This window comes from Ruegeria sp. HKCCA5763, from assembly GCF_013034545.1.
Lineage (GTDB): Bacteria > Pseudomonadota > Alphaproteobacteria > Rhodobacterales > Rhodobacteraceae > Ruegeria.
The window spans coordinates 1-57,671 of sequence record NZ_WQGF01000005.1 but is presented as its reverse complement, the minus strand read 5'-3'; the positions used below and the strand labels follow the sequence as shown (position 1 = coordinate 57,671).

52 protein-coding genes (1 of these 52 running past the window's edge) are annotated in these 57,671 nt (G+C 57.8%); 23 read left to right on the top strand and 29 right to left on the bottom strand.

Translation table 11 applies throughout. From position 1 onward, the window contains the following. Positions 1-465, bottom strand: the 5' portion of a protein-coding gene (gene ruvC, locus GOV89_RS10350; RefSeq protein WP_171238128.1) for a crossover junction endodeoxyribonuclease RuvC. 33 nt of this gene lie to the left of the window's left edge; 465 of the gene's 498 nt are visible here — the first part of the coding sequence; it begins with the start codon at positions 463-465; the stop codon falls past the left edge of the window. Between the two features lie 334 nt (positions 466-799). Here ruvC and GOV89_RS10345 point away from each other — a divergent pair, with 334 nt between their 5' ends. Then, positions 800-1,015: a DUF1127 domain-containing protein gene (locus GOV89_RS10345; RefSeq protein WP_171238127.1), complete on the top strand. Its 216-nt coding sequence runs from the start codon at positions 800-802 to the stop codon at positions 1,013-1,015. Between the two features lie 104 nt (positions 1,016-1,119). On the opposite strand, the gene GOV89_RS10340 is transcribed toward GOV89_RS10345, so the two are convergent. The 4 genes from GOV89_RS10340 to GOV89_RS10325 all read right to left on the bottom strand — a co-directional run bounded on the left by GOV89_RS10340 (position 1,120) and on the right by GOV89_RS10325 (position 6,019). Beyond that, complete coding sequence (locus tag GOV89_RS10340; RefSeq protein ID WP_171177986.1) at positions 1,120-1,464, bottom strand: hypothetical protein; 345 nt, start codon at positions 1,462-1,464, stop codon at positions 1,120-1,122. 102 nt (positions 1,465-1,566) lie between these two features. Continuing rightward, a complete protein-coding gene (locus GOV89_RS10335) occupies positions 1,567-2,445 on the bottom strand; it encodes a 50S ribosomal protein L11 methyltransferase (RefSeq protein WP_171238126.1) in 879 nt (292 codons plus the stop codon). A 66-nt stretch (positions 2,446-2,511) separates the two neighbouring features. Then, on the bottom strand, positions 2,512-3,744 hold the full coding sequence (locus GOV89_RS10330; protein WP_171238125.1) for an MFS transporter: 1,233 nt from the start codon (positions 3,742-3,744) through the stop codon (positions 2,512-2,514). Positions 3,745-3,823: 79 nt separating this feature from the next. Then, positions 3,824-6,019, bottom strand: coding sequence for a primosomal protein N' (locus tag GOV89_RS10325; RefSeq protein WP_171238124.1), 2,196 nt, complete (start codon positions 6,017-6,019; stop codon positions 3,824-3,826). A gap of 88 nt (positions 6,020-6,107) precedes the next feature. Here GOV89_RS10325 and fsa point away from each other — a divergent pair, with 88 nt between their 5' ends. The 4 genes from fsa to GOV89_RS10305 all read left to right on the top strand — a co-directional run bounded on the left by fsa (position 6,108) and on the right by GOV89_RS10305 (position 9,348). Then, positions 6,108-6,761 (top strand): fructose-6-phosphate aldolase, encoded by a 654-nt coding sequence (gene fsa, locus GOV89_RS10320; RefSeq protein ID WP_152457215.1) that lies wholly within the window; start codon positions 6,108-6,110, stop codon positions 6,759-6,761. A gap of 197 nt (positions 6,762-6,958) precedes the next feature. Next, entirely contained in the window at positions 6,959-7,666 is a 708-nt protein-coding gene (locus tag GOV89_RS10315; RefSeq protein WP_171238123.1) for a DUF484 family protein, read from the top strand. Further along, the gene (locus GOV89_RS10310; protein ID WP_171238122.1) at positions 7,663-8,583 is read left to right on the top strand and encodes a tyrosine recombinase XerC; all 921 of its coding nucleotides are present in this window, start codon (positions 7,663-7,665) and stop codon (positions 8,581-8,583) included. Before GOV89_RS10315 ends, GOV89_RS10310 begins: the two co-directional genes overlap by 4 nt. A 69-nt stretch (positions 8,584-8,652) precedes the next feature. Next, positions 8,653-9,348: a phosphatidylcholine/phosphatidylserine synthase gene (locus tag GOV89_RS10305; RefSeq protein WP_171177998.1), complete on the top strand. Its 696-nt coding sequence runs from the start codon at positions 8,653-8,655 to the stop codon at positions 9,346-9,348. Between the two features lie 22 nt (positions 9,349-9,370). On the opposite strand, the gene GOV89_RS10300 is transcribed toward GOV89_RS10305, so the two are convergent. The 8 genes from GOV89_RS10300 to GOV89_RS10265 all read right to left on the bottom strand — a co-directional run bounded on the left by GOV89_RS10300 (position 9,371) and on the right by GOV89_RS10265 (position 20,006). After that, positions 9,371-9,838: a hypothetical protein gene (locus GOV89_RS10300; protein ID WP_171238121.1), complete on the bottom strand. Its 468-nt coding sequence runs from the start codon at positions 9,836-9,838 to the stop codon at positions 9,371-9,373. A gap of 76 nt (positions 9,839-9,914) precedes the next feature. Beyond that, on the bottom strand, positions 9,915-10,370 hold the full coding sequence (locus GOV89_RS10295; protein ID WP_171238120.1) for a methylated-DNA--[protein]-cysteine S-methyltransferase: 456 nt from the start codon (positions 10,368-10,370) through the stop codon (positions 9,915-9,917). 78 nt (positions 10,371-10,448) lie between these two features. Continuing rightward, positions 10,449-13,361 carry an isoleucine--tRNA ligase gene (ileS, locus tag GOV89_RS10290; protein WP_171238119.1) on the bottom strand — a complete coding sequence of 971 codons (2,913 nt, stop codon included), beginning with the start codon at positions 13,359-13,361 and terminating at the stop codon, positions 10,449-10,451. Positions 13,362-13,524: 163 nt separating this feature from the next. After that, on the bottom strand, positions 13,525-16,230 hold the full coding sequence (locus tag GOV89_RS10285; protein WP_171238118.1) for a DUF2339 domain-containing protein: 2,706 nt from the start codon (positions 16,228-16,230) through the stop codon (positions 13,525-13,527). Positions 16,231-16,385: 155 nt separating this feature from the next. Next, on the bottom strand, positions 16,386-17,096 hold the full coding sequence (locus GOV89_RS10280) for a VIT1/CCC1 transporter family protein (RefSeq protein WP_171178008.1): 711 nt from the start codon (positions 17,094-17,096) through the stop codon (positions 16,386-16,388). Between the two features lie 60 nt (positions 17,097-17,156). Next, positions 17,157-18,146: a YcjF family protein gene (locus GOV89_RS10275; protein ID WP_171178011.1), complete on the bottom strand. Its 990-nt coding sequence runs from the start codon at positions 18,144-18,146 to the stop codon at positions 17,157-17,159. After that, positions 18,139-18,594, bottom strand: a complete 456-nt coding sequence (locus GOV89_RS10270) for a GNAT family N-acetyltransferase (RefSeq protein ID WP_171238117.1) — start codon at positions 18,592-18,594, stop codon at positions 18,139-18,141. Before GOV89_RS10270 ends, GOV89_RS10275 begins: the two co-directional genes overlap by 8 nt. Then, positions 18,591-20,006, bottom strand: a complete 1,416-nt coding sequence (locus GOV89_RS10265; RefSeq protein ID WP_171238116.1) for a YcjX family protein — start codon at positions 20,004-20,006, stop codon at positions 18,591-18,593. Before GOV89_RS10265 ends, GOV89_RS10270 begins: the two co-directional genes overlap by 4 nt. Before the next feature lie 107 nt (positions 20,007-20,113). Here GOV89_RS10265 and truA point away from each other — a divergent pair, with 107 nt between their 5' ends. Next, a complete protein-coding gene (gene truA, locus GOV89_RS10260; protein ID WP_171238115.1) occupies positions 20,114-20,881 on the top strand; it encodes a tRNA pseudouridine(38-40) synthase TruA in 768 nt (255 codons plus the stop codon). On the opposite strand, the gene GOV89_RS10255 is transcribed toward truA, so the two are convergent. From GOV89_RS10255 to GOV89_RS10240, 4 genes are read right to left on the bottom strand one after another with little or no spacing between them, the layout of a single operon-like run. Continuing rightward, entirely contained in the window at positions 20,878-21,840 is a 963-nt protein-coding gene (locus GOV89_RS10255) for a nickel/cobalt transporter (protein WP_171238114.1), read from the bottom strand. The two genes, truA and GOV89_RS10255, sit on opposite strands and share 4 nt — an antisense overlap. Beyond that, positions 21,825-22,520: a DUF1007 family protein gene (locus tag GOV89_RS10250; protein WP_371810018.1), complete on the bottom strand. Its 696-nt coding sequence runs from the start codon at positions 22,518-22,520 to the stop codon at positions 21,825-21,827. The genes GOV89_RS10255 and GOV89_RS10250 overlap by 16 nt, the downstream gene beginning before the upstream one ends. A 24-nt stretch (positions 22,521-22,544) precedes the next feature. Beyond that, the gene (locus GOV89_RS10245; protein WP_171178021.1) at positions 22,545-23,351 is read right to left on the bottom strand and encodes a thioesterase family protein; all 807 of its coding nucleotides are present in this window, start codon (positions 23,349-23,351) and stop codon (positions 22,545-22,547) included. Positions 23,352-23,359: 8 nt separating this feature from the next. Beyond that, positions 23,360-24,589: an acyl-CoA dehydrogenase family protein gene (locus GOV89_RS10240; RefSeq protein WP_254451518.1), complete on the bottom strand. Its 1,230-nt coding sequence runs from the start codon at positions 24,587-24,589 to the stop codon at positions 23,360-23,362. A gap of 131 nt (positions 24,590-24,720) precedes the next feature. Between GOV89_RS10240 and GOV89_RS10235 the strand changes: the two genes are divergently transcribed. Continuing rightward, positions 24,721-25,656, top strand: coding sequence for a glyoxylate/hydroxypyruvate reductase A (locus GOV89_RS10235; RefSeq protein ID WP_171238112.1), 936 nt, complete (start codon positions 24,721-24,723; stop codon positions 25,654-25,656). 15 nt (positions 25,657-25,671) lie between these two features. Here GOV89_RS10235 and GOV89_RS10230 read toward each other — a convergent pair whose 3' ends face one another. Further along, positions 25,672-26,028, bottom strand: a complete 357-nt coding sequence (locus GOV89_RS10230) for a hypothetical protein (RefSeq protein ID WP_171178025.1) — start codon at positions 26,026-26,028, stop codon at positions 25,672-25,674. Between the two features lie 174 nt (positions 26,029-26,202). On the opposite strand from GOV89_RS10230, the gene GOV89_RS10225 reads away from it, so the two are divergent. From GOV89_RS10225 to GOV89_RS10215, 3 genes are all read left to right on the top strand, one after another. After that, positions 26,203-27,030 carry a bifunctional allantoicase/(S)-ureidoglycine aminohydrolase gene (locus tag GOV89_RS10225; RefSeq protein WP_171178027.1) on the top strand — a complete coding sequence of 276 codons (828 nt, stop codon included), beginning with the start codon at positions 26,203-26,205 and terminating at the stop codon, positions 27,028-27,030. Positions 27,031-27,147: 117 nt separating this feature from the next. Continuing rightward, a complete protein-coding gene (locus GOV89_RS10220) occupies positions 27,148-27,462 on the top strand; it encodes a hypothetical protein (protein ID WP_171238111.1) in 315 nt (104 codons plus the stop codon). Positions 27,463-27,516: 54 nt separating this feature from the next. Beyond that, the gene (locus GOV89_RS10215; protein WP_171238110.1) at positions 27,517-28,503 is read left to right on the top strand and encodes a type I glyceraldehyde-3-phosphate dehydrogenase; all 987 of its coding nucleotides are present in this window, start codon (positions 27,517-27,519) and stop codon (positions 28,501-28,503) included. A 46-nt stretch (positions 28,504-28,549) separates the two neighbouring features. Here GOV89_RS10215 and GOV89_RS10210 read toward each other — a convergent pair whose 3' ends face one another. From GOV89_RS10210 to puuE, 3 genes are read right to left on the bottom strand one after another with little or no spacing between them, the layout of a single operon-like run. Next, on the bottom strand, positions 28,550-29,980 hold the full coding sequence (locus GOV89_RS10210) for a uracil-xanthine permease family protein (RefSeq protein WP_171178033.1): 1,431 nt from the start codon (positions 29,978-29,980) through the stop codon (positions 28,550-28,552). 42 nt (positions 29,981-30,022) lie between these two features. After that, positions 30,023-30,529, bottom strand: a complete 507-nt coding sequence (locus GOV89_RS10205) for an ureidoglycolate lyase (RefSeq protein ID WP_171178035.1) — start codon at positions 30,527-30,529, stop codon at positions 30,023-30,025. After that, positions 30,526-31,944, bottom strand: coding sequence for an allantoinase PuuE (gene puuE, locus GOV89_RS10200; RefSeq protein WP_171238109.1), 1,419 nt, complete (start codon positions 31,942-31,944; stop codon positions 30,526-30,528). Before puuE ends, GOV89_RS10205 begins: the two co-directional genes overlap by 4 nt. 164 nt (positions 31,945-32,108) lie before the next feature. Here puuE and uraH point away from each other — a divergent pair, with 164 nt between their 5' ends. Then, positions 32,109-32,465 (top strand): hydroxyisourate hydrolase, encoded by a 357-nt coding sequence (gene uraH / locus GOV89_RS10195; protein ID WP_171238108.1) that lies wholly within the window; start codon positions 32,109-32,111, stop codon positions 32,463-32,465. A 15-nt stretch (positions 32,466-32,480) separates the two neighbouring features. Here uraH and GOV89_RS10190 read toward each other — a convergent pair whose 3' ends face one another. Further along, positions 32,481-33,401 carry a LysR family transcriptional regulator gene (locus GOV89_RS10190; protein WP_171238107.1) on the bottom strand — a complete coding sequence of 307 codons (921 nt, stop codon included), beginning with the start codon at positions 33,399-33,401 and terminating at the stop codon, positions 32,481-32,483. A gap of 96 nt (positions 33,402-33,497) precedes the next feature. Between GOV89_RS10190 and GOV89_RS10185 the strand changes: the two genes are divergently transcribed. From GOV89_RS10185 to GOV89_RS10175, 3 genes are all read left to right on the top strand, one after another. Beyond that, complete coding sequence (locus tag GOV89_RS10185; RefSeq protein ID WP_171238106.1) at positions 33,498-34,721, top strand: urate hydroxylase PuuD; 1,224 nt, start codon at positions 33,498-33,500, stop codon at positions 34,719-34,721. A 141-nt stretch (positions 34,722-34,862) separates the two neighbouring features. Next, positions 34,863-36,668: an autotransporter assembly complex family protein gene (locus GOV89_RS10180; RefSeq protein ID WP_171238105.1), complete on the top strand. Its 1,806-nt coding sequence runs from the start codon at positions 34,863-34,865 to the stop codon at positions 36,666-36,668. Next, positions 36,665-40,753, top strand: coding sequence for a translocation/assembly module TamB domain-containing protein (locus tag GOV89_RS10175; RefSeq protein WP_254451516.1), 4,089 nt, complete (start codon positions 36,665-36,667; stop codon positions 40,751-40,753). The genes GOV89_RS10180 and GOV89_RS10175 overlap by 4 nt, the downstream gene beginning before the upstream one ends. 4 nt (positions 40,754-40,757) lie before the next feature. Here GOV89_RS10175 and GOV89_RS10170 read toward each other — a convergent pair whose 3' ends face one another. The 5 genes from GOV89_RS10170 to GOV89_RS10150 form a co-directional block, all read right to left on the bottom strand. Beyond that, complete coding sequence (locus GOV89_RS10170) at positions 40,758-41,279, bottom strand: thioesterase family protein (RefSeq protein WP_171235341.1); 522 nt, start codon at positions 41,277-41,279, stop codon at positions 40,758-40,760. A 13-nt stretch (positions 41,280-41,292) separates the two neighbouring features. Further along, positions 41,293-42,078: a cyclase family protein gene (locus GOV89_RS10165; protein ID WP_171238104.1), complete on the bottom strand. Its 786-nt coding sequence runs from the start codon at positions 42,076-42,078 to the stop codon at positions 41,293-41,295. A 115-nt stretch (positions 42,079-42,193) separates the two neighbouring features. Next, on the bottom strand, positions 42,194-44,977 hold the full coding sequence (gene fdhF, locus GOV89_RS10160; protein ID WP_171238103.1) for a formate dehydrogenase subunit alpha: 2,784 nt from the start codon (positions 44,975-44,977) through the stop codon (positions 42,194-42,196). Positions 44,978-44,990: 13 nt separating this feature from the next. Beyond that, positions 44,991-46,694 (bottom strand): NAD(P)H-dependent oxidoreductase subunit E, encoded by a 1,704-nt coding sequence (locus GOV89_RS10155; RefSeq protein ID WP_171238102.1) that lies wholly within the window; start codon positions 46,692-46,694, stop codon positions 44,991-44,993. Positions 46,695-46,779: 85 nt separating this feature from the next. After that, complete coding sequence (locus tag GOV89_RS10150) at positions 46,780-47,661, bottom strand: LysR family transcriptional regulator (protein WP_171238101.1); 882 nt, start codon at positions 47,659-47,661, stop codon at positions 46,780-46,782. Between the two features lie 144 nt (positions 47,662-47,805). Between GOV89_RS10150 and GOV89_RS10145 the strand changes: the two genes are divergently transcribed. Beyond that, positions 47,806-48,300 (top strand): MaoC family dehydratase, encoded by a 495-nt coding sequence (locus GOV89_RS10145; protein WP_217352151.1) that lies wholly within the window; start codon positions 47,806-47,808, stop codon positions 48,298-48,300. Then, entirely contained in the window at positions 48,297-48,653 is a 357-nt protein-coding gene (locus GOV89_RS10140; protein WP_171238100.1) for an SgcJ/EcaC family oxidoreductase, read from the top strand. The genes GOV89_RS10145 and GOV89_RS10140 overlap by 4 nt, the downstream gene beginning before the upstream one ends. Before the next feature lie 22 nt (positions 48,654-48,675). On the opposite strand, the gene ychF is transcribed toward GOV89_RS10140, so the two are convergent. Beyond that, positions 48,676-49,773: a redox-regulated ATPase YchF gene (ychF, locus tag GOV89_RS10135; protein WP_171238099.1), complete on the bottom strand. Its 1,098-nt coding sequence runs from the start codon at positions 49,771-49,773 to the stop codon at positions 48,676-48,678. Positions 49,774-50,058: 285 nt separating this feature from the next. Between ychF and GOV89_RS10130 the strand changes: the two genes are divergently transcribed. The 7 genes from GOV89_RS10130 (at position 50,059) to GOV89_RS10100 (ending at position 55,984) form a co-directional block, all read left to right on the top strand. Further along, positions 50,059-50,463, top strand: coding sequence for an acyloxyacyl hydrolase (locus tag GOV89_RS10130; protein WP_254451515.1), 405 nt, complete (start codon positions 50,059-50,061; stop codon positions 50,461-50,463). Between the two features lie 78 nt (positions 50,464-50,541). Further along, positions 50,542-51,333, top strand: a complete 792-nt coding sequence (gene trpA / locus GOV89_RS10125) for a tryptophan synthase subunit alpha (RefSeq protein ID WP_171235349.1) — start codon at positions 50,542-50,544, stop codon at positions 51,331-51,333. 146 nt (positions 51,334-51,479) lie between these two features. Further along, a complete protein-coding gene (locus GOV89_RS10120; protein ID WP_171238098.1) occupies positions 51,480-52,646 on the top strand; it encodes an alpha-hydroxy acid oxidase in 1,167 nt (388 codons plus the stop codon). Positions 52,647-52,892: 246 nt separating this feature from the next. Continuing rightward, on the top strand, positions 52,893-53,546 hold the full coding sequence (locus tag GOV89_RS10115) for a 50S ribosomal protein L25/general stress protein Ctc (RefSeq protein WP_171178062.1): 654 nt from the start codon (positions 52,893-52,895) through the stop codon (positions 53,544-53,546). A gap of 126 nt (positions 53,547-53,672) precedes the next feature. Continuing rightward, positions 53,673-54,353 carry an aminoacyl-tRNA hydrolase gene (gene pth, locus GOV89_RS10110; RefSeq protein WP_171178064.1) on the top strand — a complete coding sequence of 227 codons (681 nt, stop codon included), beginning with the start codon at positions 53,673-53,675 and terminating at the stop codon, positions 54,351-54,353. 83 nt (positions 54,354-54,436) lie between these two features. After that, positions 54,437-55,600: a serine hydrolase gene (locus GOV89_RS10105; RefSeq protein ID WP_171178066.1), complete on the top strand. Its 1,164-nt coding sequence runs from the start codon at positions 54,437-54,439 to the stop codon at positions 55,598-55,600. A gap of 9 nt (positions 55,601-55,609) precedes the next feature. Next, positions 55,610-55,984, top strand: coding sequence for a DUF2237 family protein (locus tag GOV89_RS10100; protein ID WP_171178068.1), 375 nt, complete (start codon positions 55,610-55,612; stop codon positions 55,982-55,984). A 28-nt stretch (positions 55,985-56,012) separates the two neighbouring features. Here GOV89_RS10100 and GOV89_RS10095 read toward each other — a convergent pair. Then, the coding region (locus GOV89_RS10095; RefSeq protein WP_171238097.1) for an Ig-like domain-containing protein at positions 56,013-57,671 on the bottom strand (1,659 nt) is incomplete at its 5' end.

Genomic DNA, 57,671 nt, shown 5'->3' with positions numbered 1-57,671 from the left:
TGTCTTTCCGTAATAGGCGTGGCAGATGGCAATCGCCAGCGCATCTGCAGCGTCAGCTCCTTTTGGCAAACATCCCGGCAGTTGCAACTTGACCATGTGGATGACCTGCTCTTTCTCGGCATGGCCCACGCCAACCACCGTCTTCTTGACCCGATTGGGAGCATATTCGCCCACCGGCAATCCAGCCTGCGCCAATGTCAGCAACGCAACGCCCCGCGCCTGACCCAGCTTAAGCGTCCCTGCCCCATCCTTGTTCACAAATGTCTGTTCGATGGCGGCCTGATCCGGGCGGTGATCGGCAATCACTTCGACAATCTGGTTGTGCAGCGACAACAGGCGCTCACCCAGATCGTCCCCATCTGATTTGCATAACCCATTGGCTACATGGCTCAGACGGCTGCCATTTGATTCGATGACGCCCCATCCCAGGGTCCTAAGCCCCGGATCAATGCCTAGAATTCGCATGTTGTGCCTCGGCCTGGTCGGGTTTTGTGATCTTTTTTCAACGCCTAGCACGAAGCGTGAACATTTTCCAAGCGAATTGGCCCAAAGTCTGAAAACGACACCTATATCTCAGCCGCGACCCAGAGGCAGATTTACGACCCGAAAAAGGTCTGAAAACGGCACCTTTGTTAACGCAAATTTACCAATAAATTAAGGGGGTTTCAGCATTTCAGAGCATTGCAAAAAATGCATAGGACACATGCAAAAACTGAACTTGTGCACGCGAATTGGCAGCACTAGATGCCGCTCAGATCGCAAGATTGAAAAGTGAACACAAACCAGAAGGAAACAGGATATGGCTGCACTGGACACTACCCGCATCGCCACCACTGGCTCGTTCGGCCTCGTTGGCCGTATCGGCGTATTTTTCGTATCGGCCGTGAACGCCGCAATCGAATGGAATGACGCCCGCGTAACCCGCAACGCGCTGATCGTTCTGAGCGACCGCGAACTGGAAGACATCGGCCTGTGCCGTGGCGACATTGACGCCATCGCCGAGGGCCGTCGGTAACTCCGGCAACCACTCACGCGCCCCAATCTCCTCCCTCGAGTGGGGCAAAGACAAACACCGCGCGCATTACGGCACGCGGTGTTTATTTTTTTCATGTTTCGAGATCAGAAGAGAATCTTGTTCATTTGCTGAGACAGCGCCTGCGACACAGGATCAATTTGCATCACCCATGCCCCTGCCTGTTCGACCTTGGTGCCTTCGTTCAAGCTGTCTATTCTATATTGGTATCCGGAGGGGCCAAGGTGTGACAGAAGGAACGCCTTGAACACAAAGAACGCGACAAGCGTGAACAGCAGGACCCTTACCGGCACGGCCGAACTGATTCGTTGCGGTCTCATGACAACCAGGCCATCTTTGCGCATCGTTGCGCGATAGCCCCGGCTCATCTTCTGATGCTTCTTGTTCAGGCGATTAACGCGCTGAGTGAACTCCAGTTGTTTACCCGTCATGGCAGCCTCCAAAAAACCGCCCCCCTCGACTTTGATCAGAAAACGGTAATTAGAGATTGCGACAAAAGCGTGGCAAAATTCCACAAAACTCCTGCAAATGGCCTAATTCGCGCCCTGTTTGGTTAAGATTAGGGTCGTCCATTCACCAATCTCACCTCTATGAGCAAGATTGAACGCGTTTTGTGAATAAACTGAAACCACATCATCGGCCTGTTCGTTAAGGATTCCCGACAGGATCGCATACCCTCCTGGGCGCAGATTCGCGGAGATTTCAGGCGATAACGCCACCAGCGGACCCTTCAGAATATTGGCAAAGATCAGATCATACGGGGCGTGTGCCTTTAGGTCAGGATGATCGAAGCCAGCGGCTTCCACGCATTTCACCGCATCGGACATACCGTTTGCCTTCAGGTTCGCCTCGGCCACGTCAACGGCGACTTCGTCGATATCGCTGGCAATGATTTCGCCATCCCAGACCCGAGCGGCAGCCATGGCCAAAACGGCCGTACCGCAGCCAATATCGGCCACTTTTGACGCAGCAAATCCTTCGTCCATCAAGCGATCCAGCGCTTTCAAGCAACCCAATGTTGTGCCGTGATGCCCAGTGCCAAAGGCCATTGCAGCTTCGATAAGCAACGGAATGCGGCCTTCGGGCAGCTTGTCGGCATCATGGCTGCCGTAGACGAAAAACCGACCGGCTTCGACTGGTGCAAGCTCGCGACGCACATGTGCGACCCAATCTGTTTCAGGCAATTCCGAGACGACAAACGGCTTCGCTTCAAACGCCGCTGCCAGTACCGCCAGTGCAGTCTCGTCCGGGGCTTCGGTGAAATAGCCGCCCACTTCCCACAGGCCCGAACCGTCCTCGACCTCGAACACACCAACACCCGTGGGTTCCGGCTCCAAACGCTCCATCGCTTCGCCCAGACCCTCGGCGGCCTTCTTACCTGTCAGCGTAGTCAGCGCGGTGAATGTGGGCATCTGGGCCTCCTGTCTCAGTTGGCACAGCGCCTAGGACGCCGTGCCGCCAAGGTCAAGCCGTCCGGCCTATTCCGCAGGCGCCGGAGCGTATTTGGTCAAGATTGTCTCATTGCCCGGTTCGGGATGGCGCGGGATCAACAGCGACAACAGAAGTGAAACAATTGCCATAGCCGCCGCCAAACCAAACACTGCGCCCGGCGAAACCACCCACAAAAGCCCCAGCAATGCAGGCAAGAACACGGCGGCGATATGGTTGATCGTGAAAGCCACGGCCGCTGTCGGCGCAATGTCCGCTGGGTCCGCGATTTTCTGAAAATAGGTTTTCAGCGCCAGCGCCAGTGCGAATAGCACATGGTCGATCACATATAGGATCGCAGCCAGCAACACACCCCAGCCAAACCAGTAGATACCGCCATAAGCCGCAAACACGATGGCCAGTCCGGCATATTCGAAGATCAGGGTGCGCCGCTCGCCAAACTTTGCCACAGCTTTGCCCAGCAAAGGCGCGGCCATCATGTTGATCATCAGGTTGATCAGGTAAAGGCTGGTCAGTTCATGCACTTTGAAACCGAACTTTTCGACCATCATGAACCCGGCAAACACAATAAAGATCTGCCGCCGTGCGCCGGCCATGAATTGCAGCGCATAGTAGAGCCAGTACCGGCGACGCAGGATCAGCTTTTTGGTCTGCGGTGTTGGGGCGTCAAACTGAGGATAGGCGATCAGGCTGAACAAGGCCAACAAGACCGTCACGCCGCCTGCGGCCATGAAAACTAAGTTATAGGAAAGATCAAAGCGCTCCCAGGTCAGAACGATCAACCCATAGACCACCGCCGTCGCTGCCGACCCCATCGCAACCAGCCATCCCAGAATTTGCGGCGCGCGATCCTTGGGCAGCCATTGCAGCTGCAGCGACTGATTTACCGTTTCATAGTAGTGAAACCCGATCGAGCTGAACAGGGTCACAAACAACAACCCACCCAAGCTGGGGAACCAGGCAGTTACAGCCGTTGCCACCCCAAGCATCATCAGCGAAATCATCGCCAGAACCTGCTCGCGGATGAAAATGATGACGGCGATCACGCCAATCGCAAGAAAGCCCGGAATTTCACGTACCGTATGCAGCAGGCCAATATCGGCCCCATCAAAATTCGCCACCTCAATGACGAAATTGTTCAGCAGCGCGCTCCACGCATTGAACGCGATGGGCATGGTCATGGCCATCACAAACAAGAGCGTGACAGGACGACGCCAGAACGGAAGGCTCTGCGCCTCGTTAAGGGGCATGGGTTTCAGCATATTGGTCCTCTACGCCCATTTTGGCGCTTTGGCGAGAGGTAAGCCGTTCGCGCACAGCCGACCTGCGCTGATGCAGAAGTCAGTAAAAGCTCTGCGGGTCGATATCGACAGTCAGACGGATGTCCCCTTTCAGACGCAAAGGCGCGATCCAGCGAGCAATCGCGTCCTGAATGGGGGCACCTTTTGGGGCTTTGACCAGCAGGCGCACACGGTGCCGTCCGCGAATACGTGCAATCGGCGCTGGTGCAGGGCCAAAAACTTGCCCCCCCACATCGCGCACAGGGGCATCATTGCGCGCCATCGCGTTTCCGATATCGAAGACAGGGCCGACCTCTGGCCCCGACAGCACGATACCGGCCATGCGCCCATAAGGGGGAACCCCCGCCGCCTGCCGCCCTGCGGCTTCTGCTTTCCAGAACCCTTCTTCGTCGCCAGACAGGATGGCACGTATCACTGGATGTTCTGGTTGGAACGTCTGCAACAACGCCTGCCCCGGCTTATCCGCCCTGCCAGCACGCCCGGCAACCTGCCGCATCAATTGAAACGTCCGTTCCGCCGCGCGCAAATCGGCACCGTGCAGTGACAAGTCCGCATCAATCACACCAACCAATGTGAGTTTGGGAAAGTTATGTCCCTTGGCAACCAACTGAGTGCCGATGATGATATCGGCATCGCCCTCGGCGATCTCTTCGATCTTGGCCTTCAGTGCGCGTGCTGAACCGAAAAGGTCGGAACTCAGCATCGCAATCTTGGCGTCAGGAAAGGTCGCCTCGGCCTCTTCTGCCAGCCGCTCGATCCCCGGCCCAACCGGGGCCAGCTTGCCTTCTACCCCGCAGGACGGGCAGGCATCTGGCATGGGTTTGGTCTCACCGCATTGGTGGCACATAAGGCGTTTCAGGAACCGGTGCTCAACCATTCGCGCGTCACAATGATCGCAGGCTATCTGTTCTCCGCAGGCCCGGCACAGGGTCACGGGAGCATAACCACGTCGGTTGATGAACAGCAGCGATTGTTCACCCTTCTCGATCCGCTGCTGCACCGCCTGTCGCAGGGACGGAGAAATCCATGTCCCGGGCTGCATCTGTTCGACCCGCATGTCGATGGGCTTCATTTCGGGCAGGACCGCCGCGCCAAAGCGCGAGGTCAGATCCACCCGCTCATATTTGCCTGCTTCGGCATTGGCCCAGCTTTCCAACGAGGGCGTGGCGCTGGCCAGAATCACCCGCGCACCACAAATGGCCGCACGCAGAACTGCCATATCCCGCGCGCTGTAGTGCACGCCGTCTTCCTGCTTGTAAGAGGTATCGTGTTCCTCATCGACCACCACCAGCCCCAAATCGCGGAACGGTAAAAACAATGCAGATCGCGCGCCCACAACCAACTGCGCATTCCCCTGCCCGACCATTCTCCAGACCCGTCGGCGTTCCGTCATGGTCGCGCCCGAGTGCCACTCGGCAGGTCGTGCACCAAACCGCGCCTCGACACGGGTCAGGAATTCAGCGGTCAGCGCAATTTCCGGCAGCAAGACCAAAGCCTGTCGTCCCATGCGCAGGGCTTCGGCCACTGCCTCCAGATACACTTCGGTCTTGCCCGAACCTGTAACGCCTTTCAGCAATGTCGTGCCATAATCCCCCGTCCGCTGCCCGGCTTGCAATCGGGTCACAGCCGCCGCCTGATCTTCGGTCAGATCTTTCCCGGGCAGGTTCGGATCAAGATGCGGGTACGGCAGATCACGCGGACTGTCCTCCTCCCGGACGGCGCCTTGTTTAACCAACCCTTTGACAACAGACGAGGTTACACCTGCCTGCTCGGCAAGTTCTTTCAAGGTGAAGGCGAGACCACCATAGTCGCGCAAAACCTCCATCACACGGGATCGCGCATCGGTCATCCGGTCCGGTTCGCCACTGCCAAGACGATAGACCTTGCGCATTGACGGCGGGTCGCCCAACCCCGGCGCACGCGTCGCCAGCCTCAGCATGGCAGGCATCGGCGTCAGCGTGTAGTCGGCCACCTTACCTAGAAAAGCCCGCATTTCTTCACGCATCGGCGCGACTTCGAGTACCCGGATCACAGACCGCGCCTTGTTCAGATCAAACCCGCCCTGTCCCGGGCCCCAGACCACACCCAGAACCTTGCGTGGCCCCAAAGGCACTTCGACAAACGCACCCAGAAAGCACCCGCCTTCAGGCGCTTTGTAATCCAACGTCCGGTCCAGCGGCTGCGTTGTCAGTACCGCAATCAGCTCTCCTTGGTCGAAAAATCCGTTAGCGCTCACAGCATATCCTTAGCAGGGGGTTCCAGCATGGCTCACTTTGAGGTAAAGCCATCCGCGACCAAGGCCAACCCATCAAAGGACTGCCCTCATGAAATTCTTCGTAGACACCGCCGAGATCGACGCCATCGCCGAACTGAACGATCTGGGCATGGTGGACGGTGTGACCACCAACCCTTCGCTGATCCTAAAGTCGGGTCGCGACATTCTGGAAGTAACCAAAGAGATCTGTGATTTGGTCGACGGGCCGGTTTCGGCCGAAGTTGTCGCCACCGAAGCCGATGACATGATCGCCGAAGGCCGCAAGCTGGCCAAAATCGCTCCGAACATCGCAGTGAAAGTGCCGCTGACATGGGCTGGCCTGAAAACCTGCAAAACGCTCAGCGACGAAGGTCAGATGGTCAACGTGACGCTCTGTTTCTCGACCAATCAGGCCATTCTTGCTGCCAAAGCAGGTGCGACTTTCATCTCGCCTTTCATTGGTCGTCTCGACGACATCAACCTCGACGGCATGGATCTGATTGCCGACATCCGTCAGGTCTATGACAATTACGGGTTCGAGACTGAGATCCTTGCCGCCTCGATCCGCACCGTGAACCATGTGACCGACAGCGCCCGCATTGGTGCCGATGTCATCACTGCTCCACCAGCCGTGATCAAGAAGCTGGCCGATCATCCTCTGACCGACAAAGGCCTGGAAACCTTCCTGGCCGATTGGGCCAAGACCGGTCAAAAAATCCTCTGATCTTTAGAATAACTGCGCGGTGCTTTCAGGCACCGCGCCCGACCCAACGGCCCTATGCCTGATTTGTGATCAAGCATGAGGGGCGAGAGCCTCATCGCCACAGCACTCAAGGAAATCCACCTTTGCGTGCATTTTTCCCAAGGCAAAACCGGTCTGGTATGTTATAAGCCGCTCAACAAAAAAAGACCGGACGGGACATGAGCAGCAACCCCAAACTCGAGGATAACCTCCGCGCGGCGATTCTGGCTGAGCCTGACGTCGTGCTGGATGACAAGGACCTGATGCAGGCGCTGGTCAGCGCCAATGAACGCGCACGCGGCGACAATGTGATCGATCTGCGCGGCATCGCCATGCAACGTCTCGAAGCGCGGCTGGACCGGCTGGAGGACACCCACCGGTCTGTCATTGCGGCGGCTTATGAGAACCTGGCAGGCACCAATCAAGTGCATCGTGCGATTCTGCGCCTGTTGGAGCCCGTTGAATTCGAAGATTTCCTACGCGCGCTTGGTGCGGACGTGGCAGATATTTTGCGTGTTGATCACATCACTTTGGTTCTGGAAACAACAGTGGTTCAGGACGATCCAGCCGTCGACAAGCTGGGCGGCGTTCTGACAATTGCCGAACCCGGCTTCATCGACCAGTACCTGACCATTGATCGCGGCGGTCCCGCCCGCGACGTCACTCTGCGCGAGGTCCATCAACCCAACCGCCGCATTTTTGGCGCGCTTGCAGATCAATTGCGCTCCGAAGCCTGCCTGAAGCTTAACCTCGGTCCTGGCCGCCTGCCGGGAATGATTGTCATGGGTGCGCGTGACCCTCGGCATTTCACACCACAGCTCGGCACCGACCTTTTAAGCTTTTTCGCCGGCGTGTTCGAACGCTCGATGCGCCACTGGCTGTCGTGAGCCTGATTTCACCCGCCTGCCGCGATGCGCTGCAGCATTGGCTGGACGGCTTGGGTGCGCTGGCGGGACGGTCCGAGAATACGCAAACCGCCTATCGTGGCGATGTGACCGAGTTCCTGTCGTTCATGACGCTGCACCATGCCGAACGGCAAGGATTGAAAGCACTGGAACGGATCACCGTATCGGACATGCGCGCCTGGATGGCAGATCAACGCAGCGGTGATGTTGGTGCACGATCACTCGCTCGCAAACTCTCGGCCGTCAAAAGCTTTTACCGCTGGCTGGCCGAACGTGAAGGCTTTGAACCCACTGCTGTTTTGTCCACACGCGCACCAAAGTTCACCAAGAAACTGCCCCGCCCCCTTGCCGAAGACGCTGCCCGCGCCATGATCGACACGGTCGAGGTGCAATCCACTTCAGATTGGGTCGCCGCGCGGGACGTGGCAGTGATGACGTTGCTTTACGGGTGCGGGCTGCGCATATCCGAGGCGCTGTCATTGACCGGTGCTGACGCACCTTTACCTGCAAGCTTGCGTATCATCGGAAAGGGCGACAAAGAGAGGGTCGTTCCCGTTTTGCCCGCTGCTCAGGAAGCCGTCGACCGGTACGTGCAGCTGTGCCCTCACCCGCAGGCCCCTGACGCACCCTTGTTTCGCGGCGTCCGCGGCGGGGCGTTGAACCCACGTGCGATACAGAGCGTCATGGCGAAAGCCCGAATGCAACTGGGCCTGCCTGCAACCGCAACACCCCACGCCATGCGACACAGCTTTGCCACGCACCTTCTTTCGGCGGGAGGCGACTTGCGCGCCATTCAAGAACTTTTGGGACACGCGTCGCTTTCAACCACACAAGCCTATACTGCCGTGGACACAGCGCGATTGATGGAAGTCTACAACCGCGCGCACCCCAAAGCCTGACACACACATGCATCAAAACCGCGTGGCTTTTGGTTTGCATCTCAGGCGTGCATCAGTCATGACGCGTGCATGACACTCAGATTCAAAGCTCTTTCCGTCCATCTCTTCACTGCAACTGGCGCCGTTTTTGCCATGCTCGCCATGCTGGCTGCCGTCGAAGAGAAATGGAGCCTTATGTATCTTTGGCTGGTTGTCTCATTCATTGTGGACGGGATCGACGGCCCTCTGGCGCGTCATTATCATGTCAAAAAGAACGCGCCCGAATTTGACGGCGTGCTGCTGGATCTGATCATTGACTACCTGACCTATGTGTTCATCCCGGCCTTTGCCCTGTTCAAGTCCGGGCTGATGGACGGCTGGACCGGGTGGTTTGCGATCATCGTCATAACCTTTGCCAGCGCGATGTATTTCGCGGACACCCGGATGAAGACCAAGGACAACTCCTTTTCAGGTTTCCCCGGATGCTGGAACATGTTCGTTATCGTGATCTTCGCGCTCGAACCGAATTTCTGGATTATTCTGCTGTTGGTGACACTGCTGTCGCTTGCGATGTTCCTGCCCCTCAAGTTTGTCCATCCCGTGCGCACCGAGCGTTGGCGCGGCCTGACCCTGCCCATGGCTCTGGCCTGGACGTTCTTTGCCGGTTGGGCGGCCTGGGTCGATTTTCATCCCGAAAGCTGGGCGCATTGGGGGCTGGTGATCACCAGCCTGTATCTGACCTTTGCAGGCATCGCGCAACAAATCATACCGCAGCGCCACGCCTGACGCAGCGCTGCCGATAGTCGAGCTACATGACGTCCTGCACCTCGAACTCGGTGCCGTTATGGGTAAAGACATCACCCTCTTGCAGGCCCACCATGGCCAGATAAATCGGGCTTTGTGTTGAAATGCCCATATAGGTCTTTCCATCCACCTCGAACCGGGTGGTCGAAACGCATACAACAAATCTGCGATTGTTGAACTTGATCACTGCGCCGGGCTGAACCGTGTCGGTCAGACCGAAGTCGGTGTTTTCAATCACGTCAATCTTGGCGTGGTGTGTATGCACAGGAGCGTCAAACGCAGCCGCCAAGTCAGCGTTTTCGCGTGAAGCGGCGAGGTCATCCTTGTCGTGACCTTCCCGATCATCCAGTTGAGCGTCCTTCAAAAACGCATCGTAATGCGCCTGCGCCGTTGCAAGTTCTTGCGCTTCAAGTGACATCAACCTGTCAATTATGGCCTTCTTTCGGGCGGCGCGATCTTGATCCGTGGTCATGCAATGCGGTCCTTCAAATTCAACAACACGTATATGGTGTGCCCGCCGTTGACGGATTGCAACCGAATTTCACGGATCAGATCAAAAGCCCGGCTGCGCGCTCATGGCGCAACAGGGCCACTTTGGTCTCGACCCCGCCGGCGCCGGAAAAGCCACCAAGACCATTTGCTGAGAGCACCCTGTGGCAGGGAATGATCACCGGAATGGGGTTTGCACCGCAAGCCTGCCCTACAGGTTGCGCAGGCTGCCCAAGCTCTTTGGCGATATCTCCGTAAGTACGCGTTTCGCCCAGAGGAATCGCATACATCAGATCGCAGACCTGTCGCTGGAAGTCAGACCCTGCAACGCGGTAAGGAAGGTCAAACCGGTCCAATTCCCCGGCGTCATACGCTTTCAATTGCGCGGCGGCTTCACGCAACAAATCCGTCGGTTCTCCCACATCCCGGCCATCCCAGACCAGGCGCGTGAGGGCTCCGTCTGTTTCTTCGACACCCAGACATCCAAATTGGGTTTCCACGGCAATCATCGGCATAGGCGCAGCGTTTCAGATCACCAAAGCTGTTGCAAGCAGGGAAAGAAAAACCCCCAGCCGATGGGCTGGGGGTAAGTGTTAACCAAGCGCGTCGTTACAGCGGCTGCATACACCCGGATGCGTGTGGCGGCCCACGTCGGGCAGGATTTTCCAGCACCGCTGACATTTCTCACCTTCGGCTTTTTCAAAGACCACCGCGACACCTTCGATTTCGGGCACGCGGAACGCCTCGGCCGGGGCAGGATCACCCGAGACCGCCAATCCGGAAGTGATGCACAGATCATCCACGTCAAAGGTTGCCAGCAGATCACGGGTCTCCTGATCCTCGACATGAACGATCGGCGCGGCTTCGAGGCTGGATCCGATGACCTTGTCCTGGCGCTGAACTTCCAGCGCAGCGGTCACCGCGCGGCGAACGCGTCGCACTTTGGCCACGGCCTCTTCCAACTCGGCGTGACGCCAGTCGGCAGGTGTTTCCGGGAAATCCACCAGATGGACCGAGCTGTCATCGCCCGGGAAGCGTTCCAGCCACACCTCTTCCATGGTGAACACCAGAACCGGAGCCAGCCATGTGGTCAGGCGATGGAACAGAATGCCCAACACGGTACGCGCGGCGCGGCGACGCAGGCTGTCACCGTCGCAATACAGCGCATCTTTGCGGACGTCGAAGTAGAAAGACGACAGATCAACTGTGGCAAACGTGAACACGGCGCTGAATACACCCTGGAAGTCGAAGGACGCGTAGCCCTTACGCACCTGCTCATCCAGTTCGGCCAGACGGCTGAGGACCCAGCGCTCCAGACGCGGCATCTCCTCGGGCTCGACCCGATCCGCTTCGGTGAAGTCGGCCAATGAGCCCAGCATGAACCGCATGGTGTTGCGCAGACGGCGATAGCTGTCGGCGGTGCCTTTCAGGATCTCAGGCCCGATCCGCTGGTCGGCGGTATAGTCGGTCTGCGCCACCCACAAACGCAGGATATCGGCACCGTATTGCTTGACGACCTCTTCGGGCACAATCGTGTTGCCCAGCGATTTGGACATCTTGTTGCCCTTGGCATCCAGCGTGAAGCCGTGGGTCACCACGTTGCGGTACGGCGCGCGACCCTTGGTGCCGCAAGCCTGCAGCATGGACGAATGGAACCAACCGCGGTGCTGGTCAGTGCCTTCCATGTAGACATCGGCGATACCGTCCTCGGTGCCATCCTCACGATCGCGCAGAACAAATGCGTGGGTCGAGCCCGAGTCGAACCACACGTCCAGCACGTCGAAAACCTGATCGTAGTCGTCCGGGTTGGCGATGCCGTCGAGGATCTTTTCTTTGAAGCCGTCGGTGTACCAGACATCTGCGCCGTCTTTCTCGAACGCAGCCTTGATGCGCGCGTTCAGGTCCGCGTTGCGCAGCAGATAATCCACGTCGGTGGGCAGAGCACCTTTCTTGGTAAAGCAGGTCAGCGGCACGCCCCAGGCGCGCTGACGGGACAGAACCCAGTCCGGGCGCGCTTCGATCATCGAATAGAGGCGGTTACGGCCGGTTTGCGGCGTCCATTTCACCAGCTCGTCGATGGACCGCAGGGCCCGTTCACGGATGGTATCACCCATCTCGCCCATGCCATCGTCCAGCTTACGGTCAACCGAGGCAAACCACTGCGGTGTGTTACGGTAGATGATGGGAGCTTTCGAGCGCCATGAATGAGGATAGCTGTGCTTGATCTTGCCACGCGCCAGCAGCCCGCCAACTTCGGCCAGCTTGTCGATGACGGCTTTGTTCGCGTCGCCCTCGCCGCCCTTACGCGACAGGATGTATTTGCCGCCAAAGAAGGGCAAATCAGCGCGGAAGCTGCCATCGTCCATCACGTTATAAGTGATAACCTGTTCCAGCATCCCCAAGTCACGATACAGCTCGAACTCCTCCATTCCGTGCGACGGCGCGCAGTGAACAAAGCCGGTCCCTTCGGTATCGGTCACAAACTCAGCAGCGCGAAAATCGCGGATGTCGTCCCATTCGCCATTGCCGCCTTCGGCCCCGGCCAGCGGATGGGTCAGTTGAACGCCTTCCAGCTCATCTGCTGTCACGTCACGGACACGGGTCCATTGGTCGTCGTTCAGACGCGCGCGACCCAGAACGTCAGCAGCCAGGTTGTCGGCCAGCAGGAACTTGTCGCCTACTGCAGCCCAGCATTCCTCTGGCGCGCCGGTGACTTCGTACAGGCCGTAAGAGATGTCTTTGCCGTACACGACTGCCTTGTTCGACGGCATGGTCCATGGGGTCGTTGTCCAGATTACGACAAACGCGTCATCCAGATCACCTGCATTCACAACCTTGAACTTCACCCAGATGGTGAAGCTTTCCTTGTCATGATACTCGACCTCGGCCTCGGCCAGAGCGGTTTTTTCGATCGGCGACCACATTACGGGCTTCGAGCCCTGATAAAGCGTACCGTTCATCAGGAACTTCATGAACTCATCCGCGATCACAGCCTCGGCGTGATAGTCCATGGTGATGTAGGGATCAGGCCAGTTACCGGTGATGCCCAGGCGCTTGAACTCTTCGCGCTGGATATCGATCCAGCCCTCGGCAAACTTGCGGCATTCCTGCCGGAAGTCGACGATGTTCACCTCGTCCTTGTTCTTGCCCTTCTTGCGGTATTGTTCTTCGATCTTCCATTCGATCGGCAGGCCGTGGCAGTCCCAGCCGGGCACGTAACGCGCGTCGAAACCCATCATCTGATGGCTGCGCACGATTATGTCCTTGATGGTCTTGTTCAGCGCGTGGCCGATATGCAGGTGGCCGTTCGCATAGGGGGGCCCGTCATGCAGGGTAAAGGGCGTGCGGCCTTGTTTCTCGCGCAGGCGGTCATAGACGCCGATGGTCTCCCACCGTTCCAGCCATGCGGGTTCGCGCTTGGGTAGGCCAGCGCGCATGGGGAATTCGGTTTTGGGCAGTTTCAGCGTGTCTTTGTAATCAGGTGTCTGGATCGTGTCGGCGCACATTGGGGGCGTCCTTTGGATGATCTGGTCGTACTAGGATCGAAGCGGTCGGTGCGAGTTCTCAAACACCTTTGCCCGGCGTCTCAGAGGGTCAGAGCGCCGGGGATATAATTCGAATAATGATGGCCAAACGGTCATGCATGGCGGGCTTATAAGACGCCCGCGCCTAATGGTCCAGAGGTTCTGCCTTATGCGGCGAATGGCGCAGTTTGGCCCAGCGGTTCAGCCATGCCAGACCAGCCAACGCAAGGCCAAGCGCAAGCAGCGAGAAGACCCGGATCAACCCGCCTAGCCCTGCGATGTCGATCAGAAAGACCTTGGCAACAGCCAACCCGATCACAACGAGGCCCGCCTTCCGCATCAGGTCCGATCCGCGGGCTAAAGATTGATAGAACAGCGCAGATCCGATCAGCAGCAGAACCAGCGTATAGGTGTAAAGCTCGGGCTGTGTGACGCCGTTTCCTTCAAACATGCCCGCAGAGCCCTGCCAGACGTGGCGGATTGTCAAACCCAACCACATGGCCGCAAGCCCCCCTGCCGCCACATAGCTTGTCATCGTGATCTGGTTGGGCATGTCTTTGATCCGCCAAGCGGACCCGGCGATAACCAGCGCGGGCAGCAGATACGCAATGGCAAGCGTGTTGAAAACCGGCAGACCGAGCACCGGATCAGCATTTGGATTCAACAGCGGGTTTTGCTCGGACACGGCAAGCATGAGATAGAACAGACCATGCGCGGCAAAAAAAACCGCCAACACGTAACGCGCATAGTTCAGCTTACCGCCCAGCTCAAATCTCTGAACCTGAGCAAAAGCCAGCAGCAGCCAGATGACCGCCAGCAGTCCCAGAGCCCAATGGCTGTTGTCGGCGCCGCCTTCGCCAAACCCTTCAAGCCAGCGCAGCAGCAACAGGGACAGCAGAATGCCACCTGTCGCCCACGCTGCGCTTTCCAGCAGCAATGACACCACTGGGCGCTGCAAGGGGCGCTGCACCCACCAACCCGCCACAAACCCCACCGTGGCCGAGCCGTAAACCAATGTCATCTCGAGCACCGGAGCCGAATTTGCCCAATCCAGCCCCGGATCAAGCACCAGTCGAACGGTGACAGTGAAGACACCGGCCCAGATAAACCAGCTCATCGGGGGCAAAGTGAACCTGCGATCCAGAGCCGCCGCCGCCACGACGCTTGCCACCAGCGCCACCGTCAGTGCCGCCGCGCTGAGCACGATGACGCAGGCAAAGACCAGACAAGACAGCGCAGACAAAGTGGCCAACGCAGCACGCATCCGATCCTCTCCGTCAACCCGTGCAAAACGTTCCGCAATCACCACCATCAGGACGGCCAGCGCAACCGCGTGCAAGGCCCAGGGGTAGGCCCCGATCACAGAAGCCGGATGCCAGCCGACCTCCAGCCCGATAGCCATTACCGGGGCAAACAGAGCCGCCCCTCCGGCCCAGATGGCGCGAAACTGGGTTGCTTTCGCAGACCGCCACGCCATTAGGATTGAGATCAAAGCCCCCAAGGCGACCAGCACCGTGACGACCATCGGATAGTCGGCCTCAGCCGTTTCCGCATAGGTGGCTGCAAAGCCTAGAAAAGCTGCGCCTTGGTCAAGCCCGTGCATCAGGACGTTAAACACAAGCCCGACGGCCGGCAGGACGGTCAGGTCCTGAAGCGCAGGTGCATCCTTAGCCCAAAGAAGCAGGGCCAGCACAAGTGCGGACAGTAAAGTAACACCAAGCCAGAACTCAGTTTCCGTGTCGGCCCAATGCCAGGCCAAAATCGCCGAACTTACTGCAATGGCCCCGGCGGCCAATCGGGTCGGAAAATCCGGCCATGGGCGCGCCTTTGGATAGCGGATCATCTGAGAGACCATGGGCCCTGAATGATCCGGCCAGACGCGCCGCGCAGGAATGGCGATCACCAAAAGCGCCAGTATCAATGTGGCGACCAGATAACCCGGTTCCGTGTTTGGCGCGCCTGCTACCAGCAGAAGGTTCGCCGAATAGGCTCCAAACACGGTCAGAACGGACACCCAAGCCCAGCGCTGGACTGTGTCGATGCCAAGCCCCAAAACGGCAACCAGCAGGAAATAGGCATAAAGCCACGAGGGATCCTCGGACGCTCCGCCAACCAGAAATGGGGCCAAAAATGCGCCGATCAGGCCAACCGCGGCCAACAGCGGGCCATGGAACCACCCCAGAACAAGGCCGATCACGGCGACCGCGACCATCCCCGCCAGCGCCGCCTCGGCACCGATCAGGTCGTACAGCTGACGCGCCGCCAGAATGGCCCCGAAAAGGGTAACAAGCCCTGCCCCAGAAAAGACCGATGGTAAATAGGCGGTGGTCGCGTCCTCATCATCGCCGAATTTCCGACGCAAGGCTTCACCCGCAGTGATCAGAATCGAACCGAACCCAAGTGCAGCCAGAACCCTGGCAGCAGGAGGCAGCAATCCGTTTTCGACGCCGTATTGCACAAGAAATATCCCGGCCAAAGCCAGCGATACGGCTGAGACCGCATAAAACCAGTTCTCGCGCAGCCAATCGCCGAACGCTGTAAACCGGTCATGAGTGAATACGATGGCCGATGAAGTCACATCCGCCGTTCCAACCAAAGTTTCTTCTGCTGGCCTTTTGGGCGCGGCCCATGGGGCGGGCCTGCGGGGTTCCTGTTCAGCTTCCGACTGTGGATCAGGCACCTTTTCTAACGGCCCCTCAGAAACCACCGTATCAGCTGAAGACAGGGTTGAAATCTGCGCCTCCAAATCTGCTACGCGACGACGCAATCGGGTCTGCCCGACCACCAGCACAACCAGAGTCACCGGGATTGCCAGAACAATCAGCCCAACAAGAACAAGTAGCGATTCCAACGCGGTCTCCGATCTTTGTCTTGTGGCTAGGCTATCTTGAGAAGGCGAGCAATAACAGTCAGGAAAGCCGCGGCTTGGCTGACCCATACACCCGTTTCAGACAAGTCTACGCTGCCGGAGAGCGCCCGGCGGCAGCAACACCCCTGCTGCGACAACTATGGATGGAACAGAGACCCGACCAGGTAGGCGATCAATGCGGCCAGCCCGCCGATCAACAGCGTCTCCATTCCCGATCGCCACCAAGGGGCCAGCGACCATCGGCTTTTGAGCGCGCCGATTGCGAAAAAGACCCCCATGGTCATCCAGGCAGACATCACAAATGCGTTCGGAATCGAGGCAAGGAAAGGCAGCAAGGGGATCATCCCGGCCACAAGAAACGCAAAAAACGTGGCCAAAGCTGCCTTCATCGGGTGCGGGTCAACACTGCCCAATCCATATTCACCCTCGATCATCAGGTTGATCCAATTTTCATGACTCGATGTAATCTCTGCCGTAGCTTCGTTCAAAACGTCGCCCGACAGCCCCTTTTGGGCAAGGATTTCGCGCACTTCCTCCCGCTCGCCATCCGGGTACAAAGCTATGTGGCGTTCCTCGACCGCGCGGATGCGTCGAATGTTGTCAAGTTCAGCCTTGGTGCCCGAATAATTGCCCGCAGCCATGGAAAACCCGTCAGCCAGCACATTCGCCAAACCCAGCGCGACGATAACAAACGGGGAAAGCCCTGCCCCCGCGACGCCTGCGACGATCGCAAAGGTGGTGACGGATCCGTCGATGCCGCCATAAACAACATCGCGCAACACACCTCGACCTGGTGGTGCATTGATCCGCTCGGCGATTTCCTGTGGGCTGTGACCGTGATCCGTCATGGCTGGCTCCTCCGACACTCCTAGTGTGGCGAAGGGCGGGCACTGACGCTTTGCTTTGGATCAACCCTTGGAAAACAGGCCTTGCAGAGCGCGTTTGATGATACCGCGCGTTGACGGTTTGTGCCGTTCAGAGAATGGCAGCGGGCGGCAAACCTCCATCGCGGCGACGCCCACACGCGCGCTCAGCGCCCCGTTCACCAGGCCCTCTCCAAACCGGCGGGACAGTTTGCTGAGAACGGACCCGCCCAGAACAGGCTCCAGAAGATCGTCGCCGACGGCCACAGCCCCTGTGGCGACCAGATGTACAAAAACGGCACGGGTCAGGCGCCAACTGCCAAGAGTACCGGCCCGACCGCCATAGATTTCCGCGACCCGACGGATCATCCGAAGTGACGCGGCCAGTGCGGTCACAACATCTGCCAAAGCCAATGGGACTAAGGCGGTCACAGTTGCAACTTGCCGGGCTGCGGCCTCAACCTCGCGGCTGGCGGCTTCGTCCAGCGGAGCCAGCAGTTCATCTTCGGCAAGGCTCAGCAAAGCCGAGGCATCAAATTGATCCCCCATACGCTCTGCCAGTCGGTCGCGGCCCCAGCGGGTCTCTTCCCGGCCTTTATAAAAGGTGATCAGACGATTGGTAACAACACGGGCCTGTGCCAGATCGGCATCCGCCAAAGCCGTATCCGCCGCGCGGCGCATTCCGTCGACCCGCGACAATCGCCCCAAAGCTGCCAATTCGCGGATCGCAATGATCAATCCAACCAGCACCAATGCCGCCAGCAAGCCAACTACGACCCACCCCAGAACTGGCGTCCGCGCCACCAGTGAAGTCGCAAAATCCCAAGCTGCAACAGAGATTGCCGCGCCAACAACAGCCAAAGCCAGCCCCCAAAACCAACGCGCCAAGGCGGATGGTTTTCGGGCGGCAAGCCTTGCAGCGCTCTGCATCGCCTGCCCCTGAGGTTGCGCGACGTCTGGCACCGGAGGGGCCTGCGCAACATCAGCAGCAGGCTCATCCGCTTCAAGATCGATCAGAACCGGGCCCTTAGCCATGGGTCATACCTTTGCTGCGCCAGACAAATTTAATGTCCGGCAGGTTTTCGTCATTATCCGCGCCATTGCTGCGCGCTGCTTCGGCAAAGCCGTTGCGCTGATAAAATTTACACGCGCCTGTGTTGGCCTGAAACGCATACAAGCTAAGCCGGGTTTGACGGGATTTCGCGCGATCCAGCAGTTGCCGCCCGATCCCTTGCCCGCGCGCCTGCATGTGCAGGTAGAGTGAGTTGATCTCCGTTTCGTTCAGCGCCAGAAATCCGACCACGCCCACGTCACTTTCCGCAACAGTTACCCAATCCTGATCGATCATTTTACCACAAAAGGCGATGGTTTCAGCGCAACTGTGCAGATTTGGCATCCAGTCATTTTCCAAAGTGAAACCGTGCAGGATTGTCCCGATGGCACCGGCATCTGTGGTACGTGCAGGACGCAAGATAACGGTCACAACCTGTCTCCGATCAGAAACTGAGCTGCGCGATCCAGACGGATATGCGGCGGTCCATCGCCTGGTTTCAGGGTCAGATGCGCAGGGGCAAATGCCATGAACCCATAATCCTCATCCAACCAACTGTCCGCCCCATTTCGCGCCGGACCCAAAAGATGCGCTGGGTCTTCAGGCAATTCGCCGGGATAGAACGCAGCCTGTTTCCCGCTGTCCAACAAGGTGCCCCTCACGCATGGCAACTCCACCCCGTTGTGCCTGCGCATTTCTTCGGTCGTAGCACGCAGCGAAGCCAACGACAGAGCTGCCGTTTGCGCCCCTGCGAAATTCGCACGGTCTCGTGCCTCGCGTGTCAACGCTTCGATGATTGCCGTCATGCGGGGATGTTGTGTGTGGTGCAAATGGTCGGCTTTAGTCGCCGCAAACAGGATGCGTTCGACCCGCTTGCCCAACAGCAACCGGCTGAGCCACGCGTTCCTGCCCGGACGAAAAGCCGAAAGGATATCGGCCATCGCGCGGCGCATATCCTCAACCGCCTGCGGGCCTTTGTGGATCGCGCCCAGCGCGTCGACCAGAACCACCTGCCGGTCGATGCGCGAAAAATGATCACGAAAAAAGGGTTTTACCACCTGAGACTTATAGGCTTCAAATCGCCGCTCCATCTCACGCTGAAGAGTTTTACGGCGTGACGGACCGGACAGAGCCAAAGGCGCAAAGGTAAGCACCGGTGAGCCCGCCAGATCCCCAGGCAACAGAAACCGCCCCGGGGTGCAGTCATAAAAACCGGCGTCACGCGCCTGATTGAGATATGCCGTAAACGATGACGCCAGAGCTTGCGCCGTCGGCTCGTCATGCGCGCCGGACGGGTCTGTGGCCTTTACCTGCGCGAGGTACTCGGCGGCCTCGGCACGTGTCTCGATGCGCGTCAGTGTTTCCTGCGACCAATCTTCGTAGGATTTGTCCAAAAGGGCCAGATCCAGCAGCCATTCACCGGGATAATCCACGATGTCCAGATGCACTGTTCGTGGCCCCTGCAACCCGGCAAGCAACCCTGCGGGGCGCGCTTTGAACGACAAACGCAATTCGGACACAGCGCGGGTGCTGTCCGGCCAATGCGTCGTGGGGCCGGTCAGAGCGGACAGGTGGGTTTCATAATCGAACCGGGGCACCGTATCGTCCGGCTGTGGTTGCAGATAAGCGGCGTTGATCCGCCCTTCTTGCTGCGCGGTCAGGCCGGTCATGCGGCCCCGATCCAGCAGGTTGGCCACGAGCGAGGTGATGAAAACCGTCTTACCCGATCGCGCCAGCCCGGTGACACCCAGACGGATGACCGGCTCGAAAAACGTCTCGGACACGCTGTCGCCGATGGTTTCGACGCCACGCACAAGACTGTCTGCCAGTGATGAGATGACCAAACTGTCGCCCCGCAATTTTCGTTTTACCCTAGATAGGTAGAGGGTGCGGCACATACCAGCGCTTTCGCCCTCTTGCCCGTTCCCGCGCTGCGCTGTACCAGCGACGCATGCCCAGATACGCGTTGAAAGTTGAATACCAAGGGGAACCGTTTGCCGGATGGCAGCGGCAAAAGGATCAGCCGTCCGTTCAGGGGGCCATTGAAGAGGCTCTGTCGCGTATTCAGCCGGGCGCGCACACAATCGCCGCCGCAGGGCGCACCGATGCCGGGGTTCACGCGCTTGGTCAGGTTGCCCATTGCGACATGGCCAAGGAATGGGACCCGTTCCGCCTGTCCGAGGCACTGAACTATCACCTCAAACCGCAGCCTGTGGCGATTGTGAAGGCCGCTCGGGTCGATGAGGATTGGCATGCACGCTTTTCAGCGGTTGAACGGCAATATCTGTTCCGCATCCTGATGCGCCGCGCCCCGGCAACGCATGACCGGGGGCAGGTCTGGCGGATCAACCATCACTTGGATGTCGATGCGATGCAGGACGGGGCAAACATGCTGCTGGGACGGCATGATTTCACCACGTTCCGGTCTTCGATCTGTCAAGCGGCGAGCCCCGTAAAAACTCTGGATGAATTGCGGGTCGAGCAGGTTCCGGGCTTTTCCGGCCCCGAGATCCATTTCCACGTGCGCGCCCGATCTTTCCTGCACAACCAGGTACGCAGTTTCGTGGGTACTCTGGAGCGTGTCGGCGCCGGTGCTTGGACACCCGAGGACGTGCGCGACGCATTGAAAGCTGAAAACCGCGCAGCGTGCGGACCGGTCTGCCCACCGCAGGGGCTGTATCTGGCGCGTGTTGGCTACCCGGAGCCCGTGTTCGACTAAATCGCGCGCATCAGCAAACCGCCGGCAATCACTGCAATGACAAGACCAGCGACCAGTTCGATGGTCGGGGCCAGAACCGAAGCAAAGCGTGTGGCCGAGGCTGAAGCCAGTAGCCCTCCACGCAAACCGAAGGAAGTCCAGCCGACCAGCGTGGTTACTGTGGCCGTGCCCAGCGCCATAGCAAAAGCCCCGGCGACACCTACCATTGCAATGCCCATCTGCCAGGTCAGGATCAGCACGAACAAAGCACCTGTACAGGGCCGCGCGGCAATACCTGCAATAAGGATCATGGCCTCGCGCAGAGTGCCCACATTTGCGACCTCTTCTGCCGTTGGTCCATGCCGATGACCACAATCCGTGCAGACACCGTCATCATGGTGATGTGCATGATCGTGGTCGTGGTGATGGTCATGACTATGTTGGTGGTCGTGAGCATGGTCGTGATCATGCGTTGCCTGGCTTTTTTGACGCCGCGCAAAACTACGCACAGCTCGGAACACCAGCCACAGCCCGATCAAAGCAATCGCGCCATAACTGATTGGGGCCATGACCTGCTCGGTCGCGCCCACAAGGCTTTGGCGGGACATCTGAAACACCAATACCCCGGCATAGACCAGAACTATGGCTGTCACGGCTTGCCCTAGACTGGACAGCACGCTTATCGCTGACAGCCGCCAGAAAGCCACGCGTCGACCCAGCCCGTACCCGCCGATCAGAACCTTACCGTGACCGGGGCCGATGGCATGAAAAAAGCCATAGGCGAAACATACAGTCAGCAGCGTGGCGACGGCCTCAGGCTGTTCGGCGCGTGCGGCACGCAGCGAGCGGGCGATCTGGTTCTGAAATTCGCGTTGCTCACCCGCGGCCCAAGCCGCAAGGGAGTCAAACCCGCCGCTTCCCCAAAACCAAAGAAGCAACCCACACGCAAGCGCGACCGGAACAATCAGGTAGCGGGACATGAAACGCGAATCTCGGTGGCAAAGTTTTCTCCGACCAGGGGAATGTCGTTTTCCTCAAGATCGTAATCTGCATCCAGCGTCAGCAGGAAGGCTTGCATTTGCGCCAACTGGCCATCGATATCGGGGTCGAAACGCTCCGTCTGGCAGGTGGCGGGGCCTGTGACGATGACAGGGCGTGTCACTTCGTAGGCAGTGTAATAGGTCTCATCAAAAGCTTTTGCGGACAAGGCGCTGGCGGGAACTGAACCGCCTTCAACCGCACGCAGATGGGTGGTGACGATGCGGCCATCCTCGGTTGTGGCACTTGGCGAAAGCGGGCCGGACAGCGTGACCGGCATTCCGCCGGAAGTCACAACAAGATCGCCATTATATCCCTCGATCCATTGCGCATCGAACCCGGCCAGAAACTTTTCTTCGCTTTCGGTCAACACACCGTCGCCATCCTGATCCAGCCGCATATCTTCCAGTTGCAGCAGGGAAAACAGCTCATCATAGGCCCATGTCACGCGGATATGGGTCAGTTGACCACTTTCATCCACGATGAATTCAAGCCCGGTGTCGATAAAGACATGTGGGTGGGCCATGGCCGGGATCGGCAGGCAGCAGGATATAACTGTGAACAACCATCGCATGAACGCAAGATAGGTCCGGCTGTCCACCGCGGCAACGGCTTTTGCCATCAAACTGCAAAAACCGGCCGAGTGTCATCCCGGCGGAAACAGCACCAGCGTCTGCAACGCCGTGCCAACGGGACCTTGCGTGTCATAAAGCACCGATTGTGACATCCCGATGCCCGACGGCTGCCAATGCGAGACCGAGTTTGTGGCCAACCAATCGGAAATTGGCTCGCGGTGAATATTTACGGTCAGGTCCGTGTTCATGAAACCCATTTCCGACGTCGGCGCGTTCCACGAAATGCCGTTGCCGCAATCGGCCAGCGGACAAAGGGCCTGAATGGGCGATTGCACTTCACCCTGTAAAAGAAGCGGGGTCCGCATCCACACCGTTTTGGGCCCGGCCCCCTGCTTGCCGCCTGTCGGATACCGAATGTCGCTGTAATGGGCAAAACCGGGCAGGTCGTGACGAATCTCACCAATTGGAAACGGGCCGTCGACTGTATCCTCGATCCGGGGCGCGGTGGTTTTCACATTGGCAACCGGTCCAAGATCACGACGCACCAGGTGCATGGTCGAGGCCGTAGCACAGAGCGTGTCGTTCAGGTCGTGTACCGTAACCCGCGTGGTGGCCAGTGTCTTTGTGTGGCGCGTGGTTTCCGCTGCAACCCGCAAACCGGCCAACGGCAGAGGGCGCAGCAGGTCGACAGTCAGACGGGTCAGCATCTTTTCCGGACCGACTTCGGTTTCCGCCGCCCGCACGATCAAACCACTCACTGGCCCTGCATGGCAGTGATCGGCAGACCATGGACCACGTGCGGGATCGTTGCCGACAAACGCCCCGTCTTCTCGTTGATGAAAATAGGTCTTGTCGGCGAAATCGAGCGCTGCTGCCATAGGCCCCCTCAGATCTTTTCTTGCGTATATTTCTTCAACTCGGCCCGCGCCACCTGACGGCGATGCACCGCATCTGGCCCATCGGCCAATCGCAGGGTCCGCACATGGGTCCAGGCCGTCGCAAGCGGTGTGTCCTGACTGATGCCCTGCGCACCGAACATCTGTACCGCTTCGTCGATCACCTTCAGCGCAACTTTTGGTGCAACGACCTTGATCTGGCTGATCCAAGGTGCGGCTGCCCGCGCGTCGCCCTGATCCATGTACCAAGCGGCTTTCAGGCACAGCAACCGGGCCATCTCGATCTCCATCCGGCATTCGGCAATAATGTCGTAATTGGCCCCGAGCTGCGCCAGTTTCTTGCCAAACGCCTCGCGTTGCAGCGACCGTTTGCACATCTGCTCCAGCGCGCTTTCGGCCTGTCCGATGGCGCGCATACAGTGGTGGATGCGGCCCGGCCCAAGGCGACCTTGCGCAATCTCGAACCCGCGCCCTTCGCCCAGCAGAATGTTTTCGGCCGGAACGCGTACGTTGGTGAAACGGATATGCATGTGGCCGTGTGGTGCATCATCGTGTCCGTAAACCTGCATGGGGCGCAAAACCTCGATCCCTGGAGCGTCTGCAGGCACCACGATCATCGATTGCCGCTTGTGTTTGGGCTGTTCGTCGCCGCCGGTTTTGACCATCACGATATAGACTTTACATCGCGGATCGCCCGCGCCCGAAGACCACCATTTTTCACCATTGAGGACATAGTCATCCCCGTCCCGCACACAGGACATCGACACATTGGTCGCGTCAGACGAGGCCACATCAGGTTCGGTCATTAAATAGGCAGACCGGATCTCACCTTCGAGCAAAGGCTTCAGCCATTGCTCTTTCATCTTCTCAGACCCGTAGCGTTCGAAAACTTCCATATTTCCGGTATCCGGGGCCGAGCAGTTGAACACTTCGGCCCCCAGGGGGGTCTTGCCCATCTCCTCGGCGAAATAGGCGTATTCGACGGTGGTCAGCCCAAATCCCTTGTCACTGTCGGTCAGCCAGAAATTCCACAACCCCGCCGCCTTGGCCTTGGCCTTTAGCCCTTCAAGAATTTCGGCTTGGCGCTGTGTGTACTGCCAGCGGTCGCCCTTGTTGATTTCGGCGTGATACTCTTCTTCCAACGGCATGACCTCATCCCGAATCATATCGGCAACACGTTGCAGAAGAACGCGATTTTCCTCGCGCAGGGTAAATGACATGTTCACGGACGCATCCTCCTGGTACATCGAGACGGGGCTATACTTTCGCGGCAAGGATGGCTTAACTGCCCCAAGCCTGTCCACCGCAGTGACGGGACGTCACCACTTCAAAATCAAAGCAGGAGCTGCGCATGGCGTTGTTGATCGAAACCGGGTTGTCCGATTGGATAGGCGACAGTGAAATTGCCGCCAAATTGCAGGCTGCTGCACCCGATGCGGATATCCGCACCCCTGAAACGCTTGGAAACCCCGAAGACATCACGATGTTGGCCTTGGTCAATATGCAAAGCGACCATCCCACACGCTTGCCGAACCTGAGGCTTGTTCAGAAGTTGGGGGCGGGCGTGGAAACCATTGTAAGCCATCCCGACCTTCCAGCCCATGTCCGCATCGCGCGTCTAAAGCCAGATGCACCGGCACAGGGTATCGCCGAGTGGTTTGTGGCTTACATCCTGCGCCGCCAACGGCATATGGCGTTCCATGAGGCCGCCCAAGCCCGGTCGGAATGGTCGCCGCGAGAGCCGATCTTTACACCCGACACAGTCGTAGGTGTTCTGGGTCTGGGCCATATCGGTGCCCGCACCGCTTTGATGCTGCGGGCCATCGGATTTCAGGTCATGGGTTGGAGCCGCACACCAAAATCCATAGAAGGTGTGACCTGTCTGCATGGACAAGACACCCTGCCCGAGCTTTTGGGTCAATGCGATCATGTGTGTGCTATTTTGCCTTCGACACCACAAACCGTTGGTTTGTTCGACGCAAAAACGCTGGAGTCGATGAAACCCAGTAGCCAGTTGCTGAACGCCGGGCGCGGGGATCTGATTGACGAAGCCGCCCTGATCGAAGCGCTGGACAAAGGCACACCGGCTCATGCCGTGCTGGACGTTTCATCAGTGGAACCTCTGCCGCAGGGCAGCCCGTTATGGGCCCATCCCGGCGTGACGATCACACCGCATGTCTCGGGGTGGCATCTGGGCGACGCGCTTTCAGACGTCGCCGAGAACTTTCAACGGCTCAACTCTGGCGCGCCCTTGCTGCATGAGGTGGATCGAGCTCAGGGCTATTGAGGCCCGTACCGCAGATCAGGGCGTGAGAATCCAGTTGCCATTGCCGTCATTGCACCGGCGGGTTCTGATCTCGCGGCTCTGATCCCCACCTTCCGGCTGAATTATGTGTTGAAGGCTGACGCAGTTCCCCTGCACATTTTGCACCCGGATCGTGCCTTTTGATCCGGTGTCGTCATTTTTCCAGGCCCGTTCCTGACCCACGGATGGCGTACCACTGGTCAGCAATGTGTTCGCGGTTACGTTGACCACTTCGAAATCCGCAGGCGACAAGCCCATCTCTGCAATGATTCGCGATAGGGGCTTGGCGTCTGCCAAACTGGTCATCAAAAGAACACCACAAGCGACGATTGCGGGCAAAAACTGGGCTTTCATAGCGGCCTCACAGAACTGAAATCATTTGTGTCCAAGGATATACCGCTGCCGCTGCAGGGCCAAGCCCCTGACGTCGACCTTCAAATTATCCCGAACAAACCTATCGCGCCGGTGGACCTATCTGCGCTCGGTCTTTGCGCCCATAGTGCCGTACAAACGACCCAGAGGCTCATGATGACCAACCCAACCTATTTTGCCCCAACCGGGGGCCATCCCGGTCAGGACCAACTGTTGACCGACCGCGCCATGTTCACGGACGCTTATGCGGTCATTCCCAAAGGCACGATGCGCGACATCGTCACCAGCTCCCTGCCTTTCTGGGAAGGCACGCGCCTGTGGGTTCTGTCGCGTCCGCTCAGTGGTTTCGCCGAAACGTTCTCGCAATACATCATGGAGGTACAACCCGGCGGTGGCAGCGACCAGCCTGAAACCGAAGCACAGGCCCAGGCCGTTCTCTTTGTGGTCGAGGGGGCTGTCACCTTAACCCTGAATGCCGAAAAACATGTATTGGAAACAGGGGGGTATGCCTATATTCCACCGGGAAGCGACTGGGCATTGCACAACACGGGTGACGCAGTCGCCCGGTTCCATTGGGTCCGCAAAGCCTATCAGTCGGTGCCCGGGCTGCCTTTGCCCGATCCGATCATAACCAACGAGCGAGACGTGACACCGGTCGAAATGCCGGGAACACAGGGCCGCTGGTCGACCACGCGGTTTGCCGACCCTCAGGACCTGCGCCATGACATGCATGTGAACATCGTCAATTTCGAACCCGGCGGGGTCATCCCGTTTGCCGAGACCCATGTGATGGAGCACGGGCTCTATGTGCTGGAAGGCAAAGCCGTCTATCGCCTCAATCAGGACTGGGTCGAGGTTGAAGCGGGCGATTACATGTGGTTGCGCGCCTTCTGCCCGCAAGCCTGTTATGCAGGTGGTCCGGGGCGATTCCGGTATCTGCTGTATAAGGACGTCAATCGGCACATGCCGTTGTCTTTGCCCTAAGGTAAACAGGTGGCTCGCAAAGGTGTGCCGTGAATTTGTGGCTTCGGGGCTTCACACGCGCGCCGGAATTTGCTGAAATCCAAGCAAATTCTGATTTTAAGCATTGGAGATTGTTCCATGAAACTGCGCCCTGCCCTGCTGGCCATCGCCGCATCTGCGACCCTTTTCACCTCGCCCCTTTCCGCCAAGGAAGAGACCAAGTCCGTGTTCGTCATGAGCCGCACCTGGGCGGTGACACAGGTCTCTGACGCGCCGGTTGTGTACCGCGCCACGCGTGACAACAACAACCTCAACCCGTTTGGCCCCCCGCCACGTTTGCGCACGCTTCAGGCCATCGCCGCAATTCAGCAGGCAACCGGGTGCAAACCGATCGTGGCCAGCATGTATCAGAACATATCGGGCCAGTTCTTTTCGCAGGTCAGCTGCAACTGACAGAACGTCAGTTAGGGCATTGAGGTCGCCTGACCACCCTGCCATAGCTTGCGCATGAAACTCGCGATTAACGGATTCGGCCGTATCGGCCGCACGATCCTGCGGCAGGTTCTGGCCTTGCCGCAAGGGTCAGATATCGAGCTGGTGCTGATCAATGACATAGCTCCGCTGGAAACATGCGCTTACCTGTTCAAGTACGACAGCACATTCGGCCCTTATCCCGGTGATGTGTCCCAAGGGGATGCCGCGCTGATTGTGGATGGGCGGACGATCCCAATGACGCACAGTGCCGATCTGACTCGCGTTGATCTGTCGGGCGTGGACGTGATGCTGGATTGTACAGGCATTGCCCGCAGCTCTGACGTTGCGCGCCGTGGTCTGACCGCAGGGGCTGGCAAAGTCCTGATCTCGGGTCCTTCGCCTGCTGCCGATGTCACCATTGTTCTCGGAGCCAACGAGGAGCAATTGGGAAGCGCCCGGATCGTTTCAAACGCGTCCTGCACCACCAATGGGTTGGTGCCGCTGGTCAAGGTCATCGACGATATCGGCGGTGTTGCGGCAGGGCACATGACGACAATCCACTGCTACACCAATAGTCAGCCCATGGTAGACGCCCCACGCGGCGACCTCGCCCGCTCACGTGCAGGTGCCCTATCGATGGTGCCCACCACATCGAGCGCCATGCACTTGATAGACGTCGTTCTGCCGCATCTGGCCGGGCGCATCTCTGGGGCGGCTGTCCGCGTTCCTACAGCAAGTGTGTCTGCCGTGGACCTAATAGTGACACTGGAACGGGGCCTGAGCGCGGATGCCTTTGAAGAGGCGCTGAAAGAGGCCGTTGCTGCATCCCCGGTCCTTGGCTGGACAGACATGCCGCTGGTCTCGTCCGACCTTCGCGCACGCTCGGAATCTCTAGTCATCGCCGGCACTGAAACCCGAATGGTCGGAGAAAACCAGGTGAGGGTCTTTGGCTGGTACGACAATGAATGGGGTTTCTCGGCGCGCATGCTGGACGTGGCCCGCCTTATGGCTGCCCAATAGCCGGACCGCGCCCCGCAATTGCGTGTGCGATCCGGCGTCGGCTTGGTTATTTGTGCCCCGACAAACTACCGGAACCGTGCCCGGACATCCCACCAGATACTTCTTCTGTGGCCTCGTCCGTAAGCTCTTCCGGCAGAACGAGATTGAGTACGATGGCAATAACCGCCGCAGGCAACAACCCACTTTTCATCAGGATACCCAGCGTGTCCGGCAAGTGCTGAACTGCATCGGGTTCAAGCTGCAACCCGAATCCGATGGAAAGCGAGATTGCAAAAATCACCATATTGCGACGGTTCCAGTCGACGTCAGACAGCATCGAAATACCCGCAGCCACAACCATCCCGAACATGACGATGACGCCCCCGCCCAACACCTCAATTGGAATGGTCCGGATGATTGCACCGACCTTGGGAACCAACCCGCACAGGATCAGGAACAAGGCACCAATGGTCACGACATGGCGGCTCATCACGCCGGTCATCGCGATCAGACCGACATTTTGGCTGAACGACGTGTTGGGCAATCCGCCGAATACACCGGCCAGCGCTGAACCGAAACCATCGGCGTAAGTAGCACCCGAGATTTCTTCATCTGTCGCTTCTCGACCTGCACCACCTTTGGTCACGCCCGAAACATCGCCAACAGTTTCGATGGCAGACACAAAAGCCATGAGGCAGAAACCGATCACAGCTGCAAATGAGAATTCAAACCCGTATTTAAACGGAACAGGCAGAGCAAACGCCGAAGCGCGACCCCAGCTTGCACCAATCGCTTCAAAGGTCACCATTCCGACCATCAATGCGTAAAGGTATCCAACCGCCAGACCAATCAAGACTGCTGAAACTGAAAGCATACCCCTGGCGAAGAATTTCAACGCAAGCGTTACAACAACAACGACCATCGCCGCTGACCAGTTCAGCATTGACCCGTATTCTGGTGTGCCGATCGCCGGAACCCCTCCAGCAGCGTACTGGATGCCAACCTTGACCAACGCCAGACCGATCATTGTGACCACAAGACCGGTCACCAGCGGCGGCAGAGCGAAGCGTATCTTCCCGATGACAGCCCCCAGACAGGCATGGAACACACCGCCGATGATCACGCCCCCGAACAAAGCTGCCAACCCGTCGACCCCTTTGCCCGCCACAAGAGGGATCATGATCGGCAGAAAGGCGAAACTTGTTCCCTGAACAATCGGCAACGCTGCCCCAACCGGACCCACAGTGACCGTCTGCAACAACGTTGCCACGCCGGCAAATAGCATCGACATCTGGATCAAGTACAAAAGCTCTGGGAAATCAGGCGAGTTCGAACCAAACCCAAACCCAGCTGCGCCAGCGACAATGATTGCAGGTGTCACGTTTGAGACGAACATCGCCAGAACGTGCTGAATACCCAGTGGAATCGCCTTGTGCAGCGCGGGTGTGAAATTCGGATCCCGAAGCTGTTCGGGTGTTCCAATTGAAGTTTCGGCCATGGGCACTGTCCTCTCAGTCAGAGTTCACGGGGGTATTGCCGCTTATCCCGCGGCTTCGTTGGGTTTCGGCACCACCTCATAGGGTGTGTCGAACCAGTGTTCTTCCAGATTTGATCCGGTGCCGATCCTGTCCACCACCGCAAACAGACCCGGGCCATGTAGAGGTGTCAGAACGCCATGCCATGTACCGCGGTGGTAATTCACCATCTGGCCCGGCTTGGTTATGAACGCGCGCGGAACGCCCGGTTCCCCGGCATTGTCTGCCGCGACGACCACCAGAAAAGGCTGATGCGTCATGGGAATGAAAGCCTGACTGCCATCCGGATGGCGCTCGACCATCTCAAGCGTGTAGGGCAATGAACGGGGGTTGGCGTTGAACAGGCTCAGCCCAGCCCGACCATCAGAAAAATCCAACCGCGCGCGGTCGTGAAACCGCCCGCATTGCCCTTGGTTGATGATCTTGTCGGGCGGTCCAGACGCCTCGATCAAATCGCCAAAAGGGGCAAATGCGTCTGCCGAGATTATTTCTGTCACGATCTGCCGGGTCATGCGGGCAACACATCCCTCAGACGAAACTCGGCGATCCGTTCAACCTGACGGCAGGCTTCGGCAAATTCCGTTGTGCGATCCTGTTCAATGCGTCGCTGAAAGGCTTCGAGGATCGACGCTTTGTTATGGTCCCGTACCGCAATTATGAAAGGGAACCCGAATGCCTGCGTGTAGCGCTGGTTCAGATCGGTAAACGCCTCACGCTCGGCATCGGTCAGTGCGTCCAAACCCGCTGACGCCTGTTCAGACGTGCTTTCCTGTGTCAGCCGCTTGGCCTGCGCCAGCTTGCCCGCCAGATCCGGATGCGCGGTCAGAACGCCCAAACGCTCGTCTTCTGAAGCCGAACGGAACATGCGCGTCAGCGCGTTGTGCAACCCGCCTGCGGTGTCATGTGCCGGGCCCAGCTCCAGATCAAAGGCGCGGTCAGCAATCCAGGCCGAATGCTCAAAAATACCGCCAAATGCCTCGACAAACGCGGTGCGGTCCATCTGTGACGGACGCACGCGATGCACCGGCGGATAGGAGGTTGCCCAATGTTGCGCGATTTGCAATCGCGTTGCGAACCAGACATCGGCAAATCCCCGTGCATAGTCCAAGAACCGTTTCAGCGCCATCACACGCCCCGGTCGGCCAATCAGGCGGCAATGCAAACCGATCGAGAGCATCTTGGGAACGCCCGCCTCACCCTCAGCGTACAGTGCATCAAAACTGTCTTTCAGGTACGCGAAGAACTGATCACCCGAATTGAACCCCTGCGGGGTGGCAAAACGCATGTCGTTGCAATCCAGTGTGTATGGCACGATCAACTGATCCCGCCCACCTGTCTGCAACCAATAAGGAAGATCGTCCGCATAGGTGTCGGCGACATAGGCAAACCCGCCCTCTTCCGCGACCAGACGCACCGTGTTTTCAGAACAGCGCCCCGTGTACCACCCGCGCGGACGTTCACCGACAACTTCTGTGTGCAAACGTATGGCCTCGGCTATTTGTGCGCGTTCTTCGTCCGGGGTCATATCTTTGTGTTCGACCCACTTGAGACCGTGGCTGGCAATTTCCCAACCAGCGGATTTCATCGCCGCCACCTGATCGGGCGACCGCGCCAGAGAAGTCGCCACGCCATACACCGTGATCGGAAGATCCTTCATCAGCCGATGCAAACGCCAGAACCCGGCGCGGGCGCCGTATTCATAGATCGACTCCATATTCCAGTGCCGCTGACCCGGCCACTGCGCGGCTCCCACGATCTCGGACAAAAACGCCTCGGACGCGTCATCGCCGTGCAGCACGCAGTTTTCGCCACCCTCTTCATAGTTCAGCACAATCTGAACGGCCAACTTGGCCCCGCCCGGCCACTTCGCCTGCGGAGGGTGTGCTCCGTATCCGATCATGTCCCGGGGGTAACGCGGCGGCTGCATGGTATGGTCCATTTCTATTTCTGTTTCCAACAGACTTACCCCAGAACACAGCCTTTGATTATCAAATCAATCCGAACGCTGTTTCCGGTTCTTTCGGCATTTCAACTGTTTCGAACTTTGCGCCAGACTGTCAAAAATCAAAAGGCACATGATAGGAGAGACCGGTGGCAGGCTATTTGACAACCCATGTTTTGGATACCGCACGTGGCTGCCCTGCCGTGGGGCTGAAAATCGCGCTTTACCGCGTGTCCGGCAACTCTCATCGCAAACTGGTTGAGATGGAAACCAACGCGGATGGCCGTACCGACAGCCCAATATTGCCGCAGGACGCATTTAAAACAGGCACTTACGAACTGATTTTCTTTGCAGGCGATTACCTGCGTGCAACAGGTCAGGACGGAGACGATCCCTTGTTTCTGGATCAGGTACCCATCCGGTTCGGCATGTCCGATGCAGAGGCGCATTACCATGTCCCGCTTCTGCTTTCGCCCTACGGCTATTCGACCTATCGCGGGAGCTGATCGAGAGCTGAGGTCTTAAGCTGGGAGCTCGGCGCTTCGAACGATTTTTCCGATCCGTTCGATCATGAAGTCCATGAACAAGCGAGCCTTCGGATCTTGATGTCGCCGGTGCGTGTAAAGACAGGCCATTTGCACAGAAACCGGCGGCGTTTCCGTTGCAACCGGGACCAGGCGTCCCGATCTGAGGTGTTCGGCGACTTCAAAAACGGGTTTCATTGCAATCCCTTGCCCTGACAAAGCCCAATCTGTCAGCACGTCTCCATCATCGCATTCAAACCGACCCGACACCGCAAAACGTTTCGGTCCCTCGGGGGTTTCAAGCATCCATTGAAACTCGGCCGCTCCCGGAAAGCGCAGGTTCAGGCATTCGTGTTTGTCGGCGACCAGATCAGCACCGGTTGATGGCATTCCGCGTCGCGATACATAGTCGGGGGCGGCACAAAGCACGCGCTGACAATCTGCGATCTTACGGATGCGTAGGGTGCTGTCTTCGGGTTGGCCGATAAAGAACGCCAGATCCAGCCCTTCGGTTGTCAGGTCGACAGACCGGTCCGTCAGGCGCAAGCGCACGTCTACTTCTGGGTACGCAGCCAGAAAATCAGGAACATGCGGTGCCAGCAGACGGCGACCCACCCCCAGCGGCGCCGCCGCAAACAATGATCCACGTGGGGCTTCGGTCAGATGGGTCACCTTAGCCTCGGCATCATCCACCGCGTCCAGAACCGCGACAGCTCCGGGATAAAACGCTTTGCCTTGCTCGGTCGGAGACAGATTGCGGGTCGTACGCTGAAAAAGGCGTACGCCTAAGTGATCCTCAAGCTGAGAAATCCGCGCTGAAGTCACAGCCGGAGAAATTCGCAGGTCTCGCCCCGCGGCGGACATGCTGCCCAGATCGTAGACCCTGACAAAGGTGCGGATGTTATCGAGATAGGACATCTTTTCGTTTTTTTTGATACAGTTTGACAATATACGGGAATACCGAAGAAAAGCCTGTTTGCCTAGTGTGGTGGCAACCAATCGGAGACCTCTGAAATGTACGACTTTGCAGTGTTCTGGGACTGGATGGCGTTTGCCGTGCGCTGGTTGCACGTGATCACCGCCATGGCCTGGATCGGATCCTCATTTTATTTCATCGCGTTGGACCTGGGGCTGAACCGCAATATTCCGGGTCCGGCGGATGGCGAGGAATGGCAGGTGCATGGCGGCGGCTTCTACCATATCCAAAAGTACCTGGTGGCCCCTGAACGGATGCCCGATAACCTGACCTGGTTCAAATGGGAAAGCTATTCAACCTGGCTCAGCGGTGCAGCGCTGCTGATGATCGTCTACTGGGTTGGAGGAGAGCTGTATCTGATCGATGCGGAAAAGGCCGATCTGGCCCTTTGGCAAGGTATTCTGATCTCGGCAGCCTCGCTGACCGTTGGATGGCTGGTCTATGATTTTCTGTGCAAGTCCGGGCTTGGGGAACGCCCCACTTTGCTGATGGTTTTGCTGTTCGTGCTGCTGGTCGCGATGGGTTGGGGCTACAACCAGATCTTCACCGGGCGTGCGATGATGCTGCATCTGGGCGCGTTCACCGCCACGATCATGACGGCAAACGTTTTCTTCATCATCATGCCCAATCAACGCATTGTGGTGGATGATCTGAAAAACGGGCGCACACCGGATCCGAAATACGGCAAGATCGCCAAACTGCGCTCGACGCACAACAACTACCTGACTTTGCCCGTCCTGTTCCTGATGCTGTCAAACCATTACCCGCTGGCTTTTGCGACGGAATACAACTGGATCATCGCCGCGCTTGTGTTCCTGATGGGCGTCACCATCCGGCACTATTTCAACACCCGCCATGCACGCGCCGGCAATCCCACCTGGACCTGGTTGGCCACGGCGCTGCTGTTCATTGCCATCATGTGGCTGTCGACAGCCCCGATGTACCAGCCGCTGGAAGAGGCAGAGGCACAGCCACTAACACCATATGAACAGAAATTTGCTGATGCGGACGGGTTCGAAGACGCCCATGACATTGTTCTTGGGCGCTGCTCGATGTGTCACGCGCGCGAGCCGGTGTGGGAGGGCATTCTTTGGGCCCCGAAGGGTGTGCTTTTGGAAACCGAGGCCGACATCGCCAGAAATGCAAAGCAAATCTATTTGCAGGCGGGCGTAACCCACGCGATGCCCCCGGCAAACGTAACCTACATGGAACCAGAAGACCGCCAGGCCATCATCCGGTGGGTGCGCAACGCAGGACTGTAGCAGAAACGCAATTTGCCCCAAAATTTCGCATCTGGCTGATAATCTCTTTCCCAGATCGCGCTCAGATGCTCTAACCTGAATGCAAAGGTCCGTGGCAAACACGGTGTATGATATTTGGAACTGGGACATTTGGGGCAATTCATGCAAGGGAGCAAGCCGCAAGGCCGTCTGAGGCGCTGGCTGGGTGTCGCTGTTTTGGCGTTGGCTCCAAACGTGTCACTGGCATTGGAAACCTCTCTGACTGCACCAGGTGCGTCCAAGGAGCTGGTGGATCGCCTGAAAGAGACGTCATCCGTCACCACGGCAGAAGAGCGCGGCCTGGACACCCCGCTTGAAATCCTTTCCGCCGCGCTGTCGGATTACCGCACAATTGTGCAGATTCTCTATGATGAGGGGTATTTCAGCCCTGTCGTCAGCATCAAATTAGACGGTCAGGAAGCCGCCGAGATAAGTTCGTTGACCGTGCCTGCTAAAATCGACCGAGCAGCAATTACGGTTGAGACTGGACCCAGCTTTAAATTTGGCACTGCCACAGTGCAGCCACTGGCCCCTGAAACCGTTCTGCCGGAAGAGTTTGCCACCGGCAAACTGGCCACAACCGGTGCAATTCAGCAGGCCACCTCGGCCGGTGTGCAAGGATGGCGGGATGCAGGCCATGCAAAGGCCGGGGTCGCTGGGCAAACCGTCATCGCGCGTCATTCACAGGCGCAGCTGGACGCTCAAGTCACGCTGGAACCTGGGCGCAGGCTGACATTTGGCAAGATGTTTATCAAGGGCGACACAGATGTGCGCCACACATCCATCGAAAAGATCGCTGGTTTCCCAAGTGGCGAGGTTTATTCGCCTGAAAAGATCCAAAAGGTCGGAACGCGTCTGCGCCGCACCGGCACGTTCAACGTCGTCTCGCTGCAAGAGCGCGAGACACCAAACCCGGATGGAACGTTGGACTTCGATGCCACGTTCGAGGACCTGCCCAAGCGACGGTTGACCTTCGGGGTCGAACTGGCCTCGCGCGATGGCGTTGACGTCACCGCGACCTGGACCCATCGCAACATGTTCAAACGTGCCGAGCGTTTGCGATTTGAAGCGGCGATACGCAATATCGGCGGGGCCGAGGATATCGATGGCCGGATCGGGTTGCGCCTGGATCAACCGGATCGCCTCGGGCCGGACGACAACACGTTCTGGAGCGCATTGCTGGAACGGCGCAACACGGAAAACTACAACGTATCGGTTGCGTCCTTGGCCTATGGTGCACGCCGCACCTTTTCCGACAATTTGTATGCCGAGGCGTCCGCCGGATTTCAACTTTCAAACGCCGATGACGCCTATGGCAGCGGTCGCAAGTTCAGGTATTTCATCCTGCCCTTCCGATCTGAATGGGACCAACGCGACAGCAAAGTCAGCGCCACGCGGGGGTTTTATTTGGATTCGCAAGTCATGCCCTTTGTCGGAATTTCCGGAACGGACACCGGTATCCGCCTGTTCTTTGATGGCCGGGCTTATACAAGCCTGGGGACCGGCGGTCGGATCGTTCTGGCCGGGCGCGCGCAATTGGGCTCAGTCATCGGCCCGCCTGCAGATGGCGTAACGCCCGATTTTCTGTTCTTCTCGGGCGGCGCGGGCACTGTTCGCGGGCAACCCTTCGAAAGCCTTGGCATTCCAGTCGGAACCGGCATCGCAGGCGGCAAGTCGTTTATCGGTTTGTCTGGCGAAATCCGCGGCAAGATCACTGATAGCCTGTCACTGGTCGGGTTTTATGACTACGGTGTTGTCGATACGTCCTCGTTCATTGGCAGCGGTGCAGAAGATCACGCCGGCGCCGGTATCGGCGTAAGATATGATCTGGGCGGATTTGGACCTTTACGACTTGATCTCGCCTATCCGGTGAGTGGCCCCACCGGGGACGGCCTGCAGTTTTACATCGGGATCGGACAGGCATTTTGAAACGGCACCTTTCATATACTCTGCTGATCGGAACGCTGACGTTTGCACCTGTCGCCGGACTGGCGCAGGAGGATGAAGGCGGCAGCATGATCGAAAGGTTCCTGCAGGACACGCTGTCAGGAGACGATCAAAACGTGACGGTCTCGGGTCTGCAAGGCGCGCTGAGTTCGCGGGCTACAATCGACGAGATCACTGTTGCCGATGACGAGGGGGTCTGGCTGACCATTAAGGATGCCGTGCTGGACTGGAACCGACTGGCATTGATCCGTGGCCGGTTTTCCGTCAACGCCCTGACTGCACAGGAAATTGACATCGCCCGCACCCCGGGCACAACCACCAAAGATACGCCGCCCCCAGCAGCCGAAACGCAAGCCTTTCAACTGCCCGAACTTCCCGTCGCAATTGAAATCGGTGAAATCAGCATCAGCGAACTGTCTCTGGGCGAGCCGCTGATCGGCGTTGCGGCAGAGTTGGCAGTGAATGGTAACCTGTCGTTGGCGGATGGCACGCTGGACACCAATCTTGATATCACGCGCCTGGACCGCGCCGGGGACGAAATCAAGCTAAGCGCAGGATTTCAGAACGCCGACAGCCAGATCGACCTTGACCTACAAGTGACCGAGGCGGCGGGCGGCCTGATTTCGACGGCTCTCAATATCCCAGACAGCCCACCCATTGGGTTGACCGCAAAAGGGTCTGGGCCAGTAAGCGACTTCACCGCCGATATTGGTCTCAGCAGCGATGGCCAGCCGCGTGTGACCGGGCAGGTTCGACTACGTTCAGCCCCGAACGCTGCGGCAAGCGCAGATGAAGGCATTGCCTTTACTGCCGATCTGGGCGGTGATCTAACACCCTTTGTCGCCGACAACATGGATACGTTTTTCGGCACCAAAACACAGTTGTTCGTGGACGGTCGAACCGAGCCGGATGGCGCGCTGAACATCAGCGACCTTGAGCTGACATCGCAAGCGCTGAACCTCGAAGGTGAACTGCAACTCGCTGCTGGTGGCCAACTGCAATTGGCCGCTTTGCAGGGGCGGATCACGCCGCCGGAAGGGCAAAGCGTGGTTTTGCCGGTTTCGGGGGGCGAAACATCTATTGAGGCGGCACAGATTTCAGCGTTGTTTGATGAGAAAAACGGCAATCTTTGGGACCTGAGCCTTACGGCCAACGGAATAAAGACGCCACAGATCGATTTGCAACGTGCGCAAATCTCGGCACAGGGGACGCTGGAACAAGGGACGGCCCTGCAACTGGATGGCGATCTTCAGGCTGCTCTGGACGGGATCGACCTGGCTGACGATGCGCTGAACGCAGCCGTGGGCGAGCGCGTCACGCTGGATGGTTTGTTCGCCTATGGCAGTGATCAAACGGTAAACCTGTCTGGCGTGGAGCTGGTTGGTTCTGATTATGAACTGGGGCTGGACGCGGTGATCAGCGGCCTGTCTACCGGTTTGGCCGTAGATGGCACAGCCACGTTGCAGGCGACGGACTTGTCACGGTTTTCGGATCTCGCGCAGATGGAGCTTGGCGGTCGAGCCTCTGCCCGGCTTGTCGGGAAAGGCTCTCCTCTGGAGGGCAGCTTTGATGGCAAGCTCGAGGTAGAGGGTAATGACCTGTCCACAGGGCGTGATGACATCGATCCCGTCATTCGCGGCGACAACAAAATCACTGTCGACGCTAAGCGTAGTGCAGATGGGATTACGATCCGGGACTTCACCCTGATCGGCGACACACTGCGCGCGAAAGCTGATGGCGCAGTGACGACCCCCGGCGGCAACCTGACCATCGACGGGCAGGCCACGGTTAATGCCCAGGATCTTTCCATCTTCTCCGGCCTTGCAAATCGTGAGCTTGGCGGTGCCATACAGGCACAGCTGAGCGGTAAAGGCGCAGTTCAGACGCTGGAATTCGACGGCACCGCCAGCGTAACAAGCCGAGACATCAAAACTGGTATGTCCGAGATCGACCCCCTGCTTGTTGGTCGGACCGAAATTACCTTTGATGGCGCGCTTAGCCAGGATCAAATCGTGATCCGGGACGCCAAGGTGAACGGAACCGCCCTAACGGCCCAAGCGGCAGCTACGATCGACGATCCGACAAACGCGCTGGCTGTGGATGGACAAGCCAGCCTGAATGTCCCGAACCTGTCTTTGTTCTCGGGCCTTGCCAAACGCGATCTGGCCGGATCGATCAAAACCGACCTTTCGGGCAAAGGTGCTGTAGGCAGCAAGAGCTTTGACGTGAAAGGCAGTCTTGATGCGAATGATATCAAAACCGGAATCGACACCGTTGACAAACTGATCCAAGGGCGCACGACCTTGACCGTGGATGCGCAGAATGGCGATGCAGGGCTTGATATCCGCAGTTTCCGTTTTAAGGGAACTGCCCTGTCGGCAGAGGCTTCCGGCAAACTCGACCGCGACGCCGGAGGGTTGAGCTTTACAGCCGCCCTGGACGATTTGGGACGGCTGTCAGAAACCCTCACAGGCCCATTGAAACTGGATGGAAACGTTGCGCCCACAAGCACTGGTTTCGAAGGCACTGCCAATTTGCAGGGGCCTGACAGCTCTTATGCCAAAGTCGCGGGTTCAGTTGACACGAATGGCGCAGCGGACCTGGATTTCGACGCAAAGTTCAACCGTATCGAAAGGTTTGTGCCTGAATTCCCGGGCACCATCGCAGCATCGGGCAACGCAACGCGGGACAATGGGCTTTGGACCATCGATGCCAAAGCCGAAGGGCCTGCTGACATAACCAGTACCGTCGCCGGAACCTTCGATGAAACCAGCACAGAGGCCAATCTGACCGCGCAGGGCGGGGTCAATCTTGGGATTGCAAATATCTTTATAACGCCCAACAAGATCGAAGGGTCGGCACGTTTCGACCTGGCCTTGAATGGCGCACCGTCTTTGGCTTCTCTTAGCGGGTCGATCACCACATCTGGCACATCAGTTGCCATTCCCGGTGCTGGCCAGACAATCACCGGTATCAGCGGTCAGATCGATCTTGCGCAAAGCCGTGCAACCATCAACCTCAGCGGTGGTGTGCGGGCTGGTGGTGGTTTTACCGTCAGCGGCCCTGTTGACCTCGCGCCACCGTTTAACGCTCAGATCACCACCGCGTTGAACAGTCTCGTGCTAACGGATCAGTTGCTTTACGAAACCACCTTGAACGGCCAGATCGCAATGACCGGGGCCTTGGCCGGAAACAGTTCACTGGCCGGGCAAATCACGTTCGACGAAACAAACATCAATCTTGCAGCCGCCGCAGGCGCGGTCGGCGCAGCCCCAATCCCCGAGATAAAGCATATCAACGAAAGCCGCTCTGCTTTTGTTACGCGTGAACGCGCGGGGCTGGTTGTCACAGAAGAAGCTAGCCAAAGCAATTCCAGAATTGCGCTGGACATCAGCCTGCTGGCCCCCAAAGCCGTGTTTGTTCGTGGGCGGGGCGTGAACGCAGAGCTGGGCGGACGGATTTTCATCGGTGGCACCACCGCTGCTGTCGTTCCATCGGGTCAGATCGAATTGATCCGAGGCAATTTCGACATTCTGGGCCGTAGGCTGGCCCTGACCAAAGGCATCGTCACGCTGCAGGGCGACTTGACGCCTTACATCGAGTTCGAATCCTCGGCCAGCACCTCTGATGGCACCGCAACAATTGAGATTGCGGGACCGTTGGATTCACCTGAAGTGGATGTGTTCTCTGATCCCGAACGCCCGGCTGAAGAGGCGTTGGCAATGCTGCTGTTTGGAAATCGGTTCTCAGAAATATCGCCATTCCTGATCGCACAGATGGCAGCGTCGCTGGCACAACTCAGCGGCGCGGGTGGCGACGCAACCAAGGGTCTGCGTGAATCCACCGGCGTGGATACAATTGATGTCGGCGCATCGGAAAGTGGTGCTGGCCGGTTGGGGGCTGGCGCCTATCTGGGTGAGAACCTGTATACCGACTTTACCGTCAACACCGAAGGTGACACCGAAGTGAACCTGAACTTGGATGTGACTGACAACTTTACCGTCAAAGGCACAGTTGATGGCCGCGGCGAAACCGGCATCGGGGTGTTTTTCGAACGCGATTACTAGGGCGTCATTTTCGGCGAATACCAATCGGCTGCCCAATCTGGGGCGCGGGTGGCAAAGACGCGTGATCCGACACCATCCGTGCCAACCGAGTGACCGCCCAATCCGGATAGGGTTCAGAGCGACCCGTTCTGTGGCTGACATTCATGAACAGCACTTCTTGCGTGGCACATACAGTCTGGTCGGGGGCCGAGATCATCTGACCGAAATAGTGCCCACGTTTGTGATCTGCATCCAACAATCGAAACTGGAAATAGATCGTCATGTCGTCGGTCACCTCACGCAGGAACTGCATGTGGGATTGCAGGACGTACGGCCCCTGCCCCAACGCCTGGACCTGGGGCTCGCCAAGACCCAATTGATCGACAAGCAGCCGTTCGAAGGCCATGTCGAACGCGACGCCATAGTAGCCGACATTCATATGCCCGTTGTAATCGATCCAGTCTGGTTGCAGCGCAAACTCGTGAATTTCAACAGGCGCATCGTACGGGCCATCATGACCACCTAACGGCTGTGTATCTTGTGACATGGCTGAACAGTCCTCACTCGTCCGGATCTTCAAAGATCGCAACGGCGCGGATGAACCCTGCCGAGGCACCTTTGATCTTGAAAGGGAAACAGGAAATTTCAAACCCTGTCGGCGGAAGCGTTTCCAAATTGGTCAGCTTTTCCATGTGGCAATACCCAATCTCCATCGAGGCGCGGTGCCCTTCCCAGATGATCGAGGGGTCTTTGGTATCTGCATATTCCTGCGCGGTCAGCGGGAAGGGTGCGTCCCAACTCCAGGCATCTGTTCCGGTCACCCGCACCCCGCGTTCTGTCAGGTACAAGGTCGCCTCACGTCCCATACCGCAGCCTTTCATCAGATAGTCAGGTTGGCCATACTGTGTCCCTGCAGACGTATTGACCACCACGATATCCAACGAGTTCAGCGTATGACCGATCCGCTTCAGTTCGGCCTCGACATCCGCTGCGGTAACCACATAGCCATCCTCGAAATGACGGAAATCCAGTTTGACACCGGGGTTCATGCACCATTCCAGCGGCACCTCATCAATGGTGATCGCCCTCTCGCCTTTGTTCATTGTGGAATGGTGGTGGTAGGGCGCGTCCAGATGGGTGCCGTTGTGCGTCGCGATTTGCAAACGTTCCAGCGCCCAACCCTCGCCACCTGGCAGGTCTTCTTTCGCAAGGCCGGGGAAAAAGGCCATGACCTGCTCGGCGGTCTGGTCATGGGTCAGGTATTCGATCTCGGGCAGCATGATCGGCGGGTCCGATACAATGCCGGTTTCCAGCGGGACGGACAGGTCCACAAAACGCCGCGCCATAGCATTCTCCGTTTGTGATCGTTGGCACAGGGTTGGCCGCGCGTAAGCTGCTGTCAAGACGCGAAAAAGGCGGCCCGCTAAGACCGCCTTTTCGAAAGATTGATTGGCGCAGAGGTTATTCCGCTGCGATGGCGTCTTCGATCTTTTCGACCTTGATCGCCGAGAACTTGAACTCGGGGATCTTGCCATAGGGGTCGATGGCCGAATTGGTCAGCATGTTCGCAGCCGCCTCGACATAGGCAAACGGGATGAACACCATATCCTCGGCGATCGCCCGGTCGGCACGCACCATGATCTCGATGGAACCGCGACGGGTCGTCAGACGGATCATTTCACCCGGTTCGATCCCCATCAGCTTGAGCGTACGCGGATTCATCGAACAGTTCGCTTCCGGCTCTACCGCATCCAGAACAGTGGCGCGGCGGGTCATAGAACCCGTATGCCAATGCTCCAACTGGCGACCCGTTGTGGCTATCATCGGATACTCTTCATCCGGAGCTTCATCCGGTGGGATGATACTGGCCGGGGTGAACCTGGCCTTGCCATCAGCCCGTGGGAAACCGTCGCCAAACACGATGGACTGGCCCGGATCGGTTTCGCTGAGCGACGGGTAGGTGATCGTCTCGGTTTCCAGACGCTCCCACGTGATGTTGTCCAGTGACTGCATGGTCAGCTTCATTTCGTTGAAGACCTGAGACACATCTGTGTAATCCCAGTTCAGACCGATACGCTGCGCCAACTCGACAGTGATCGCCCAATCCTCGCGCGCCTCACCCGGAGGTGCCACGGCCGGGCGTACACGCTGTACCTGGCGGTTGGTGTTCGACACCGTCCCGTTCTTTTCATAGAGCGCCGAGGCCGGCAGGATGATGTCGGCATAGTTCGCCGTCTCGGTCAGGAAGATGTCCTGCACGATCATCAGATCCAGCTTGGCCAACGCATCACGGGCGTGGTTTACATCCGGGTCGGACATGGCCGGGTTTTCGCCCAGAATATACATACCCTTGATGTTGCGCGCATAGATCTGATCGATGATCTCGGTAACTGTCAGGCCCTTCTCATTCGAGAAATCATCCGAGCCCCAGACCTCGGTGAACTGAGCCCGGATATTGTCATCCGTGACCGTCTTGTAATCCGGCAGGAACATCGGGATCAGGCCCGCATCAGATGCGCCTTGAACGTTGTTCTGACCACGCAGCGGGTGCAGACCTGCGCCGGGCTTACCGACGTTGCCGGTCATCAGAGCAAGGCTGATCAGGCAGCGCGAGTTGTCGGTGCCGTGGATATGCTGGCTGACGCCCATGCCCCAAAAGATCAGACCGGCCTTGGCCTGCGCAAAGGTGCGCGCGACGCGGCGCAGCTGATCGGGTTCGATGCCACAGATCGGAGCCATTGCCTCGGGCGTGAACTGGCGCAGATGTTCTTTCTCGGCCTCCCAGTTCTCGGTCCAGCGGTGGATGTACTGGCTGTCGTAGAGTTCCTCTTCGACAATCACGTTCATGATCGCATTGAGCATCGAGACATCAGCACCCGGGCGGAATTGCAGCATTTCGTCAGCGAATTTGCGCATGCCGACACCGCGCGGATCCATCACAATCAGCTTGCCACCGCGCTTGGTGAATTGCTTGAAATAGGTCGCTGCAACAGGATGGTTTTCAATCGGGTTGGCCCCGATGATGATCGCCACATCCGCGTTTTCGATCTCGTTGAAGGTCGCGGTCACAGCACCCGAGCCGACGTTCTCGATCAGAGCCGCAACGGACGACGCGTGGCACAGACGGGTGCAGTGGTCGACGTTGTTGTGCTTGAATCCCTGACGGATGAACTTCTGGAACAGATAGGCTTCTTCGTTGGTGCACTTGGCCGAACCAAAGCCCGCAACGCTGCGCGGATCTTCGTCGCGCAAGGCTTTTAGCTTGGTGGCGGCCAAATCCATCGCCTCTTCCCAGGTCGCTTCGCGGAAATGGGTCGACAGGTCCGATGGATCGACGTTCAGGCCCTTTTCAGGGGCGTCTTCGCGCCGGATCAACGGCTTGGTCAGGCGGTGCGGGTGGTGGATGTAGTCAAAGCCAAAGCGGCCTTTGACACACAAACGGCCTTCGTTTGCGGGGCCGTTGATGCCCTCGACATATTTGACCTTACCGTCTTTAACTTTCAGCGAGACCTTGCAGCCCACACCGCAGAACGGGCAGACGCTTTCGGTTTCGCTGTCGTAGTCTTTGCTATCGCCCAGTTGCTGATCGTCCAGCACGGTCGCGGGCATCAGCGCACCGGTCGGGCAAGCCTGAACACATTCACCACAGGCCACGCAAGTTGATGCGCCCATTGGGTCGTTCTGGTCAAACACCACCTGCGCGGTGTGGCCGCGACCGGCCATGCCGATCACGTCATTCACCTGCACGTCGCGGCAAGCGCGAACGCAGAGGTTGCAGTTGATGCAGGCGTCCAGATTGACACGCATCGCGACGTGGCTGTCATCCAGCAGCGGGATTTTCTCGGCCTCTTTCGCCGGGAAACGGCTGTCGCTGACATCGTTCAGCTTGGCCATATCCCAGAAATGGCTGGACGCATCGTGCGGCTGCTCGGGCTGATCGGCCACCAACAGTTCCATGACCATAGCGCGGGACTTCTCGGCGCGGTCAGTGTCGGTTTTGACAACCATCCCCTCGGCCGCCGGTCGGATGCACGAGGCGACCAGAGTGCGCTCGCCTTCCACTTCGACCATACAGGCGCGGCAGTTGCCATCGGGTTTGTAGCCCGGTGCCGGTTTGTGGCACAGGTGCGGGATCACCAGTCCACGGCCATTGGCCGCTTCCCAGATCGTGGTGCCCTCGGGCACAGTGACGTCATCGCCGTTCAGGTTGAAGGTGACGGTCTTTGTTGGGCTTGCGTCAAGCATGGCTCTGTCTCCCTCAGATTTCGTCAGCGAAATGTTTCATGACCAGGCGGATCGGATTCGGAGCCGCCTGCCCCAGACCGCAGATCGAGGCATCTCCCATGACCTGGCACAGATCTTCCAACAGTTCGGTGTCCCATTTGTCGGCCTGCATCAGCTTCACCGCCTTTTCGCAACCCGCACGGCAGGGCGTGCACTGACCGCAACTTTCATCTTCGAAGAACCGCAGCATGTTCAGCGCAGCGTCGCGGGCGGTGTCCTGATCTGACAGAACCACAACCGCAGCGGAGCCGATGAAGGTGCCCAGCGGTTGCAGAGTGTCAAAGTCGAGCGGGACGTCATCGATGCTGGAGGGGAGAAGACCTGACGACGGCCCGCCCGGTTGATACGCCTTGAACACATGGCCTTCGGCCATGCCGCCGGCGGCATCAATCACATCCAGAATGGTCGAACCTGCCGGCAGCAGGTACACACCGGGCTTTGCAACCCGGCCCGAGACCGAATAGCTGCGCAGGCCGGTGCGGCCATTCTTTTCGGTGCTGTTGAGGCATTCCGGCCCTTCACGGCACACTTTGGTGACCCAATACAGTGTTTCGACATTGTGCACCAAGGTCGGGCGATTAAAGACCCCAACCTGCGCCACGAACGGAGGACGGTGACGGGGCAGGCCCTTCTTACCTTCAATCGACTCGATCATCGCGGATTCTTCACCGCAGATATAGGCACCAGCACCCCGGCGCAGGTCGATGTAACCCTTGGCGACGATCTCGGCCTCTTCCAACGCGGCGATCTCACGGCGTAGGATTTCCAGCACCGCAGGGTATTCGTCACGCATATAGATAAAGCAGGTCTCGGCCTCGACCGCCCAGGCGGCGATCAACATGCCCTCAAGGAAGACATGCGGCGTGCGTTCCAGATAGTAGCGGTCCTTGAACGTGCCGGGTTCGCCCTCATCTCCGTTTACGGCCAGATAGCGTGGACCTTCGTTCATGCGAACAAAGCCCCATTTCTTACCTGACGGGAAACCGGCGCCACCCAGACCACGCAGGCCCGAGGACAGCACGTCTTCTTGCACCTTTTCCCAATCACCGCCGTAGCGCAGCTCTTTCAGCTTGGCGTAACCGCCATTGGCTTCGTAGGCGGCGAAGGCTTCATAGTCGGGCAGATGGGCATGGGTGTCGCCCGCAGCAATCGCAGCCTGTACCTTTTCAGGGGTCGCATGATCGATATGGTTGTGACCGATCTCCAACACCGGAGCGGTATAACAACGGCCCATGCACGGCGCACGAACAACGCGGACCTCAGCCGGATCCAAGCCATCTTCCAGAGCTTTTTGCAGCTGCTGGGCACCAGCCATTTCACAAGACAGGGAATCACAGACCCGGATCGTCAGCGCGGGCGGAGGTGTTTCATCTTCTTTGACCACATCGAAATGGGCATAGAAGGTGGCGGTTTCATAGATTTCCGCCTGACCGATGCGCATCTCAACCGCCAAAGCTGCAATGTGGTCGGCACTGATATGACCGTGCGCGTCCTGGATCAAATGCAGGAATTCAATCAGCAAATCGCGGCGGCGCGGGCGATCGCCCAACAGGCGGTGAATCTCGGCCTGCGCCTCATCCGTAAACTGACGGCCCTTGGGCGTATGCCGCCCTTTGCCTTTACCTGACTTCCAAACGCCCTTGGGTGCGCCTGATGGCTTGGTGTCTAATGGTGCCATGATGCCCTCCGATTGAGGCCCCGTGTCTCATCAGATCAGCATATCGTCAAATCGCATTTGGCAATCGCACGATAACGACAGCTTATCACCGTAAAGACGCCACCACGCTGCGCAACGCGCCGACCGTTGGCAGTTCTGGGTCGCGGCTGAGGGTGGCCAGGCAAATGGGCTTGCTGACAACGGGATCGACCAGAGGTAACACACGGGTCCCCTTCAAATCGCCCAGCGCGCGCACAAGGACCCGAGGCACGACGGTGGCCGCCAGCCCCTCTCTCGCCATGACCATTGAGGCTGTGAAGCCGCTGGTTTCGGCCACGACGTCAGGATGCAGGCCTTGTTCCGCAAAAATCCGGTCCAGGATGCGGCGATTTTGCATCTGCGGCTCAAGCAAGCTAAGCGGGAAGTTGGCGACTTGAGCCCAGGGAATCGGGCCAGTTTCCTCGGTCATGTGGGATGGCACCAACAGGACATAGGTTTCCTCGTACAGTGGCTGCACCTGCCGCAGGTCCGTACCGATGCTGTCACCATAAGTTATCCCTGCATCCAGGCTGCCTTCGTCCAGTCGGTGCTGAATCGCGGTGGCGGACATGGTTTCAATCCGGGTCACGATCCGGGGATGGGCCATACGCAGACGTTTGATCAGGCGACCGGTGAACGCGATTGCTGTGGGGATCACGCCCAATATCAACGTCCCTGTGATCTCACCCTTGGCTGCCAGCACTTGCTGCTCCAGCGCCTTGGTGTCATCGAGGATACGTCGCGCTCGTTGGACAATCATCTCGCCCTCTTCCGTGAGACCCTGAAACCGGTTTGCGCGGCGGACTATGGATAGGCCAAGCCGATCCTCGAGATTACGGATACGCATCGAGAACGCGGGCTGCGAAATCCCGCATTCCTCGGCCGCTTTGGCAAAATGGCGATGACGCGCCAAAGCGCTGAGCAATTGCAGGTCGCGGATTTCGATCATTTCTAGTCGGTCCAACTTGAGAGCAAACGGCAGACTAACGCGTTTTTACCTGCATAGAAATGCGCTTCATCCACGAACTTCGGAGAGTTTCTTTTTGAACCTGTCAGCGATACTATAAAAGACGCGGTTGATGCGAGTATTGGGATGATTAAGGGCAAATATCTCGATGATCTGATGCTTGGAGACTCCTTCGAGACCGGAGGCGTAACTCTTACAGAGGGCGCGATCGTGGATTTTGCCCTCGTGCACGATCCGCAACCATTCCACATAGACAAGATCGCTGCGACAGAGTCCATTTTTGGCGGCCTTATCGCAAGCGGCTTTCAAACCATCGCGCTTACCTTCCGGCTATTTCGCGACACTGGTGTGCTTAACGGTACAAATCTTGGCGGCCACGGCATGGACGAAGTGCGCTGGCTCGCACCGGTTTTCTCGGGGGATACTATCTGCGTGCGCGTAACGGTCGAGGCGATCACGCCTTCACATTCAAAACCTGACAGGGGTACGGTGCGTTTCCGGTATCGTACATACAACCAAAAAGACATCGAGGTACTCAGCTTCATCATTGACCATGTGATGGCACGGCGGGGACTAGCGGACTCAGCAAGACCGACGAGAGAAGCGAAGCGCACAAAATGACTGTGATCCTAGAATTTCAGAAACTGTTTGATGGCTATGTCGAATGTTATCGATCCAATGACCCAGCGGGATGCGCGACCTATTTCACAGACAATGCAGAACTCTTCTCACCGTATGGGCCTGCGGCAAAGGGTCGGAAGGCGATCGAAGCGGCGCATGCCGCGTGGATAGAAGAAGATGCCAAGCCCAAAGCTATCGAGGTCGTACAAGCCGATATCAACGGCCATATTGGCTGGTGCCTTGCGCGTTTCAGCGAAGGCGAAGCCGATCATGGGACATCGCTCAACGTGTTATACAAACAGCCAGACGGCAGGTGGCTGATCACCCACTGCAGTCTGAACGAAACGCCCTGAAATACGCGTTTAACAAGCGACCTTAAGTATTAAACAAGAAATGCATCACATCGCCGTCCTTGACGATGTAGCCCTTACCCTCTGCCCGCATCTTGCCCGCCTCTTTCGCGCCCTGCTCGCCATTGGCGGCGATATAGTCGTCATAGGCAATTGTCTCGGCGCGGATGAAGCCTTTCTCGAAGTCACCGTGGATCACGCCAGCGGCCTGTGGCGCGGCGGTGCCGGTGCGGATCGTCCAGGCGCGGGCCTCTTTCGGGCCGACGGTGAAATAGGTTTCCAGCTTCAGCAGGTCGTAACCAGCGCGGATCAGACGGTCGAGGCCGGGTTCTTCCAGACCCATCTCTTCCAGGAACATCTGGGCTTCGTCTTCTTCCAGCAGGCTGATCTCTTCTTCGATCTTAGCGCTGATAATGACGTGTGAATTGCCTTGCGCCGCAGCCATCTCGGCCACTTTCGCTGAATACTCGTTGCCCTCAGCAGCTTCTTCTTCGGACACGTTGCAGACATAAAGCACCGGTTTGGTGGTCAGCAGTTGCAGCATCTTCCATGCCTTTGCGTCTTCGTCGCTCACTTCGACCAACCGCGCCGGCTTACCGTTTTCCAGCATAGCTTGCGCCTCGGCCAACAGGCGATCCTGCTGCTGCGCTTCTTTGTCGTTGCCCTTGAGCTTGCGCACCAGGTTCGCGCGGCGCTTTTCGATGCTTTCCAGATCGGCCAGCATAAGCTCGGTCTCAATCGTATCAGCATCGGCCACCGGATCGACACGGCCATCCACGTGGGTCACGTCGCCGTCTTCGAAACAACGCAGCACATGCGCAATGGCGTCAGTCTCGCGGATGTTGGCCAGAAACTGGTTACCCAGACCCTCACCCTTTGAGGCGCCTTTGACTAGGCCGGCAATATCCACGAACGTCATCCGCGTTGGGATGATCTGCTTGGACGACGCTATCGCGGCCAGCTTGTCCAGTCGATCATCTGGCACAGCCACGTCGCCCACGTTGGGCTCGATGGTGCAAAACGGGAAGTTCGCCGCCTGCGCGGCTGCGGTTTTGGTCAACGCGTTGAACAGGGTCGACTTGCCTACATTCGGCAGACCCACGATTCCCATTTTAAAGCCCATCACGGCCTCCTGCATAGAATACGAACGCAGCTTCTATGCAGGTCAGCCTAAATGCGCAAGCCATTGCTGGGCTTGCCACGGCTGAGTCCAAATCGTCACATCACAAAAACGTTCCAAAAACGTGTTCTTGGCTGAATTGAAAAAATGCCCCTACGATAACCAACTAGCATTGAACGACGAGAATTCACTGGCAGAATAAAATGAAACAGCTCTTACTTGCGACCGCGTTGACAGTATCCGCATATGCGACAGCCCAAGCCCAACAAGTCATATTTGGCGCTGGATATGCAGACTTCTCTGACAATGCATCCGAGGACCAAGCGCTTTTCTCCCTTTAAATACCACCATAAGCCGTTTCATCAGGCGACCCGGTTCAGCGTAGGTTGGGGAACAGCATTGTCTCTTCATGAGAATGGCGATTTTCACATCGGCTTGGGGGTGGTCGGACTGTATGCGCTGAACGAACGCTGGTTTGTGGAAGGCAGCGTCATGCCAGGGTATTTTAACCCAAGTATTGATCTGAACGACTTGGGGGGTGACTTTCAGATCCGCAGTCTCCTTGGCCTTGGCTATGCACTGGACAACGGAAACAGCGTGTCGCTCGCGATCACACATAAATCCAACGCCAGCACAAACGACGATAACCCTGGCGTAAACGCGGTGCTTCTGCGCTATCATCTGGGCTTCTGATCTATTCCTGCCCTGGCGGGATTGATTTTCGGTCAAAGTTTCTGCACACGGGTCGAAACCCGAGTGCAAGGACATCCGATGACCCGTATCGACGCCAAGTTCGCCGCCCTGAAAGCCGAAGGTAAAAAGGCTTTTGTCGCCTATATCATGGCCGGAGACCCGGACTATGACACTTCGTTAGAGGTAGTCAAAGGCTTGCCGGGTGCTGGAGTGGACATCATCGAACTGGGTTTGCCCTTCACCGACCCGATGGCAGATGGCCCCACGATTCAAGCCGCGGGGCAACGCGCTTTGGATGGCGGCATGACGTTGCAACGCACATTGGATTTGGCACGTGCGTTCCGGGAAACCGACGATACGACTCCGATTGTCCTGATGGGGTATTACAACCCGATTTACAGCCGGGGCGTTGACGCATTTCTGGCGGATGCCAAAGAAGCCGGAATCGACGGTCTGATCGTTGTCGACCTTCCCCCCGAGGAAGACGAAGAACTGTGCCTGCCCGCACAGGCAGCAGGTTTGAATTTCATCCGTCTGGCAACCCCCACCACAGATGACAAACGTCTGCCACGCGTTCTGCAAAATACATCGGGCTTCGTATATTACGTCTCGATCACCGGGATCACCGGCGCAGCCGAGGCTCAGGCGACAGACGTCGGCCCCGAGGTCGCCCGCATAAAGGCCGCAACAGATTTGCCCGTGATCGTAGGCTTTGGCATCAACACGCCCGAGAAGTCCCGCAATATCGCATCAGTGTCCGACGGTGCTGTAGTCGGATCCGCCATTGTCAGCCAAATCGCCGCGGGCAAGCCTGTCGCTGAAGTCTTGGATTTCGTAAAATCCCTGTCGGACGGGGCACACAGCGTCTGATCTCAGCGATACATCTCAAAGCTCAAAAAACCCGCCGCAGTGCCTTGTGCGGCGGGTTTTTGACACCCAGGCACAGGGTCAATCCGTTGCAGGCGGCGCGCTGGATTGGTAAGAAAAAATAACCAGACAGCCCGGAGGTCCGCCGCATGCCCGTAATAACCAATATCGAAGACCTCAGGCGCATATACGAACGCCGTGTACCCCGGATGTTCTATGATTACGCTGAAAGTGGCAGTTGGACAGAACAAACCTTCCGCGAAAACAGCAGCGATTTTGAACAGATCCGCCTGCGCCAGCGGGTTGCGGTCGATATGTCCGGGCGCTCGACGGCCTCACATATGATTGGCGAGGATGTCTCGATGCCGGTCGCGCTGGCTCCGGTCGGGTTGACAGGAATGCAACACGCGGACGGAGAGATGAAGGCCGCAAAAGCGGCCGAGGAATTTGGCGTACCCTTCACGCTTTCGACCATGTCAATCAACTCGATCGAAGACGTGGCTGAACACACCAACAAGCCATTCTGGTTTCAGCTTTATACGATGAAGGACACGGATTACGTCAGCCGACTGATCCAGCGCGCCAAAGACGCCAAATGTTCAGCGCTGGTGATCACTCTGGATCTGCAGATTCTGGGCCAACGTCATAAGGATCTGAAAAACGGCCTTTCCGCCCCGCCGAAGCTGACTGCCAAAACCGTTGCAAACCTAACGACAAAATGGGCTTGGGGAATAGAAATGCTGGGTGCCCAAAGGCGTGAGTTCGGCAATATCGTCGGCCATGTCGACGGGATATCGGATGCGTCTTCCCTTGGTGCATGGACCGCAGAACAGTTCGATCCCAGCCTGGATTGGGCCAAGGTCGAAAAACTGATGGAACAATGGGGCGGCAAAGTAATCCTGAAAGGTATCCTGGACGCAGAGGATGCAAAAATGGCGGCCAAGCTGGGCGCAGACGCCATAGTCGTATCAAACCACGGCGGTCGTCAGCTTGACGGCGCACTCAGCTCGATCCGCGTCCTGCCCGCGATCATGGACGCCGTTGGCAGTGATATCGAGGTTCATCTCGACAGTGGTATCCGATCTGGTCAGGACGTGCTTAAGGCTTTGGCGCTTGGGGCCAAAGGTACCTATATCGGCCGTGCTTTTGTCTATGGCCTTGGCGCAATGGGTCAGAAAGGCGTGACCACCGCGCTTGAGGTGATCCAGAAGGAATTGGACACGACAATGGCGCTCTGCGGTGAAAAAACTATCGAAGGGCTGGGGCGTCACAACCTGCTTGTCCCCGAAGACTTCGGAGGCCGTTGGCAAGGCTGAACCGGCTGGACATTGGGGGCTCTGCCCCCGTCGCCCTAAGGGCGCCTCCCCCGAGGTATTTTCCGCCAGATGAAGTAGGGATCCTGTATTCATCTGGCTAAAAATACCTCGGAGCGCGAGGCAGAGCCTCGCAAAACAAAAAACGGACTAAAACCCCTTTCCAAACCCATTGAATCAAGCTAAGGACGCGGCTTCACGCGGGCATACAGCCTTGGAGGATGCCCGCCCTAACATTGGAGAATTATCATGGCTGGAGAGATTCCTGATCTCGTAGCTCTGGAACGGACGGGGACAGGCAAGGGCGCCGCTCGTCAGGCACGCCGCGACGGCATGGTTCCGGGCATTGTTTTTGGTGGCGATAAAGAGCCGCTTCCGATTCAGATCCCGTTCAACGAGTTATTCAAGCGCCTGAAAGCGGGCCGCTTCAAGTCGACACTGTGGAACCTGAAGGTTGACGGTCACGAAGATGTCCGCGTCATCTGCCGCGATGTCCAGCGTGATATCGTCAAAGATCTGCCGACTCACCTGGACCTGATGCGTCTGCGCCGGACCACCAAAATCGCGCTGTTCATCCCCGTTGAGTTCATCAACGAAGACGAAGCGCCCGGCATCAAGAAGGGCGGCGTTCTGACTGTTGTCCGCCCTGAAGTCGAACTGGTCTGCACCGCGGGTGATATCCCTGAGAAGATCACCGTTGATGTGACCGGTCTGAACATCAACGACGTTGTCACCATTTCGTCGGTTGACCTGCCCGCAGGCACCAAGCCGACCATCGACCGTGATTTCGTGATTGCCAACATCTCGGCACCCACAGGTCTGTCCACAAGCGACGACGAAGAAGGTGAAGAAGTGGCAGCTGACGAGGTTGAAGTCGTCGGTCAGGACGCTGCAGAAGAATAAGCTCGAACTTCAAGAGTTCGGATTTGGAAACGGGGCCCTGTTGGGTCCCGTTTTCTTTTGCCGCTCGGGCTGGAAACAGGTGGCATTCCGTGCCATCAACCACCTGCATCGCACAAGGATGAGACTATGAAACTGTTTGTCGGATTGGGGAACCCAGGGTCGAAATACGCCCGCAACCGGCACAATATTGGCTTCATGGCCGTGGAGCGGATCGCCGAGGATCACGGCTTTGGCCCATGGAAATCCAAATTCCAGGCCGAAATCGCTGAGGGGCGTTTGGGCGATGAAAAAGTTCTGCTGATCAAACCGCAGACCTTCATGAACCGGTCGGGTCAGTCGGTGGGAGAAGCGATGCGGTTCTACAAACTGGATTCGACCGATGTGACCATCTTTCACGACGAGCTGGACCTCGCCCCTGGCAAAGTCCGTGTGAAGGCGGGTGGCGGCCATGCCGGGCATAATGGCCTGCGCTCGATCCATGATCATATCAGCCCGGCCTATGACCGCGTTCGGTTGGGGATCGGGCATCCAGGGCGGAAAGAGATGGTCTCACCCTATGTTCTGGGTGATTTCGCCAAGGCGGATGCCGACTGGCTGGATGATGTTCTACGCGGGGTTTCAGACGGCGCTGCATATTTGGCAAACGGAGATGGAGGCAAATTCATGAACGCAGTCGCGCTGCGCACTGCTCCGCCGCGATCTTCAAAGACCTCGACTCCGAAATCCCAAACAAAGCCTGATACACCAACCGAACCAGTGGTTGATGACCGCTCTGCCATGCAGAAGCTGTTGGACAAATTCAAATAGCAGATCCAAAACGTTCCGTTACGTAGCCATTGCAGAATGAAGGCGTCCGCGATCCAATACCCAAGAATAAGGGAGGCTATGCGATGAGATCCATCTTGAAATGGGTGCTGCGCATCGTTTTGGCGCTGGCTCTGGCCAGTGTTGTCGTTGGGCTGTGGAAACGTGAAGAATTGCAGCGCCTGATGGCTGTGAACTCTCTGTTTTCAGCAGAAAAGATCGTTCATAATTTTTCGCATATGGACGAGGCTTTTTTAACCGTTGACCTGCCTCGTGGCGACGCCCCTACTTGGGAGTTGCCTTATGGGGATGGGTTCGATCTGCCGGACGGCGCTGACGCCTGGATCGAAGAGCGCTCTGTAACCTCGTTGTTGGTGATGCAGGGCGGAAGTATCCGGTTCGAGGAGTACTATCTGGGAACAGGCCCGGATGATCGTCGAATTTCGTGGTCGGTGGCCAAAAGCTATTTGTCAGCGCTGTTTGGGATTCTGCTGGATGAGGGCGCAATCAAGTCGCTGGACGATCCGGTGGTGAAATACGCGCCAAAACTCAAGGGCAGCGCCTATGACGCCGCGACAATCCGCAATGTTCTGAACATGGCCAGCGGGGTCACGTTTGACGAGGATTACCTGGACCCAAACTCTGACATCAACCGCATGGGCCGCGTGATCGCCTTGGGCGGTGAACTGGACGATTTTGCGGCATCTTTGAAAGACAGCTTTGCGACACCGGGCGAAACCTGGCAATACGTCTCGATCGATACGCATGTGTTGGGCATGGTGATACGCGGCGCGACTGACCGGAGCGTGGCAGAGTTGTTGACTGAAAAAGTCATTCAGCCTTTGGGCCTGGAACACGGCGGGTATTACGTTACTGACGGTACTGGTGTTGCTTTTGTTTTGGGCGGCCTGAACTTCACCACGCGTGACTTTGCACGGTTCGGGCAAATGATCCTGCAGGACGGTAAAGTGAATGGGCTACAAATGGTCCCCGCCGAATGGATATTTGAGGCCACGCAACCCAGCGCCCCCACAGCACAGGGCAAGATCGGGTATGGCTATCAATGGTGGATACCCCGCGGCGCACATGAGGGTGAGTTTCTGGCACGTGGCGTTTACGGTCAGTATGTCTATTTCAATCAGCCCCGCGGCGTCTTGATTGTCTCAACCGGTGCAGACCGACTGTTCCGTGAACCCGGCGTTAATGATCAGAACATCGAAATGTTCCGCAAGATCGCAGAAAGCCTGTAAGGTAGCCTCATGCAAAAGCAAGACAGTATCAATGTGCTGGGTGGTGTCCTCGCCCCCTGCTCAAGAAACCCCTTAACCGGCTTTTTCCGCGACGGCGGGTGCAACACCTGCCCCGAAGATCAGGGCAGCCACACCGTCTGTGCAGTGATGACAGCCGAGTTTCTGGCATTCTCAAAATATGTCGGCAATGATCTGAGCACGGCACGGCCCGAATTCGACTTTCCGGGCCTCAAACCCGGTGACAGCTGGTGCCTGTGTGCCAGCCGCTTTATGCAAGCGCACGACGAAGGATGTGCGCCGCAGGTCCATCTGGAGGCCACACATCAGCGCGCGTTAGAGATTGTGCCATTGGATGTTCTGCAACAGCACATAGCCGAAGAGTAACGATTCTCTGCGGCGCACCTAAGTTGGTTCAGAAGGACATTTGCCAGATCAGGCTGAGGCTGTAGTTTTCGAACCCGCTTTCACCAATGCCGTCATAGAACACATTGGCCGCAAGCAAGCTGTTGTTTTCCAAGAGGTAGTCAAAGCCCAGATCCGCACGCGCACGCGCCGTGTCGCCAATCGGCGTTACGCCGGGGACAGTGCCCGTGCCCGAAGTCGTGCTCCATATGCCTGACAGGCCACCCGTCAGCATAAAGTCACCGCGCGAAACCTGAACGGGGTGTTTGAAATCCATACCCAACCGCGCCGTGGTTAGACTGAAGTCCTGCTGCGGTATCAGATTCCCCAGACTGTCGGTGTAGCTTTCTTGATCATCGCTGGCATAGCTGACGTCCAGCAGTGGCATCAGCGTCAGCGCACCGCGTTTGATTTCGCCGGTCACACGTGATTGCACCAACCAACGCTCGCTGTCGAAACTGTCAGTATAGGTCCCAAGCGGAGAGATGTCGTTGTCAGCCTGTCCATACAGAGCGCGCCCTTCAAAAAACACCGGCTGGCTGGGCAACTTGGCGACCACGTAAGGGCCAATCAGCCACCCTGTACCGTCCACGCTGGCCGGTCCGTTATCCGTTTCGGCATAGTCGAGCTGCAGCATGGCCCCGACCAGAAGGTTCGCGCTGATCTGACGATGTGCGCCCAAAACAGCCAACGCATAGGAGCTGTCGAAATCGTCCTGAGAGCTCCAGTTGCCGGTCAAATTGAACCAGACCGGGTTGGATGGATCTGAGGCAAAATTCAGATAACCCGAACCTTGCGTCACCGACGTGTCCAACACGCCGGAACCCGACCGCTGCAAGAACCGGGTCAATCCCGGCTGGTTGGTTGCAAGGCTGGTGGCACGCGCATTCTGAAACGCCTGTATCAGTCGCCTTGTATCGGCAACTATTTCGTTGACAACCGTAACTTGGTCCGAAGCAACACTTGGGTTACCCTCTAAATCCACGGCGGCACCTGCCAGTACGACAAGAGAAAGGTTGCCCGACCCAGATGGCGTTACGGTTGCCATGTAAGTTTGCGGCCCCCCTGAAACCGCACCAATCGTCCCGTTTGTCACTGAAATACCGGCGGTACTGAAATTTGTGACCTCTTCAGAAAACGTAAAGGTGACGGTGATTGGGTTTAAGTCAGTGAAATTTGGCGGAAGGCCGCTAATAGTGACCTTTGGCGCGTTCGCGTCGTAGATCGCGTTGACGACGTTAGAAGCCAGATTTGCGTTTCCGGCCGCGTCCGTGAAGACCCCGGCAGGAATGGACAACTCAACAAGCCCGTTTGCTTGTGCTGTAAGTGTCGCCGTATAGTTGCTGCCCGACCCGGACAATGTCGCTGTAGCGTTGGTCAAAGCCAGATCGCCCACCGAGAAATCGGTGCTGGGCTCGCTAAGAGTGATCGACGCTTGAAACGTATCGCTTCCGGTGGCTGTCAGTGCTCCGATTGTGGCGGTTGGCGCGTTCGCGTCGTAGATCACGTTGACGACGTTAGAAGCCAGATTTGCGTTTCCGGCCGCGTCCGTGAAGACCCCGGCAGGAATGGACAACTCAACAAGCCCGTTTGCTTGTGCTGTAAGTGTCGCCGTATAGTTGCTGCCCGACCCGGACAATGTCGCTGTAGCGTTGGTCAAAGCCAGATC

What these genes read in the sequence shown, in the direction of transcription:
- GOV89_RS10185 (WP_171238106.1), top strand. Translation starts at nt 33,498, where the DNA reads ATGTACGACTTTGCAGTGTTCTGGGACTGGATGGCGTTTGCCGTGCGC.
- GOV89_RS10275 (WP_171178011.1), bottom strand. Translation starts at nt 18,146, where the DNA reads ATGGCTAAGGGCCCGGTTCTGATCGATCTTGAAGCGGATGAGCCTGCT.
- puuE (WP_171238109.1), bottom strand. Translation starts at nt 31,944, where the DNA reads ATGCAGCCGCCGCGTTACCCCCGGGACATGATCGGATACGGAGCACAC.
- GOV89_RS10180 (WP_171238105.1), top strand. Translation starts at nt 34,863, where the DNA reads ATGCAAGGGAGCAAGCCGCAAGGCCGTCTGAGGCGCTGGCTGGGTGTC.
- GOV89_RS10230 (WP_171178025.1), bottom strand. Translation starts at nt 26,028, where the DNA reads ATGAAAGCCCAGTTTTTGCCCGCAATCGTCGCTTGTGGTGTTCTTTTG.
- GOV89_RS10115 (WP_171178062.1), top strand. Translation starts at nt 52,893, where the DNA reads ATGGCTGGAGAGATTCCTGATCTCGTAGCTCTGGAACGGACGGGGACA.
- GOV89_RS10235 (WP_171238112.1), top strand. Translation starts at nt 24,721, where the DNA reads ATGGCGTTGTTGATCGAAACCGGGTTGTCCGATTGGATAGGCGACAGT.
- GOV89_RS10305 (WP_171177998.1), top strand. Translation starts at nt 8,653, where the DNA reads ATGACACTCAGATTCAAAGCTCTTTCCGTCCATCTCTTCACTGCAACT.
- truA (WP_171238115.1), top strand. Translation starts at nt 20,114, where the DNA reads ATGCCCAGATACGCGTTGAAAGTTGAATACCAAGGGGAACCGTTTGCC.
- GOV89_RS10225 (WP_171178027.1), top strand. Translation starts at nt 26,203, where the DNA reads ATGACCAACCCAACCTATTTTGCCCCAACCGGGGGCCATCCCGGTCAG.
- GOV89_RS10315 (WP_171238123.1), top strand. Translation starts at nt 6,959, where the DNA reads ATGAGCAGCAACCCCAAACTCGAGGATAACCTCCGCGCGGCGATTCTG.
- GOV89_RS10250 (WP_371810018.1), bottom strand. Translation starts at nt 22,520, where the DNA reads ATGGCAAAAGCCGTTGCCGCGGTGGACAGCCGGACCTATCTTGCGTTC.
- pth (WP_171178064.1), top strand. Translation starts at nt 53,673, where the DNA reads ATGAAACTGTTTGTCGGATTGGGGAACCCAGGGTCGAAATACGCCCGC.
- GOV89_RS10100 (WP_171178068.1), top strand. Translation starts at nt 55,610, where the DNA reads ATGCAAAAGCAAGACAGTATCAATGTGCTGGGTGGTGTCCTCGCCCCC.
- GOV89_RS10190 (WP_171238107.1), bottom strand. Translation starts at nt 33,401, where the DNA reads ATGTCCTATCTCGATAACATCCGCACCTTTGTCAGGGTCTACGATCTG.
- GOV89_RS10280 (WP_171178008.1), bottom strand. Translation starts at nt 17,096, where the DNA reads ATGACGGATCACGGTCACAGCCCACAGGAAATCGCCGAGCGGATCAAT.
- GOV89_RS10240 (WP_254451518.1), bottom strand. Translation starts at nt 24,589, where the DNA reads ATGTCATTTACCCTGCGCGAGGAAAATCGCGTTCTTCTGCAACGTGTT.
- GOV89_RS10215 (WP_171238110.1), top strand. Translation starts at nt 27,517, where the DNA reads ATGAAACTCGCGATTAACGGATTCGGCCGTATCGGCCGCACGATCCTG.
- fdhF (WP_171238103.1), bottom strand. Translation starts at nt 44,977, where the DNA reads ATGCTTGACGCAAGCCCAACAAAGACCGTCACCTTCAACCTGAACGGC.
- GOV89_RS10255 (WP_171238114.1), bottom strand. Translation starts at nt 21,840, where the DNA reads ATGTCCCGCTACCTGATTGTTCCGGTCGCGCTTGCGTGTGGGTTGCTT.
- GOV89_RS10300 (WP_171238121.1), bottom strand. Translation starts at nt 9,838, where the DNA reads ATGACCACGGATCAAGATCGCGCCGCCCGAAAGAAGGCCATAATTGAC.
- GOV89_RS10205 (WP_171178035.1), bottom strand. Translation starts at nt 30,529, where the DNA reads ATGACCCGGCAGATCGTGACAGAAATAATCTCGGCAGACGCATTTGCC.
- ychF (WP_171238099.1), bottom strand. Translation starts at nt 49,773, where the DNA reads ATGGGCTTTAAAATGGGAATCGTGGGTCTGCCGAATGTAGGCAAGTCG.
- GOV89_RS10165 (WP_171238104.1), bottom strand. Translation starts at nt 42,078, where the DNA reads ATGGCGCGGCGTTTTGTGGACCTGTCCGTCCCGCTGGAAACCGGCATT.
- GOV89_RS10295 (WP_171238120.1), bottom strand. Translation starts at nt 10,370, where the DNA reads ATGCCGATGATTGCCGTGGAAACCCAATTTGGATGTCTGGGTGTCGAA.
- GOV89_RS10245 (WP_171178021.1), bottom strand. Translation starts at nt 23,351, where the DNA reads ATGGCAGCAGCGCTCGATTTCGCCGACAAGACCTATTTTCATCAACGA.
- GOV89_RS10220 (WP_171238111.1), top strand. Translation starts at nt 27,148, where the DNA reads ATGAAACTGCGCCCTGCCCTGCTGGCCATCGCCGCATCTGCGACCCTT.
- GOV89_RS10210 (WP_171178033.1), bottom strand. Translation starts at nt 29,980, where the DNA reads ATGGCCGAAACTTCAATTGGAACACCCGAACAGCTTCGGGATCCGAAT.
- GOV89_RS10140 (WP_171238100.1), top strand. Translation starts at nt 48,297, where the DNA reads ATGACTGTGATCCTAGAATTTCAGAAACTGTTTGATGGCTATGTCGAA.
- ileS (WP_171238119.1), bottom strand. Translation starts at nt 13,361, where the DNA reads ATGTGCGCCGACACGATCCAGACACCTGATTACAAAGACACGCTGAAA.
- GOV89_RS10335 (WP_171238126.1), bottom strand. Translation starts at nt 2,445, where the DNA reads ATGCCCACATTCACCGCGCTGACTACGCTGACAGGTAAGAAGGCCGCC.
- GOV89_RS10345 (WP_171238127.1), top strand. Translation starts at nt 800, where the DNA reads ATGGCTGCACTGGACACTACCCGCATCGCCACCACTGGCTCGTTCGGC.
- GOV89_RS10150 (WP_171238101.1), bottom strand. Translation starts at nt 47,661, where the DNA reads ATGATCGAAATCCGCGACCTGCAATTGCTCAGCGCTTTGGCGCGTCAT.
- GOV89_RS10130 (WP_254451515.1), top strand. Translation starts at nt 50,059, where the DNA reads ATGCAGACTTCTCTGACAATGCATCCGAGGACCAAGCGCTTTTCTCCC.
- fsa (WP_152457215.1), top strand. Translation starts at nt 6,108, where the DNA reads ATGAAATTCTTCGTAGACACCGCCGAGATCGACGCCATCGCCGAACTG.
- GOV89_RS10120 (WP_171238098.1), top strand. Translation starts at nt 51,480, where the DNA reads ATGCCCGTAATAACCAATATCGAAGACCTCAGGCGCATATACGAACGC.
- GOV89_RS10340 (WP_171177986.1), bottom strand. Translation starts at nt 1,464, where the DNA reads ATGACGGGTAAACAACTGGAGTTCACTCAGCGCGTTAATCGCCTGAAC.
- GOV89_RS10170 (WP_171235341.1), bottom strand. Translation starts at nt 41,279, where the DNA reads ATGTCACAAGATACACAGCCGTTAGGTGGTCATGATGGCCCGTACGAT.
- trpA (WP_171235349.1), top strand. Translation starts at nt 50,542, where the DNA reads ATGACCCGTATCGACGCCAAGTTCGCCGCCCTGAAAGCCGAAGGTAAA.
- GOV89_RS10155 (WP_171238102.1), bottom strand. Translation starts at nt 46,694, where the DNA reads ATGGCACCATTAGACACCAAGCCATCAGGCGCACCCAAGGGCGTTTGG.
- GOV89_RS10145 (WP_217352151.1), top strand. Translation starts at nt 47,806, where the DNA reads ATGATTAAGGGCAAATATCTCGATGATCTGATGCTTGGAGACTCCTTC.
- GOV89_RS10105 (WP_171178066.1), top strand. Translation starts at nt 54,437, where the DNA reads ATGAGATCCATCTTGAAATGGGTGCTGCGCATCGTTTTGGCGCTGGCT.
- GOV89_RS10330 (WP_171238125.1), bottom strand. Translation starts at nt 3,744, where the DNA reads ATGCTGAAACCCATGCCCCTTAACGAGGCGCAGAGCCTTCCGTTCTGG.